The 57,671-nt window shown below is 50.8% G+C and carries 47 protein-coding genes and 1 pseudogene (2 of these 48 running past the window's edge); 20 read left to right on the top strand and 28 right to left on the bottom strand.

What is annotated here, in order from left to right; all coding sequences use genetic code 11:
• The 6 genes and pseudogenes from ACJJIR_RS17710 to hrpA form a co-directional block, all read right to left on the bottom strand.
• Window positions 1-194: the 5' end (the start) of a PP2C family protein-serine/threonine phosphatase gene (locus ACJJIR_RS17710; protein ID WP_413664484.1), read on the bottom strand. It extends 985 nt beyond the left edge of the window; the window shows 194 of its 1,179 coding nt (coding positions 1-194); it begins with the start codon at window positions 192-194; its stop codon lies off the left edge, out of view.
• 38 nt (window positions 195-232) lie between these two features.
• A complete protein-coding gene (locus ACJJIR_RS17715) occupies window positions 233-1,135 on the bottom strand; it encodes an MlaA family lipoprotein (RefSeq protein WP_444906343.1) in 903 nt (300 codons plus the stop codon).
• A 127-nt stretch (window positions 1,136-1,262) separates the two neighbouring features.
• A complete protein-coding gene (locus ACJJIR_RS17720) occupies window positions 1,263-2,033 on the bottom strand; it encodes an HvfC family RiPP maturation protein (RefSeq protein ID WP_444906344.1) in 771 nt (256 codons plus the stop codon).
• Entirely contained in the window at window positions 2,014-2,811 is a 798-nt protein-coding gene (locus ACJJIR_RS17725) for an HvfB family MNIO-type RiPP peptide maturase (protein WP_413665843.1), read from the bottom strand. The genes ACJJIR_RS17720 and ACJJIR_RS17725 overlap by 20 nt, the downstream gene beginning before the upstream one ends.
• A gap of 136 nt (window positions 2,812-2,947) precedes the next feature.
• Window positions 2,948-3,247 (bottom strand): HvfA family oxazolone/thioamide-modified RiPP metallophore, encoded by a 300-nt coding sequence (locus tag ACJJIR_RS17730; RefSeq protein WP_108731896.1) that lies wholly within the window; start codon window positions 3,245-3,247, stop codon window positions 2,948-2,950.
• Between the two features lie 239 nt (window positions 3,248-3,486).
• Window positions 3,487-7,402 (bottom strand): annotated as a pseudogene (gene hrpA / locus ACJJIR_RS17735) (ATP-dependent RNA helicase HrpA).
• 166 nt (window positions 7,403-7,568) lie between these two features.
• Here hrpA and ACJJIR_RS17740 point away from each other — a divergent pair.
• Window positions 7,569-9,062: a peptide MFS transporter gene (locus tag ACJJIR_RS17740; RefSeq protein WP_413664480.1), complete on the top strand. Its 1,494-nt coding sequence runs from the start codon at window positions 7,569-7,571 to the stop codon at window positions 9,060-9,062.
• 12 nt (window positions 9,063-9,074) lie between these two features.
• Window positions 9,075-10,292, top strand: a complete 1,218-nt coding sequence (locus tag ACJJIR_RS17745; protein ID WP_444908433.1) for an amidase family protein — start codon at window positions 9,075-9,077, stop codon at window positions 10,290-10,292.
• Window positions 10,293-10,334: 42 nt separating this feature from the next.
• Here ACJJIR_RS17745 and ACJJIR_RS17750 read toward each other — a convergent pair whose 3' ends face one another.
• The 10 genes from ACJJIR_RS17750 to dnaX all read right to left on the bottom strand — a co-directional run bounded on the left by ACJJIR_RS17750 (window position 10,335) and on the right by dnaX (window position 19,193).
• The gene (locus ACJJIR_RS17750; RefSeq protein WP_108731893.1) at window positions 10,335-11,516 is read right to left on the bottom strand and encodes a vWA domain-containing protein; all 1,182 of its coding nucleotides are present in this window, start codon (window positions 11,514-11,516) and stop codon (window positions 10,335-10,337) included.
• A 100-nt stretch (window positions 11,517-11,616) separates the two neighbouring features.
• A complete protein-coding gene (locus ACJJIR_RS17755; protein WP_444906345.1) occupies window positions 11,617-12,462 on the bottom strand; it encodes an AAA family ATPase in 846 nt (281 codons plus the stop codon).
• Window positions 12,463-12,634: 172 nt separating this feature from the next.
• Window positions 12,635-13,315, bottom strand: coding sequence for a YEATS-associated helix-containing protein (locus tag ACJJIR_RS17760; protein WP_108731891.1), 681 nt, complete (start codon window positions 13,313-13,315; stop codon window positions 12,635-12,637).
• Window positions 13,316-13,730: 415 nt separating this feature from the next.
• Entirely contained in the window at window positions 13,731-14,111 is a 381-nt protein-coding gene (locus tag ACJJIR_RS17765; RefSeq protein WP_282934168.1) for a hypothetical protein, read from the bottom strand.
• 185 nt (window positions 14,112-14,296) lie between these two features.
• Entirely contained in the window at window positions 14,297-14,704 is a 408-nt protein-coding gene (locus ACJJIR_RS17770) for a YcgN family cysteine cluster protein (protein ID WP_444906346.1), read from the bottom strand.
• Window positions 14,705-14,756: 52 nt separating this feature from the next.
• Complete coding sequence (locus ACJJIR_RS17775) at window positions 14,757-15,044, bottom strand: YcgL domain-containing protein (RefSeq protein ID WP_444892840.1); 288 nt, start codon at window positions 15,042-15,044, stop codon at window positions 14,757-14,759.
• Window positions 15,041-16,171, bottom strand: a complete 1,131-nt coding sequence (rnd, locus tag ACJJIR_RS17780; protein WP_444906347.1) for a ribonuclease D — start codon at window positions 16,169-16,171, stop codon at window positions 15,041-15,043. Before rnd ends, ACJJIR_RS17775 begins: the two co-directional genes overlap by 4 nt.
• Window positions 16,172-16,180: 9 nt before the next feature.
• Window positions 16,181-16,786 carry a recombination mediator RecR gene (gene recR / locus ACJJIR_RS17785; RefSeq protein ID WP_444906348.1) on the bottom strand — a complete coding sequence of 202 codons (606 nt, stop codon included), beginning with the start codon at window positions 16,784-16,786 and terminating at the stop codon, window positions 16,181-16,183.
• A gap of 30 nt (window positions 16,787-16,816) precedes the next feature.
• Complete coding sequence (locus ACJJIR_RS17790) at window positions 16,817-17,161, bottom strand: YbaB/EbfC family nucleoid-associated protein (protein WP_444906349.1); 345 nt, start codon at window positions 17,159-17,161, stop codon at window positions 16,817-16,819.
• A 55-nt stretch (window positions 17,162-17,216) separates the two neighbouring features.
• Window positions 17,217-19,193, bottom strand: coding sequence for a DNA polymerase III subunit gamma/tau (gene dnaX, locus ACJJIR_RS17795; RefSeq protein WP_444906350.1), 1,977 nt, complete (start codon window positions 19,191-19,193; stop codon window positions 17,217-17,219).
• A gap of 235 nt (window positions 19,194-19,428) precedes the next feature.
• Between dnaX and ACJJIR_RS17800 the strand changes: the two genes are divergently transcribed.
• The 6 genes from ACJJIR_RS17800 to ACJJIR_RS17825 all read left to right on the top strand — a co-directional run bounded on the left by ACJJIR_RS17800 (window position 19,429) and on the right by ACJJIR_RS17825 (window position 32,217).
• The gene (locus ACJJIR_RS17800; protein ID WP_413664471.1) at window positions 19,429-19,956 is read left to right on the top strand and encodes an RNA polymerase sigma factor; all 528 of its coding nucleotides are present in this window, start codon (window positions 19,429-19,431) and stop codon (window positions 19,954-19,956) included.
• Between the two features lie 339 nt (window positions 19,957-20,295).
• A complete protein-coding gene (locus ACJJIR_RS17805; protein WP_444906351.1) occupies window positions 20,296-21,348 on the top strand; it encodes a FecR family protein in 1,053 nt (350 codons plus the stop codon).
• 436 nt (window positions 21,349-21,784) lie between these two features.
• Entirely contained in the window at window positions 21,785-24,373 is a 2,589-nt protein-coding gene (locus ACJJIR_RS17810; protein WP_444906352.1) for a TonB-dependent receptor, read from the top strand.
• 235 nt (window positions 24,374-24,608) lie between these two features.
• Window positions 24,609-27,389, top strand: coding sequence for a TonB-dependent receptor domain-containing protein (locus tag ACJJIR_RS17815; RefSeq protein ID WP_444906353.1), 2,781 nt, complete (start codon window positions 24,609-24,611; stop codon window positions 27,387-27,389).
• Between the two features lie 124 nt (window positions 27,390-27,513).
• Window positions 27,514-29,091 carry a tetratricopeptide repeat-containing sulfotransferase family protein gene (locus ACJJIR_RS17820; RefSeq protein WP_444906354.1) on the top strand — a complete coding sequence of 526 codons (1,578 nt, stop codon included), beginning with the start codon at window positions 27,514-27,516 and terminating at the stop codon, window positions 29,089-29,091.
• A 417-nt stretch (window positions 29,092-29,508) separates the two neighbouring features.
• On the top strand, window positions 29,509-32,217 hold the full coding sequence (locus ACJJIR_RS17825) for a TonB-dependent receptor plug domain-containing protein (protein WP_444906355.1): 2,709 nt from the start codon (window positions 29,509-29,511) through the stop codon (window positions 32,215-32,217).
• A gap of 100 nt (window positions 32,218-32,317) precedes the next feature.
• On the opposite strand, the gene ACJJIR_RS17830 is transcribed toward ACJJIR_RS17825, so the two are convergent.
• Window positions 32,318-33,454: a tetratricopeptide repeat protein gene (locus ACJJIR_RS17830; RefSeq protein WP_444906356.1), complete on the bottom strand. Its 1,137-nt coding sequence runs from the start codon at window positions 33,452-33,454 to the stop codon at window positions 32,318-32,320.
• Window positions 33,455-33,835: 381 nt separating this feature from the next.
• Here ACJJIR_RS17830 and ACJJIR_RS17835 point away from each other — a divergent pair, with 381 nt between their 5' ends.
• A complete protein-coding gene (locus ACJJIR_RS17835; protein WP_444895125.1) occupies window positions 33,836-35,368 on the top strand; it encodes a peptide MFS transporter in 1,533 nt (510 codons plus the stop codon).
• Window positions 35,369-35,428: 60 nt separating this feature from the next.
• Here ACJJIR_RS17835 and ACJJIR_RS17840 read toward each other — a convergent pair whose 3' ends face one another.
• From ACJJIR_RS17840 to fabV, 8 genes are all read right to left on the bottom strand, one after another.
• Window positions 35,429-36,259, bottom strand: coding sequence for a sulfite exporter TauE/SafE family protein (locus ACJJIR_RS17840; RefSeq protein WP_444906357.1), 831 nt, complete (start codon window positions 36,257-36,259; stop codon window positions 35,429-35,431).
• A gap of 74 nt (window positions 36,260-36,333) precedes the next feature.
• Window positions 36,334-37,107, bottom strand: a complete 774-nt coding sequence (locus ACJJIR_RS17845; protein WP_444906358.1) for an MBL fold metallo-hydrolase — start codon at window positions 37,105-37,107, stop codon at window positions 36,334-36,336.
• The gene (locus tag ACJJIR_RS17850; RefSeq protein ID WP_444906359.1) at window positions 37,107-38,300 is read right to left on the bottom strand and encodes an NlpB/DapX family lipoprotein; all 1,194 of its coding nucleotides are present in this window, start codon (window positions 38,298-38,300) and stop codon (window positions 37,107-37,109) included. Before ACJJIR_RS17850 ends, ACJJIR_RS17845 begins: the two co-directional genes overlap by 1 nt.
• A 34-nt stretch (window positions 38,301-38,334) precedes the next feature.
• A complete protein-coding gene (gene dapA, locus ACJJIR_RS17855) occupies window positions 38,335-39,210 on the bottom strand; it encodes a 4-hydroxy-tetrahydrodipicolinate synthase (RefSeq protein ID WP_282934185.1) in 876 nt (291 codons plus the stop codon).
• Window positions 39,211-39,302: 92 nt separating this feature from the next.
• The gene (gene lpxL, locus ACJJIR_RS17860; RefSeq protein ID WP_444906360.1) at window positions 39,303-40,268 is read right to left on the bottom strand and encodes an LpxL/LpxP family Kdo(2)-lipid IV(A) lauroyl/palmitoleoyl acyltransferase; all 966 of its coding nucleotides are present in this window, start codon (window positions 40,266-40,268) and stop codon (window positions 39,303-39,305) included.
• Window positions 40,269-40,374: 106 nt separating this feature from the next.
• Window positions 40,375-40,608 (bottom strand): DUF2789 family protein, encoded by a 234-nt coding sequence (locus ACJJIR_RS17865; RefSeq protein WP_413664456.1) that lies wholly within the window; start codon window positions 40,606-40,608, stop codon window positions 40,375-40,377.
• Between the two features lie 149 nt (window positions 40,609-40,757).
• Window positions 40,758-41,801: an NADP(H)-dependent aldo-keto reductase gene (locus tag ACJJIR_RS17870; protein ID WP_444906361.1), complete on the bottom strand. Its 1,044-nt coding sequence runs from the start codon at window positions 41,799-41,801 to the stop codon at window positions 40,758-40,760.
• Window positions 41,802-41,912: 111 nt separating this feature from the next.
• Entirely contained in the window at window positions 41,913-43,091 is a 1,179-nt protein-coding gene (gene fabV / locus ACJJIR_RS17875; protein ID WP_444906362.1) for an enoyl-ACP reductase FabV, read from the bottom strand.
• A 480-nt stretch (window positions 43,092-43,571) separates the two neighbouring features.
• Between fabV and ACJJIR_RS17880 the strand changes: the two genes are divergently transcribed.
• The 3 genes from ACJJIR_RS17880 (at window position 43,572) to ACJJIR_RS17890 (ending at window position 45,449) form a co-directional block, all read left to right on the top strand.
• Complete coding sequence (locus tag ACJJIR_RS17880) at window positions 43,572-44,000, top strand: acyl-CoA thioesterase (protein WP_444906363.1); 429 nt, start codon at window positions 43,572-43,574, stop codon at window positions 43,998-44,000.
• Window positions 44,001-44,079: 79 nt separating this feature from the next.
• Window positions 44,080-44,652 carry a tRNA-(ms[2]io[6]A)-hydroxylase gene (locus tag ACJJIR_RS17885; protein WP_444906364.1) on the top strand — a complete coding sequence of 191 codons (573 nt, stop codon included), beginning with the start codon at window positions 44,080-44,082 and terminating at the stop codon, window positions 44,650-44,652.
• A gap of 86 nt (window positions 44,653-44,738) precedes the next feature.
• A complete protein-coding gene (locus ACJJIR_RS17890) occupies window positions 44,739-45,449 on the top strand; it encodes a DUF2238 domain-containing protein (RefSeq protein WP_444906365.1) in 711 nt (236 codons plus the stop codon).
• Between the two features lie 9 nt (window positions 45,450-45,458).
• Here ACJJIR_RS17890 and ACJJIR_RS17895 read toward each other — a convergent pair whose 3' ends face one another.
• Window positions 45,459-45,935: an Lrp/AsnC family transcriptional regulator gene (locus tag ACJJIR_RS17895; RefSeq protein WP_444906366.1), complete on the bottom strand. Its 477-nt coding sequence runs from the start codon at window positions 45,933-45,935 to the stop codon at window positions 45,459-45,461.
• A gap of 177 nt (window positions 45,936-46,112) precedes the next feature.
• On the opposite strand from ACJJIR_RS17895, the gene ACJJIR_RS17900 reads away from it, so the two are divergent.
• Window positions 46,113-47,786, top strand: a complete 1,674-nt coding sequence (locus ACJJIR_RS17900; protein ID WP_444906367.1) for an aminotransferase class V-fold PLP-dependent enzyme — start codon at window positions 46,113-46,115, stop codon at window positions 47,784-47,786.
• A 19-nt stretch (window positions 47,787-47,805) separates the two neighbouring features.
• Here ACJJIR_RS17900 and ACJJIR_RS17905 read toward each other — a convergent pair whose 3' ends face one another.
• A complete protein-coding gene (locus ACJJIR_RS17905) occupies window positions 47,806-48,708 on the bottom strand; it encodes a universal stress protein (RefSeq protein WP_444906368.1) in 903 nt (300 codons plus the stop codon).
• A complete protein-coding gene (locus ACJJIR_RS17910; RefSeq protein WP_413664447.1) occupies window positions 48,708-50,210 on the bottom strand; it encodes a SulP family inorganic anion transporter in 1,503 nt (500 codons plus the stop codon). Before ACJJIR_RS17910 ends, ACJJIR_RS17905 begins: the two co-directional genes overlap by 1 nt.
• Before the next feature lie 371 nt (window positions 50,211-50,581).
• Here ACJJIR_RS17910 and ACJJIR_RS17915 point away from each other — a divergent pair, with 371 nt between their 5' ends.
• The 7 genes from ACJJIR_RS17915 to ACJJIR_RS17945 form a co-directional block, all read left to right on the top strand.
• The gene (locus tag ACJJIR_RS17915; RefSeq protein ID WP_444906369.1) at window positions 50,582-51,862 is read left to right on the top strand and encodes an efflux RND transporter periplasmic adaptor subunit; all 1,281 of its coding nucleotides are present in this window, start codon (window positions 50,582-50,584) and stop codon (window positions 51,860-51,862) included.
• Between the two features lie 82 nt (window positions 51,863-51,944).
• Entirely contained in the window at window positions 51,945-52,646 is a 702-nt protein-coding gene (locus tag ACJJIR_RS17920; protein WP_444906370.1) for an ABC transporter ATP-binding protein, read from the top strand.
• Window positions 52,647-52,658: 12 nt separating this feature from the next.
• A complete protein-coding gene (locus tag ACJJIR_RS17925; protein ID WP_444895139.1) occupies window positions 52,659-53,972 on the top strand; it encodes an ABC transporter permease in 1,314 nt (437 codons plus the stop codon).
• 9 nt (window positions 53,973-53,981) lie between these two features.
• Window positions 53,982-55,190, top strand: coding sequence for an ABC transporter permease (locus ACJJIR_RS17930; protein WP_444906371.1), 1,209 nt, complete (start codon window positions 53,982-53,984; stop codon window positions 55,188-55,190).
• A 134-nt stretch (window positions 55,191-55,324) separates the two neighbouring features.
• The gene (locus tag ACJJIR_RS17935) at window positions 55,325-55,864 is read left to right on the top strand and encodes a nuclear transport factor 2 family protein (RefSeq protein ID WP_444906372.1); all 540 of its coding nucleotides are present in this window, start codon (window positions 55,325-55,327) and stop codon (window positions 55,862-55,864) included.
• Window positions 55,865-55,966: 102 nt separating this feature from the next.
• Window positions 55,967-57,319: a sigma-54-dependent transcriptional regulator gene (locus ACJJIR_RS17940; RefSeq protein WP_444906373.1), complete on the top strand. Its 1,353-nt coding sequence runs from the start codon at window positions 55,967-55,969 to the stop codon at window positions 57,317-57,319.
• Window positions 57,319-57,671 carry the start of a sensor histidine kinase gene (locus ACJJIR_RS17945; protein WP_444906374.1) on the top strand. 976 nt of this gene lie beyond the right edge of the window, so the window shows 353 of its 1,329 coding nt (coding positions 1-353); the start codon lies at window positions 57,319-57,321; its stop codon lies beyond the right edge, outside the window. The genes ACJJIR_RS17940 and ACJJIR_RS17945 overlap by 1 nt, the downstream gene beginning before the upstream one ends.

The raw sequence follows: 57,671 nt of genomic DNA on the forward strand, positions 1-57,671 counted from the left end.
ACTTCCAGCCCACTCATATCCGGCAAATAGCGATCAATCAATACGATATGGAAAGCACCGGGGCTGAACTGGCCGATGCCATCTTCCCCGTTGTTGGCAACACTTACCTGGAAGCCAAAACGCGAAAGCGCCCCTCGCAAAAAATTGCGGGAGCGCTCATCGTCGGTAAGCACCAGGCTACTGGGGCCGGCCATATAAAGGCTCTAAAAAGTTATCTGCCCTAGGTAACAAATCAGTAGTCGGAAGCCTCTTCCACTTCACCCTGATCAATTGCCTCTGCGGCCTCTTCTTCAGTTTGAACATCCATTTCACCATCGACAATCAAATAGTCGCGGCGCTGCAGGTAAGCATCCCGCAAGAGTACATAGCGATCACCATGCAACAGGGACTCCGCTTGCAGCAGGCTGGCACGGCTCTGAATGATATCTGTACCCTTCAATGCATATTTGGTCGCGTCGTCATTTACATAGGTCAAGGGGTTGGTGTAGTAATCCACGACCCTGGCAGGGGTATCCCGTACAGTGGATGGACCCAGTAGCGGCAAAACCAGGTAGGGGCCAGAAGGCACACCCCAAACAGCCAAAGTCTGGCCAAAGTCCTCGCCATCACCCTGCTCGAGACCCATGTGCTGGGCAACATCCAGAATACCGCCAATACCTACCGTGGAATTCACCAGGAAACGACCCGCGTCATTGCCCGCTTGGCCCCATTTACCCTGCAGAACATCATTAAAAGTATTGGTAACTTCGCGCAGATTGTCGAAAAAGTTGCTGACACCGTGCTGCACGAAAATCGGGGTAATTTGGCGATAGCTGACAGCGGCGGGCTTCAACACATAGCGATCTGCACCATCGTTGAAGGAGAATATGGCCCGATTAAAACCTTCCCAGGGGTCGCGAAGTGATAAATCTTCGCCCTCGGCACCACCAAATTCATCGGCAGGATCAAAGCCGTACTCATCCTCGAGAGACAGGCCCCCGTCATCGGCACTGGCATCCTCTGCTCCGCTGGTATCTACCGCAGCCGGGTTTTGAGCTGCACCACCAAACGGATCTTGTTGCGCTAGCGCCCCTACTGGAGTAACAGCTATCAGAGTTGCCATTAACCAGGGCGATAAAGTTTTGCTTCCAAGCACAACCCTGCTCCTCTTATATCAAACTAGTGAGACCAAGGATTCTAACGCCCTAGTAATTCGTAAGCTACCCTCGGCAGCATAGCAGCTGGGATTTGCCAAAGATAAAGGAGTTTCAGGCAATCACAGGCTAAGCCTTTAAACCGGCAATAACCCCTTTATTCAGTAGTTTTTCTAATAAATCGGCACCAAAATCAAATAAGGAGTCACGACTAATATTGGGTAATTCCTGAGCCATCTGTTCCAATATTTGTAAGCCGGTGTAATCGCCCGCAGAGACCAACTGCAACAATCTGGCGGTGACGGCATTGATCTCCATAAAATTCACTTTGTCGGAACGATCCCGGTATACGAAAAGGAACGTCGGTACCTCCGGCGGCTCTTGGGGCTGAAAATCCGGCCCCAACCGATGCACTGGGTAGCGGTAGCTGAGGCTCCAGACAAGAGGGGAAACTACAGGAACTTGCTGTAAAACATCCCCCTCTATCGCCAGCCCTTCCGGTAATTCCACATCACTGACATCTAAAGCCAACTCTACCCACTCGTAGTGGGCAAGCTCCAACAGGAACGGAGGATCTTGTGGTTGTTCTCCCCGTTCGTTCTGTAAATATGAGAGAAACTCTTCACTGATCTGCAAAAAATACGGGCTAACGGATGTGTGTATGTGCACAAAATCTCGCACCATTTGATGCCAGTTTTCGTCGCTATAAAGACTGCGTAAAACCGGGAATCCACTGGCAACAAAGGACTCAATATTGTTGTAAATCAAATCCCGATAAATAGCGACACGCCGGTCCTCAATTTCTGCCGGCGGCGCAACTTGATCCGGTGCGCGCAAATGGGCAGTAAAGTCCCGCTGCACATTTTTGAATGTCTCGGGCTTATCGACGACTGAGGACATAATTCTCTTCCACCTGGTGACTGGCCTGAATGGTTTTAATATGTCCTACTTCTTCGAGTAATTTGGGAATTGGCGGAATATTAAAATCCCGCTCAAGTAGCGTCGGCATCACACCGTGAATATCGTAGGCGCGATCGAGTAGTTCCCACACAGGATCAATAACCGGTGCACCATGGGTGTCCACCTTTAAATCCTCTGCCTCATCATAGTGCCCGGCAATATGTACGTAGCGAATTCTTTCAGTAGGTAGTGCAGATAGAAAGTCCAGCGCATCGTAGCGGTGGTTAATCGAGTTTACATAAATATTGTTCACGTCCAGAAGCAAATCACAATCGGCCTCTTCCAGCACCGCATTTAAAAAAGCCAGTTCAGTCATCTCCTGGCCCGGCGCCGCATAGTAGGAGACATTCTCCATTGCAATCCGTTCTTCCAGTGCGTCCTGGACCATACGGATTCGCTCGGCAACATACATCACCGCTTCTTGCGTAAAGGGAATGGGCAATAAATCGTACAGATGGCCGTGATCTGAGCAATAACTCAAGTGCTCACTGTAACCGCGAATATTGTGTTGCTTGATAAATTTTTTAATGGCTGCAACCAATTCCATATCCAATGGTTCTGGTGCACCAATCGAGAGAGATAAACCGTGAAGTAAAAAAGGAAAACGCTCTGTATATTCCTTAAACCAGCGCCCATAGCGACCGCCAACACCAATCCAATTCTCAGGCGCTACCTCCAGAAAATCTACGGCATCTGTATCAAGGTTCTCACCCATCATTGAGCGGCGCAATCCAAACCCAGCGCCTTCTATGGAAAACTCGCGCAACACTTTCAGGTCTCACTTTTTTCAGCGATCAATAAAAAACAGGGTGGATCGCTAAAGCGTATCCACCCTCTTTGAGTACAGCGAAAAATTACCCGCCACACTTACCTTCGCCGCACTTACCTTCTTTTTTCTTGCCTTCGCCGCACTTACCTTCGCCGCACTTGCCTTCTTTTTTCTTACCTTCGCCGCACTTGCCTTCGCCGCACTTACCCTCTTTCTTTTTATCATCACCATCGTGATCAGCCAGCGCCACGTTGTAGCCTGAGCTCAGGTCTGCTGCGGCAAAGGGGTTAGCATTGCTGTTGGCAGCAGATACATTCATAGCGGCAGTGGCGATAAACGCTGCGCCAACTGCGGCGGCTACAGGGGAAAGGTGCTTCTTGTTCATAGTGAATCTCCTAACTAGGTGTCCTTAGCAATAAAAAGTACAAGAGACTTTTTTCCACTCCGCAGAAGTATAATGCTGCGAAACAAAAATCAGTCATTGAATAGAACCCGCCACAAAATAACCGGTATCAAGGGGTCATTCTGGGCTCCAGGCCTGCTTTCAGTACTTCTGTCGGGCTCTCCATCAAATTCTTACACTTGATCAAAATTTTTTTTGTGATCTCTTTTCCATAGAGAAAATCAACCAAGCAAACCTTTCCCATCAATTTCTGCCCATGACTTGCTTAAGCGCTTGGATGACACCGGCATCAGGGTTTTTAGAGTCTGCGCGAATAAGGAAACACGAAATTCCTCCAACATCCAGCGAAACTCACGCAATTCTGCCTCTGCAGAGAGTTCTCTGGGTGAATATTTCTCCACTTGCGCCAAGTAAGGCTCCGCCGCCTTCTGGTATTCAACTTGCAGTTTTCGGGTCACGGTTAGGGTCGAGAGCAGCCTTTTCCAAGCGCATTGCGATCGCCTTCAGATAGCGGCCGTACTGGCGCAGCCATGACAGCGGAGTATCAAACAGGCATCCTCGGTAGAAGAGCCCACCCAGTTGCTGCTGGATATCCCCCACCGCCATTGCGACCGCCAGGTTTTTCTGCTGCTTGATTTGTTTGCGCAGTGGCACCAGCTGGGCCAGGGCCTTGACCAACAGATCACCAATCTCCTGGGCCACCCCCACCAAGTCACCGTCATTTTTCAAAGCGGCCAGGAATTCAGCTTCGGTGCGAGGCAACTCCTCTTTGGGCCAGAAAACTTCGCGGACAGCTGCCATCAATATGTCGTCAGCTACCTCCTCACGACGCCCCAAATCTGCTGCAGAAAGCCCCAGCTCCTTGCCTCGCAACAGCTCTTTGCGCAGATACTTCACCTTCTCCGGCAAGTGCAGCAGAGCCAAACGGCAAATACCGGCACGAGTAAGCCTGCGCGCCTCGCTGGGGTTATCCAGTAGCTTCAGGGAGACACTGTCTTTTCCTTCAACCAGTGCGGGGTAAGCCCGCACCTTGAGCCCACCCTGGTTGAGGGTATGGGTCTCTGGAAGATCACCGAAGTCCCAGCGGGAAATACCCTCCCGCTCAAAACTGTCGCCAGCTGTTGCCAGCCCCTGCTGTACCCGATCCCGGTAGCGCACCTGCAATAGGGCCAAATCCCGATCTTGATCCAGCAATTTGCCGCCTTCATCCATTACCTGGATATTGAAACGGTAATAATCTTCCAGGGCCTGTTCCGCAGACTCCCACACCTCATCTGGCAGCTGCTGTGCTGTCTGGCGCTTCAGCTCCAGAGCCAACGACTGCCACAACGGGGTATTGTCTGCACGCAGTCGGGGCAAAGCCTTATCTATCGCAGCCGGCACTGGCACAAAATATTTACGCCACTGCTTGGGCAGGGCTTTTACCAGAGCGATGCACTTGTCCCGCAAGATGCCCGGCACCAACCAGGAGAGGCGAGCTGCCGGCACCTGGTGCAGTGCTGCAACCGGCACCTGTATACTGACGCCATCATCCACACTGCCAGGCTCAAAGTGATAGCTGAGCGGATAGACAATACCGCCCGCCTGCAACTCATTAGGGAATTGGGCCTCTCCCACATGATCGGCACTCTGCTGCATCAATAAGTCGCGGGGAATAAACAGCAGCTGTGTATCGCTGGATTCCGCTTTCTTGCGCCAGTGCTCAAATCCAGCCAGGTTGACGATATCCGCCGGGATACGCTCATCAAAGAAACGGTACACCACTTCATCATCCACCAGAATATCCCGGCGACGGGATTTGGCTTCCAGCTCTTCCAAGGACTTCAGCAGGTCGAGATAGTGCTTATAAAACCGCCCCTTACCGCGATAGCGTTGCTCCACCAGCGCCTGGCGAATAAACACTTCCCGAGAAATTTGCGGGTCCAATTTGCCGTAGGGAATTCGGCGTTTTTCCACCAGCACCAAACCGTAAAGGGAGACCTTCTCAAAGGCCATCACCTGTCCGGAGCGAGCGTCAAAATGGGGTTCAAAATAATTGCGCTTAACCAGGTGCTGCGCGGCGGCCAATATCCACTCGGGCTCGACCTTGGCTACGGTATGGGCGAACAGGCGGCTGGTCTCCAGTAACTGGGCAGACACCACCCAGCGGGGAGGTTTTTTAAATTGACCAGAGCCTGGGAAAATATGGAAACGACGGTTGCGGCAGCCGTTAAACTCCTTGTTTTCATCCCGCGCGCCAATATTGCCCAGCAATCCCACTACGATGGCTCGGTGTATCGCTTCGTATTCCGCCGGCTCTTTGTTTTCTTTAACTTCGAGATCGCGACAGGCCACACGCAGCTGGTGGTGGATATCTCTCCACTCGCGCATACGCAGCCAGGACAGGAAGTTTTTCTGGCACCACTTGCGCAACTGATTTTGACTCAGTTCCTGACGCTGGACTTCAAAGGCATCCCACAGCTGAACGAAGGATAAAAAATCCGATTGCTCATGCTGCCACTGGCGATGTTTTTCATCCGCAGCCTGGCGTTTTTCTGCCGGGCGCTCGCGCGGGTCCTGCACGGCGAGAGCGGCGACAATAATCAAGAGCTCCCGCGCACTGCCATTCTCTGCCCCCGCCAATAACATGCGGCTCAGGCGCGGGTCTAAAGGCAACCTTGATAGGGATCGCCCCAATTTAGTGACCCGGCCCTGCTCATCTACCGCCTGTAATTCCTGCAGCAATTTATAGCCGTCATTAATCAGTCGTGGGTCCGGCGGATCGACAAATGGAAACTCGCGGATATCACCGATACGCAACTGCAACATTTGCAGAATGACTGCGGCCAGATTCGTACGCAAAATTTCCGCATCGGTAAATTCCGGGCGCTGCTCAAAATCCCGCTCTTCATACAAGCGCACACAAACACCGGCGCTGACACGGCCACAGCGACCGGCACGCTGGTTGGCGCTGGCCTGGGAAACCGGCTCTATAGGCAGCCGCTGAATTTTACTGCGATAGCTGTAGCGGCTCACTCGTGCAGTACCCGGGTCGATCACATAACGGATACCGGGCACGGTGATAGAGGTCTCCGCCACATTGGTAGCGAGTACAATGCGACGGCCTTTATGGCCATGGAAAACTTTGGCTTGCTCCGCAAGGCTCAAGCGTGCATACAGGGGCAGCACTTCCAATTGCGCTATCTGCGCATCCCGCAAAGCCTTGGCGCACTCGCGGATTTCCCGCTCGCCGCTCATAAATACCAGGATATCCCCACCGCGCCGACTGCTGGACTTTTCCTCGTGCAGCAACTCCTCCACAGCAGTGACCACCTGCTCGTTGAGATCTGCATCCGTATCCGCTGCGGGGCGATAGTGAACTTCCACTGGGTAGGTACGACCGGAAACCTCGATAATCGGCGCATCGTCAAAGTGCCGGGAAAATTTTTCCAGGTCGATGGTGGCCGAGGTAATTATCAGTTTCAGGTCAGAGCGCTTGGGCAGTATGGTTTTCAAATAGCCCAATAGAAAATCAATATTAAGGCTGCGCTCATGGGCTTCATCGATAATCAGCGTATCGTATTTATTTAACAAGGGATCGCGCTGAATTTCAGCCAGCAGGATACCGTCTGTCATCAGTTTGACGTGGGTATGCTCGTTGCTGTGGTCGGTAAAGCGGACCTGGTAACCGACGGACTCTCCCAGGGGCTGCCCCAGCTCCTCAGCAATTCGATTCGCTACAGTGCGCGCGGCAATCCTGCGCGGCTGGGTGTGGCCGATCTGGCCGTAAATTCCCCGGCCCAGTGACAGGCAAATTTTTGGCAACTGAGTGGTTTTACCAGAACCGGTTTCACCGGCAATCACTACAACCTGATTTTTCTCGATCTGCTCGGCGATTTCCTCCCGCCGCGCTACCACTGGCAAAGACTCCGGCCACTGCACTTCCGGCAACTTGCGCCGGCGCTCCTCCACCAGGGTCTCAGACGCTTGGAGCTGCTGCTCCAATTGGGCCAACATGCGATCTACCCGCTTGCCCTCTTTCTGGCGCCGGCGCACATTTTTGACAGTCCTGCGCAACCCATAGCGGTCACGCCCCATGGTCGCGGAGATTCGGGCCTGCAGCGCCCCCAGTACTTTTTCTGCTTCGGTGTGACTCATAATTCGTACAGCAATGGCAAACGCGGGATTATACCCCCTGAGCACCGCAGGGCTATCAAACCTTATTGTGGCGCTCATCTATACTGGTGCGAATAGCACTTCTTCTGAGGGGCACGGCCTTTACTGCTGGTGCAATTCCTCAGGGTCATACCTTGCGAGCAGTACTATGCAAGAGATCAAGCCCAAGCCCCCCGCCAGCGCAGGCCAGCTGTTTGGCCACCCCAAGGGACTCTTCCTGTTGTTTGGTACTGAGATGTGGGAACGTCTCAGCTACTACGGCATGCGTGGTATTTTTGTCTTCTACCTGACCTCTACAGCGACTGCCGCAGTCTTCGGCTGGGAACAACTGACCGATACCGAGTTGCAATCCAAAGCCCTCAGCTACCTGGGCTGGTATGCAATGCTGGTGTACCTGACCCCCATTATTGGCGGTTGGATGGCAGATAATCGCTGGGGCCAGCGCCGCTGTATTATGTTCGGCGGCACCTTGATGATGCTGGGGCAGTTCGCCCTGGGATTCCCCCACGGTTGGCTGCCAAATGGCAGTCAAATTTATATGCTGTGGATCGGGTTGGCCTTGCTGATTATCGGCAACGGTTTCTTCAAACCAAATATCTCTACCATGGTCGGGGACCTTTACGAGGAAGGTGACCACCGCCGGGATACCGCTTTTACCATTTTTTATATGGGCATCAACCTGGGCTCTATCCTCGGTTACCTGCTGGTGGGCTGGATTGGGGAAAAGGTGGATTACCAGCTGGCCTTTATCGTCGCTGGCCTTGGCATGTTAGCCGGCCTAATCCTGCAGATGACCCAAGCCAAGCGCTACCTGGGAGAAATCGGTGTAGAACCTTCTGCGCACCTGGAACTGAAAGACAAGAAAGATGAGGACGTCGATAAGCGCCGCCCGTTGACTCAGGAGGAGCGAGACCGCATCAAAGTTATTTTGGTTTTGGGCGTGTTTATCGTGATTTTTTGGGCCGGCTTTGAGCAGGCTGCCGGCTCAATGAACTTATTCGCCAAATATCGAACCGACCTGAATGTACTGGGGTGGGAGATTCCAGCCAGTTGGCTGCAGATGGTAAACCCACTGTTTATTATTATCCTCGCGCCAATTATGGCCAGTATTTGGGTAGGCATGGGAGACCGGGAACCCAGCTCACCGGCCAAATTCAGTTTGGGACTGGTTTTTCTCGGCGTGGGATTCTTATCCATGTGCGGTGCCGCCCTGCAAATTGGCGATTCAGAGACCATTAAAGCGAGTATTTGGTGGCTGGTATTTGCCTATATTTTCCACACCATTGGCGAACTTTGCCTATCGCCAATTGGGCTCTCTGTCGTAACTAAATTATCTCCGCTGCGCTATTTATCCCTGATGATGGGGCTTTGGTTTGCCTTTATTGGTATTGCCAACAAAGGAGCCGCAGAGATCGGTAAACTCGTTGGTGTATCCGGCCCACTCGCAACCTTTGGCGGAGTAGCCCTGGCCGCAATTATTGCCGGAATTATCCTGTACTTTATTCGCGAGAAACTGGTGGACTGGATGCACGGTGCAGAAGAGGTTCACGTAAAGGTGGGCGAAACCACCAAGGAGGAACTGAGCATCACCGCCGATCACGACGGTGTACCGCCGAAGCATTTTAGCGGTAATGACAAATAAGGGAGCCAACCCATAAAAGGCGTATTTTGCGAGCACGGACCTCGCTCTTTAACGTTATCAGATTCCGGACCGCTAACAGGCGTACGTTTAGCGGTCAAAGATCTCTTTCAATTGAAAGGGGAGAAAAATACGGCAGGCAGCCCCGAGTGGTTTAATACCCACCCTCCTGCCAATAAAACCGCACTTAGCTTGCAGCAATTACTGGAGGCCGGCTCAACCTTTACTGGGTTTACTCACCTTGATGAACTCGCCTACAGCATGCAGGGGAGTAATTTACACTACGGTTCTGCCGACAACCCTAAACTGCCCGGCTATTTTTGTGGGGGTTCCTCTATGGGATCGGCCGCCGCCGTGGCCTCAGGAACAGCCGATATTGGCTTAGGCACCGACACCGGCGGATCGGTGAGGGTACCTGCAAGCTATTGTGGTTTATTCGGCATTCGAACCAGTCACTCACTTATTCCTACCGACGGTGTTATCGGTTTAGCACCCTGCTTTGATACTGTCGGTTGGTTTAGTCAAACTCCTTCATTACTTGTAGACGTCGGCAAAATTCTAATCCCGTCACAGCACTTGTCCGCAAATAAAGTAACCCGCCTGGTTACTTGCCCCGAGATAAGTCAACTGGCAGATACGCCCATTCAATCAGCAATCCAGGAATTTATTCCTACATTAAATAATCAATTTCCTATCTGCGAGATTAAACACCTGTCTGACATTGAATTACTGGGCGAACTGGCGGATGTATTCAGAATTTTGCAGGGCCGCGCCATCGCCAATACTCACGGAGACTGGTTGCGAAAATACCGGCCGGTATTTTCAGAGGACATCGCCACGAGAATTACTATGGCCCTATCAATTACCGACGATGAGATATCCTGGGCCAACGAAAAACGACAACAGTGGTGCAAGTTGATGGAAACATTACTACCGGACAACAATAGCGTTTTACTAGTACCAACCACCCCCACAACCGCAATTAAGAAAGGGACCGATAGTGAACCCAGCAAAGTACAAACAAATCGCCAGCGACTATTGGGTTTAACCGCTATTGCAGGGCTTTGGGGCACCCCCCAGTGTCATCTGCCGTTGTTTTCTATCGTAGAAAATGAGATTAATACTGGGGGAAAAGAGATAGAGAAACCCAGTGGTTTCTCATTGATAATGACTCCACGAAGCGATTTTTCGCTTCTCTCTCTAGTTGAGCAACTAACGAAACCCCACGAATAGCAGGTAGCACCTAAGGTGCTACCTGAAAAAGCGATCAGCTTTTTAACGCCCTTTAACCAAATAAGCGATGGCTCGATCCAATCCCTCCAGGGTCATCGGATACATATGCCCGTCCACCAGTCTCTGGGTCATACCGATACTGGGAGTATATTGCCAGTACTCCTCTCCTACAGGGTTCAACCAGATCAGGTTACTGTAGGTATCGGTAACACGCTCCATCCAGGCCGCACCGGGCTCCTCATTCATATGTTCGACACTGCCGAAACGACTGGTAATTTCGTAGGGCGCCATAGACGCATCGCCGACAAAAATTACTTTGTAGTCCTTGCCATAGGTGCGCAGTATTTCCAGCAGCGAGGTATTTTCGCTATAGCGCCGCTGGTTGTCTTTCCACACATGCTCGTAAACAAAATTGTGGAAATAAAAATATTCGAGATGCTTGAACTCAGAACGACAGGCGGAGAACAGTTCTTCACAGACGCGCACATAGGGGTCCATAGAGCCCCCTACATCGAAAAAGATCAGCACCTTAATTGCATTATGTCGCTCCGGCACCATTTGAATATCCAGTAACCCTGCGTTGCGTGCAGTAGAGGAAATGGTGTTATCCAGATCCAGTTCCTCTGCGGCACCGGTGCGGGCAAATTTGCGCAGCTTGCGCAGAGCCACCTGGATATTGCGGGTGCCCAGACTGATACTGTCATCCAGATTTTTAAACTGGCGCTTCTCCCACACTTTTGACGCCGAGCGATTGCGCCCCTTACCACCCACACGGATACCGCCGGGATGATAACCACTATTGCCAAACGGGCTGGTGCCGCCAGTACCAATCCAGCGATTACCACCGCTGTGACGCTTCTTCTGCTCCTCTAGACGCTTTTTAAATTCCTCCAGTAGTTTTTCCAAGCCACCGAGGCTTTGCACCTGGGCCTTTTCCTCTTCGGTCAGCTGCTTCATAAATTCTGCACGCAGCCAGTCCTCGGGAATCATTTGCTCGACAATGTCGTCGAGGGTCTCAAGGTCCTTAAAATAGGCGTCGAAAGCGCGATCAAATTTATCGAAGTGCTTCTCATCCTTGACGAGGCAAACGCGGGCAAGGAAGTAAAATTCCTCAAGGTCGGCAAATACCAGGCGCTGCTGTAATGCCTCAAGCAGGGCCAGCAGTTCGGTGATGGTTACCGGTAATTTATAGCGGCGTAAATTCTGGAAAAAGCCAATCAGCATAATAATTCGCAGTCAGCACAGAGAAAAAATAACACCCGGTTAAACCGGGCCGAAATCACCGAGGACAATTTCAGCCCTCGGTGACATTAACCAACACAGTTTAGCGATTATCGCGACGGGCCATAAACGCCAGGCGCTCCAGCATATGGACATCCTGCTCGTTTTTCAGCAGGGCACCGTAGAGCGGCGGAATGGCATTGCTGCTATCGCTGTTTTTCAGGATCTCCTCGGGAATATCATCAGCCATCAACAGCTTGAGCCAATCGATCAGCTCAGAGGTAGAAGGCTTTTTCTTCAGGCCTGGAACCTCGCGCAGCTGGAAGAAAATATCCATTGCCTCGGCCACCAGCTGCCCTTTGATCCCTGGGTAGTGCACATCGACAATTTTGCACATGGTGTCACGATCGGGGAAGCTGATGTAATGGAAAAAGCAACGGCGTAAAAAGGCGTCCGGCAATTCTTTCTCATTATTGGAAGTGATAATTACGATGGGGCGCTGCTTGGCCTTGATGGTTTCGCCAGTCTCATAGACAAAGAACTCCATACGATCCAGCTCAACCAGCAGGTCGTTGGGGAATTCGATATCCGCTTTATCGATTTCATCGATCAGCAGCACCACGCGCTCTTCTGCCGCAAAGGCCTCCCAAAGCTTACCGCGCTTAATGTAGTTGCCAATATCGTGAACCTTATCCACCCCCAGTTGGGAGTCCCGCAGGCGGGATACCGCGTCGTACTCGTACAGGCCCTGCTGGGCTTTGGTGGTGGATTTAATATGCCACTGAATCAGCTTTAGTCCGAGGCTCTCTGCTACCTGCTCGGCGAGCAGTGTTTTGCCGGTGCCGGGCTCACCCTTGATCAATAGTGGGCGCTGCAGGGTAACGGCCGCATTCACCGCCATCTGCAAGTCGTCGGTCGCTACATAGCTTTCGGTACCGGTAAACTTCATAACTGCTCCAATCCTGTCGTCGAGGCTAACTATCTCTTTTAGCGAATGATAATTGAACAACAGGTTGGGGGCGAGGCGGTAACGCTCAATTTGGATGACCAGCTTGCGCTGGAGGAATTTGCCAGTCCCGCAGGGCGAGCCTTGAAAGTACGCGTGGGCTTACCGAAGCAGCCTAGGCCATCTGGGTACTGCGGCGGTGTACAACCTGGCGACCTTTGCCGGTGATATACCAGCGGATGCCCAGGTGACTGTGAATTTTCCCGACCATCTCCAGCACCAGCAAGCTATTCAAGGCGCGGGCTATAGAATTGGTTTCCATACCGCTGTCCTGCACCATGCCGGAAAGAGACCGAAATACACACTCCCCGGTATTTAACAAATGCAGCACCTGTAGGGCATTGTCATCCAATTTACGGATCTGATTGAAATCGATGGTCGGCCCCTGCTCGGGATCGCCCTCAATTTCATGCTCCAATAGGGGCATCATTTCCAACTGCATGGTGCGCAGTTCCTGCTCCATATTCTCTACTCGGGCGCGGGCAATACTGGCGTCGCGCAACTGGCGCCGCGCGGCGTTAAACACGAACATACGGGACGCAATTGCAGCGAGCAGGCAGTAACCGGTAAAAATCAATAAACGCGAGGGGTCACCCTGGATTTCTATCAACAAGTCACTCTGGGTGAATTTAAGGAATATCGGCACCATCAAGGCGCCACACAGCCCCATAATCAGGCAACGTGCGAGCCCCGCTGGATCTTCTTCGGTAAACAGCATTTGATAGTAATTGACCAACCCACCCAAAATGCCCGAAACCAGCATTACTGCAGTCAATATAAGCAGGTGATCGAGCATCAGTATTCCTCAGCCATTCGGCTCTCACTGCCAATCCGGGCAAGTGGGTATTGAACTGAATATTTCACTCTATTCACGACTGCCCTTGCCCTCTTCCCCTATTAGGTGCGAGGTATTTCCCACATGCTGGATACAGCCGCCTCTTGTTGTTACTGGATACCTGGCAGAAAAGTGACACGGCTTTTACATTGTTTTGCATTGCGCCACAGCGGGAACCAGCTTAATAGATATAGCAGCTGTCATTGACTGGGGTTGCCGGTCTAAAGGGTTTTAGCGCCTTTGATACGAGCAACCGAGTGAAGGCCTGGATATAGGCGTCGAGGAGGGACGATGGCTGCGCAAGTGAATTAAAGTGCAACAAAAAATACTGGGGGAATGGCTACCCTGCCCTCAGGCATGACAGCCATATCTTGGGTTATTGTTCGTTAAAGTAGGGATCTTCATCAAAGCGACGACGCCTGTCCCGGCGAAACCTCATCAGCAAGCTGACAATCCCCCAAACAACCATGATCGCCAGGGCTCCACCCGAAGCGAATATCAAATTGGTAGTGACCTCTGGCGCCGCTCCATTTTCTTCAAACAGCGTTTGATAAACAAATAGCGGCAACACCGGCACAGCAACTGACTCCGCTACAGAGGTCTTTGCCGGCGCCAGCAACACCGCCGCAGCCACTAACAGTAGAGTCTGGCGTACCCAACTCCAGCGCCAATTGCGCATAAACCACCAGCCCGCCAACAGCATAACCAGTGTTGAAGCGGCGTATACCATCCAGGCAAATTGGAAATCTTCTGTCATTCTCTCACTCTACTTTCTGGCACACCGATCCAATATGCCAGGGTCCTTTACATCGTCACTCGCTCGGAACCGGCATATTTACGCCGCTTCGCAGACAAACACTGCCAGCGATAATTAATTCGAAGAATCGAATTAATTATGCGCAATATTCAAAGGCGTTCACAGGTCGCAGTTCCCGTTTGCGATCAACCCTGTTCAACCCAAGAGACAATATGATCCTCCATATCGTCTGGATGAACCGACTCTTCACTGACAACGCGCCCACGCACCGATATCCCCGCCCGATGAACGGATTCCGGGTCTCCCGATACCAATGGGTGCCAGTCCGCAAGAGGGCGCCCTTCCGCAAGGCTGCGGTATGCGCAGGTGAGCGGCAACCAATCGAATTCGGCAATATCCTCTATACGCAACTGAATGCATCCGGGAACATGGGCTTTGCGCTGGCTGTACTTGCTGCACTGGCAGGAATGGGTATCCAACAGGCGGCAGGCCACATTAGTGAGGTAGACCTCACCCGTATCCTCATCCTCCAAACTATGCAGACAGCAGCGACCACAACCGTCACAAAGCTGCTCCCACTCGGATCGACTCATTTGCTCCAGCGTTTTCCGCCGCCAAAAAGGCTCCTGTGCCATTTAGCTCGACTCAGCGTTGCAACTTGCTGTTCTTCAGCGCGATTTCACTCATTTCGGAATCGGCTATTGGCGGCATCTGTAAGTAATAGCCGCGAGTGCGCACCTCTTTGAGCAACTTGTCCGCCTCCGCACGGGCCAGTTTTTTGTCCGGCGTCACCAACATCGTAGTGACGTGCTGCGGCTTGCCGAAAAGCTCCAGTAGATTTTTGGGAACCCTCGCAGTGCCCTCGCGCTTATCCACGTACAGATACATCTCGTCTTTATTTGGACTGCGATAAATATCGCATAAAACTTTCACTTCAATTCCTCTTTACGCAATTGTTTCAGAGCTTCGAGCAAAGGGTGGCCAATCACATCGGCCCGCCACCCTCTGAGCCGACCCTCTAACTCGGGTCGACGGGCCTGGACCAAGGCTTCCAGCTCTTTTTTGCGAATTAATATTTCGGCAGGCAACCCGGCCCGCTCGGCAATAGACACCATCTCAAGCCGCAGTTGCTTGAGGATTTCTCCCTGCTGCCGGTTGAGGGGCTGCTGCATTCGCGCAGGTGGATCGCTTCTCTCGCAGGCTTGGGCAACGATCTTTAACAGAGCTTCGCCGTGCTCACGCAGAGCTCGCCCTTCCATACCCAGTTGGCTCAAGGCACCTCTATGCCGCGGCAACTGTTGGGCCAGGCCGAGACAGATATTCTCTTTCAACAAGTGATTGCGCGGCATATTCAGCGCCCTGGCCTGCTTTTCGCGCCAGGCACACACATCCTGTAGCACTGCCAGTTGTTTACTGCGCAGGCGCCAGGCACCTTTCACTTTTTGGTAGTAAATCTCAGGTGGGCTCGGGTTTCGAGCCGTGACCACCAATGATGCACAGTCTTCCTGCAACCACTCCAGGCGCCCCTTCGCATTGAGGTCCTTTACCAGTACGCCGTAGAGTACCGGCAACCAAGCGACATCGAGGGCGGCATAGGTTTTCTGTGCATCGCTGAGAGGTCTCTGCAGCCAGTCCGAGCGGGTTTCACTCTTGGGCAACTCTATATGCAGTAGCTGGTTAACTGTCGCCGCATAACCCAAGCCTGCTCCCATACCACAGATTGCAGCGGCAATTTGGGTATCAAAAATGGGCTCGGGAATCACGCCTAGCAAGCGCTCCAGGGTTTCCAGGTCCTCACTACAACTGTGCATGATTTTAGTGACAGCGGTATCGAGCAAGAGGTCGCGAAGCGGCTGTAACTCCTCAATCGCCAAATTGTCGATCAGGTAGCAGTGTTTTCCATCACCTACCTGGACCAGGGCCGGCTGGGGATAAAAAGTACGACTGCGCATGAACTCGGTATCCAGGGCTACCGCACTCTGCTTGCGCCATTCTGCACACAACTCTACCAGCTGCTCGTAACTGTCAACCCAGCGTGGAGTGGTATCTATTTCTGTCATCGATATCACTCAACTGCCGGAAAAAAATGCGGTTCGACTATTAAAGGCGTGGGCGAGAGTGCCGCCATCGATATACTCCAATTCTCCGCCGATGGGCACACCGTGGGCAATCCGGCTCACCGTCACCCCCTGGGCACGAGCTCTCTCCGCGATGTACTGCGCGGTAGCTTCACCTTCTACTGTAGGGTTAGTGGCGACAATAAGTTCGCGCAACTGCTCAGTAGCGAGTCTCTGCTCCAGCAAGTCGATCCCCAGGTCCCCCGGGCCAATGCCATCAATGGGCGAGAGATGCCCATGCAGGACAAAGTAGCGACCGTGGTAATTACCGGCCTGCTCAATAGCCAGAACATCAGCGGGCGTCTCAACCACGCAAAGTGAGTCCTGCTCGCGCCGGCTATTGCAACACAATGAGCAAACGGGCTCCTCTGTCAGGGTGCGACACTGCCCACAGCGCCCCACTTGTTCCACCGCTCGCGCCAAACTCTGGGCCAGCAGGGAGGCAGCTTCCCGGTCTTTTTCCAATAGGTACATCGCCATGCGCTGCGCGGACTTGGGGCCCACACTGGGCAGACAGCGGAGCGCGCGGATCAGCTCTTCAATCAGGGGACTAAACATACAAACTCAAAACCAGTGGATGGCCACTTCTTAAAAGGGGAGCTTAAAGCCTTCAGGCAAATTGATACCTGAAGTCAGGTCTCCCATCCCCTGCTTTTGCAGTTCCTGTGTTTTTTCCTCTACACGACGCACAGCGTCGTTGACCGCAGCGGCCAGCAGGTCTTCCAGCATTTCCTTCTCTTCGGTCATCAGGGAGGGATCAATTTCCACAGATACCACATCGTGGCGACCATTCATCGTCACCTTGACCATACCCGCCCCAGACTCACCGCAGATGCGAAGCTCAGTCAGGTCCTGCTGCATCTTCTGCATTTTTTCCTGCATATCGGCCTGCATTTTCTGGGCCTGCTGCATCAAATCGCCCAAACCTTTCATAGGTAACCTCTATCTTGTGCATGTGGCCCCGGAATAAACCGGGCCCTAATTGTCATTAATCTTCTACTACTAGTGATTCTACGGAGCCCGGCACCAGTTCCGCACTCAATTCTGCCTGTAATTCTTGAACCAGTGGGTCAGCGACCAGTGCATCCTGGGCAGCTTCTAGCCGCGCTTGGCGGGTAGCTGCGACTAATCGGGCGGGGGTACTCCCATGTACCTGCCCTACTTGTATCTGCGCTACCACAGGCTGTTGGAAGAAGTCAGCCAGAGAGTCCCCCAGACGCCGCTGGTGAACTTCGTCGTAGAGGCTGCTGTAAGATTCATCCAGGGTGAACGAGAGTATATTGTCCTGCCTGCCCACCATCTCCAAGTGCTGGGCAATAGAGTGCAAAATACCGGTAATACCCAGCTGTCCATACATTACCGGCCAACTGCCAGGCGTTAATGCTTCCAAACGCCCTTTTGGCACTTCCTGACTGCGGCTTTCTACCGGAGCCTCCCGCGAGGTATTCACCGTATTTTGTGGTACTGGTTGCTGTGGTGCCGGCGCCGACTCCACTTCCGCAACTCGCTGGCGAAGCTCGGCCAGGACATCTTTACGCTGGGGACGTTCTTCTGCCACTCCCTGGACAGGAGACGGGCTTGTAATTTGCTCCGGCTGAGCCTCCGTCGCTGGCTCACTGATCATTTCAGTTGGGGCTGCAGGCTCTACCTCCCTTTGCTCTGCCTGATTCTGCAACGGCTGCAGGCCCTGCACTGCCTGCCGGGGAGCCACATCAACCTTTGTAACAGCCTGCGGCTGTGCCGCTTCAGGCTTTTTTGCCGGACTGACCTCCGGTACTTCTGGCGCTACAGGGGCCTGTGGCTGTAGCGCTTCTGGAGCTGGTGCTGGTGAAACGGATTCGGAAGCCGATGGCAGTGGAGAACGGGGAATATCCGCAACTCCCTGGGGACGGAAGGCCAGCATCCGCAGTAGAGCCATTTCAAAGCCACTGCGCTGATCCGGGGCCAAGGGCAAGTCACGCCGGGCCAGCAGGGCCATCTGGTAATACAGCTGCACATTTTCCGGGGCGATACGCCCAGCTAAATTTCTCAGTCGCTCACCATCACCCAGGGAATTATCGATAGATTGCGGCAACACCTGAGCCACTGCGATACGGTGCAGGTTATCGGCGAGTTCTGCCAGCGCAGCACTGTAATCAGGGGCCTGCTGAGACAACTCAGCAACTGTGGCAAATAAAGCCTGTGCGTCCTCTTCAGACAAGGCTTGCAGCAGCTTCCACACCAAACCGGTATCGATACTGCCCAGCATACCGCGCACTTCTGCCTCGGTAATTTGCCCCCCACCAAATGCGATGGCCTGGTCGGTAAGACTCATCCCATCTCGCATACTGCCATCTGCGGCGCGACCGAGATGCCACAGGGCCCCTTCTTCAAACGGGACCTGCTCCTGCTCCAACACAAACTTCAAGTGCCCCACAACCCGCTCGGGGCTCATATTCTTCAGCTTGAACTGGAGACAGCGGGACAACACAGTCACCGGCAACTTCTGCGGATCAGTCGTTGCCAGCAGAAACTTCACATGGGGGGGCGGTTCTTCGAGGGTTTTTAACAGCGCGTTAAACGAGCTGTTCGACAACATATGGACTTCATCGATCAGGTAAACCTTGAAGCGACCCCGGGTCGGTGCGTACTGCACGTTCTCAAGCAGTTCACGAGTATCTTCGACCTTGGTACGCGAGGCTGCATCCACTTCGATCAGGTCGACAAAACGGCCATCGGCAATCTCATTGCAAGTGTGGCACTGGCCACAGGGTTCAGAACTGACTCCCTCTTCACAATTCAGACACTTGGCCAGGATTCGTGCGATCGTGGTTTTACCCACACCACGGGTACCGGCAAAGAGGTAGGCGTGGTGCAAGCGACCATTATCCAGGGCGTTGATCAACGCCTGGAGAACATGCTCCTGTCCCACCATCTCGCGAAACAGCTTCGGCCGCCACTTCCGTGCCAGTACTTGATAACTCATTCAATCTCCGGTGCTCGACACACCTCTGCAAGGTCTTATTGTCTGCGCCTGTGGCGCGGCCGCCATTATACCGGCATCCACCGTCAGGCATAGAGAATCGGAGAGTGTGACCATTCAAGTTCGATCGTACCTCTCGTAGCGAAACCAATGCTTGTGATATAACTGTGCGCCAGCTCGCACTAAGAACAATCAGTCCATAACTACAGCGAGTAGGGTACGGGGATCACGATCAGTAATGAATAAGGCCAGGAAGACGCTTCTTGAAAGGCTGTTTACCGAGCACGGACAGGCCTTGGTACGCTTTGTCTCTCGCATTGTAAAAAGCCCTGACGATGCCGAGGATATCGCCCAACACGCCTATCTACGCTTGCAAAAACTCAGCGATGAAAAGGAACTTGAGAATCCACGGGCCTACCTCTACCAGATTGCCAACAACCTTGCTGTGGACCAGCTGCGCCGGGGCAAGCTGCATGTAGAGTACGTAAGCCAGCAGATCCCCATGGAAGGTGAGCCCTACACCGACGACCATGCGGACCATCAGTCACCAGAAAGATTGCTGGCAGCCCGCCAGCAGTTACAGTCGATATACGAAACCATGGACAAGCTACCCCTAAAGTGTCGCCAGGCCTTTCTATTGCATAGGACCCGGGGCCTCTCCTATAGCGAGATAGCTAAGGAGATGAATATCTCCGTGAGTAGTGTGGAAAAGTATATTTTGCAGGCTTTGAAAGCGTGTCGTAAGAAGGTAACTCCTGAAAGGTGACCTTCAGTCAGTTGCGCCATTTGTGACATACATCCTTAAAATAACGATAAAAGAAGATGAACCACCGGTATTCATACCTTAGCAACAACTCCACAAAATTATTTGAGGGGGGAAGCTGTTCAGTCGTCTCAGCTTCGAAGGGCCGCATTGAGTAAACCTAAATACTCAACATACAACAGAACTTTTTACTGTAATACAGTAAAAACACGTTGGAATTATTTTTTTACTCAGAGGTCCGTGCAGTAAAGGTCGCACAAATTGAGAGACTTTGAGTAATATGCCGCCTTTAGTATCAAAGTACTAAGTTAATTTTCGCAAATCCAAGGTGCTAGAGCAGCCATGATGACTAACCCTAAGCAAGCAATAAGTGAAGAAAGCCTTGACCAGGCTTGCGCTTGGGTTGCTCGTTTGCGCTCTGACTCGATTACATCTAGCGACCGCCACCAGTTCAAGCAATGGATTTCCCATGACGAGAACCAGCTGGCTTTTGCCGAAATCACTGAACTCTGGGGAGACCTAGGTGCCTTATCTCACCTACCGGTAGATACATTGTTCCCAGAAAGCATTCCCTCTCCGCAAAATAATGCTGCCGTATGCTCCGCATCCACCGAAAATGCACAGGGGCAACAAAGCTCAAAGCAATGGACATTGCCGCAGTGGCTTATGGGCGGAGGGCTAGCAACCTGTGGAGCAATAGTTGCCTTGTGGGTTGGATATCAGGGTATGGGCGGCGAACTCAAAGCTCAAATATATGCGACCGAACGCGGACAAATACAAACTATAAATCTGTCCGACGGCTCAGAAGTAAAACTGAACTCAAATAGTGAACTGCGGGTAATCTATAACCGCAATGAGCGTCGCACGGAGTTAGTTCGCGGTGAAGCCTTCTTCGAAGTGGCAAGACAAACTTCTCGCCCCTTTACTGTTACCGCCGGCAGCGCCAACATCCGCGTATTGGGGACTGAATTTAACGTTGAACTCAACCCAGAGAACACAAGAGTATCCGTAACCGAAGGCACAGTCTCAGTTAGTGAGACCGATAGCGCCCCCGGCCTGGAACCCGAATCAGTACAACTGGTCAAGAACGAGAAAGTCAGCGTTTCTGAAAGAGGCCTCAGCCCAATTGGCCAAACATCACCGGAAGAAGCTACCGACTGGACAAAAGGACTACTAGTCTTTGAAAAAACCCCACTTAAGGATGCTTTAACCGAGTTAAATCGCTATTTAGCGGTTCCAGTTGCCGCCTCTCCCCAAGTAGAGGGCAAATTAGTTACAGGAACCTTCGAGATCTCCGATCCAGATAGCACCTTGAAAGCTATCGCTACTGCGCTCGATTTGCACGAAGACCACAGCGACTCCAACCTGACTATCTTGTCTCCCGCACATAACTAGGTTATAACCGTCATCACGGCGGTCATATATTAGGCAAGCAAAATAAGCCCGCCCAGAATCTAAGAAGAACTATCAGTTTGCTGCATTTTGACATGCTGCATGTATTTGAATGGGCACCTCATTGACACCTAGGCACTGGATAACAATATCCCTTGTGTTAGCGCTTTGTTCCCCTAGCGCTACCTATGCCCTGTGCCCAGAGTCAGGAATCGAAATCTCCAAAGGAAACCTTTCTCAAGCCCTGATATCGCTGGGCCAGCAATGTAAAATATCACTACTGGTTAGAGCCACATCAGCTGCAAAATTTCAAGTTAACAGGCAGACACTACTTAGCCCCGATGGCCATTTTGAGCCAGCTCTAGAGCAACTACTAGAAGAAGTACCACTAACCTTCAGAAAAGTAGGCCCATCATCTGTAGCAGTCATTGAATCCCCTGTGCAAGACGCCACCCAACAACTATCTGCGGGGATACCACAAACTGAAGAGGTAACTGTTACTGGACAAAGCCTTACGGGAAGCCATTTACGCCACTTCCAGTCAGGAGTATACCTGCCAATTGATAGTCTCTCTAGAGACCAATTAAAGATGACCGGCGCTCAAACTATTGCCGACTTACTCAAGTTCTTACCTGCTGTTTCCGGTAATTCCACGAGCACTTCAGTTAGCCAAGAGAGTGACGGTACCGCAACCGTCTCTCTGCGCGGCCTCCCAGCCAATAGCACTCTTGTTCTCCTCAATGGGAGACGAATCATCAGTGATGGATTTAATGGTGAAGCGACCGACTTAAACACTATCCCTCTAGCACTAGTTGAAAGAGTCGAGATTCTAAAAGACGGAGCTTCCGCTGTTTATGGCTCCGATGCCATCGCTGGCGTTGTCAATATTATCCTGCAAACTGACTTTGAAGGGCTCTCAGTAAAAAGCTTTCACGGACGGGCAGGGCAAGGCGACCGGCAAAGTGAATCGCACCACTTAACCTGGGGATGGAGAGGAGATCAATCTCACATAATGCTTAACTTGGCCCAAAATCGCCAAGGAAAAGTTATGAGTCGGGACCGGGGGCTATCCAGCTCAGCCGATAGTCGCGCAATGGGAGGGACCGACCAAAGATCATCTGCGATCCCGGGAGGGTTTATTGCCCTGGAGAGAAATGAGGTATTGACCAATCTCTCGCCCGGCACATACCAGAGCTGGTCACCGGAAGAAAAGTTTGATTACAGCGATTACACCTCGGCTATAACCCCCACTCAAAGCGACTCGATATATATAGCCGGCAATCTGGATATCAGTGAAAGCACACAAGCTTTTTCTGAGATTATGGGAGTTCGATCCAGTGGAGAATCAACTTCTGCCCCTACCCCAGTGTTTACACGTTTTGATAACGGTGATCTGACGATATCAGCCGACAATATTTACAACACCTTTAACCAGGATATATATGATGTCCGCAGACGTGTTATTGAACTTGGCCCAAGGACTCAGAGTAACCGAACCAACACCTGGAGATTTAATACAGGAATAAAAGGTTTCTGGAGTGAGTGGCAGTGGGAACTAGGTGCCTCAGCCCACAGAACCTCCAAGAAAGAAACACTAAATAACGTAATAGATCCCATTGCCCTATCCTTAGGCCTAAAAGGACCTGATATCTGTAACGTCACAACTGCCTGCGTGGCGGTAAACCTTCTTGGCCCTAGTGGCAGTATCGACGCCGAGCAACTGGAATTTATTCGCGGCAAAAGTACAACCACTAGCACTTCACGAATGACATCCTTCACTTTCATAACTGATGGCATCATCAAAAAGATATCAGCCGGAAACATCCTTGCCGCAGCAGGAATTGAGTTTCGACGAGAGAGTGTAAGCCTCCACTCAAATGATTATTTCGGTATGTCTTATATCGGCGGGCATGCCCCAGGATCTACAGAGGGAACCCGACTTGCCAAAGAGGCCTTTGCGGAAGTATCTATCCCACTAATCTCAGAAAAGCTATGGCTGGATGGCGCCATTAGAAGCTCTCACTACGATGACTTTGGAGATACCAGCAACCCCAAACTAGCCCTACGATGGAGGCCAACGCCCTCCCTACTTGTTAGAAGCAGTTATACCACCGGATTCAGAGCCCCGACCCTGGCAGATATGAATCAACAGGGTTACCAAACCCAAGAATTTCTGTTCGACCCCTGCACCAGCTCTAATGCGAGCGAACTACCCGGCTGCCAACATCAATCTGATAGTTCCCGCATACAATATTTAACCGAGTTTAGCGGCAGCCCCGATCTCTCACCGGAAACATCCCGCACTCTCTCACTGGGAGTCGCATGGGAGCCGGCCCAGATTCCCGACTTTATCGCTAAATTTGATCTCTATGATATCGACGAAGATCAGGTCATCGGCACTAACCCCCAATTTCTATTGGATCAAAATGCTTACTACAACCTATACAACGATTTAGTCATACGTGACCAGAATGGTGACATCACCAAAATCTATGCTTCTCGTACAAATCAAGGAAGCAGAAAAATCCGTGGGTACGATACCTCTTTTCGTTATAACTTCAGTGCTGATAGAAAGCATGAAGTTCAACTCGCGTTGAATATCAGCAAAATGCTGCATTACATCAATCAAAGCTCACCGGAATCTGCCAAAGAAAATTTGGCCGGGACCTTCACGGATACCTCAAGTGGCGGATTAGGATCTCTCCCCAAGTGGAAAGCCAATGCTGGGATCTACTTGAAAGGAGACTTGTGGGAAGCCGGATATACCGTTCATTATGTAGACAGCCTTGAAGAGACTTTTACCAACCAAGATGGCACTGATAGCCATCATAAAATTAATAGCTGGTCATCTCATGACATCCAGCTCGCTTTCAACCCAAGTACCCGGTATAGGTTTGCACTTGGCATAAATAATCTACTGGACAGCTCCCCACCTTTCGCCTCAACAGCAGATAGCAACAACTACGACTACCAGACTTACGACCTCACCGGCCGATTCTTTTATGGAAGCATTTCTATCAACCTCTAAGCCCCGCCCCCCGCTATTCATTTTTTCACCCCCCCTGAAAAAACACATCTGAACTGACCTACCTGACCTGACAATACGCAGTATCAGAAAAAAACACGATTCTCTTGAGGGGTTCTGCCCGCCAATCGTTAATAGGTGTGTTGGGAGGGAAGTGGCCACTTGGGGGTAGCTACTTCCAGCAATCGTCATTAAATGACAAAAGACTATAAATCCAACGATCAAGAGAGGATTGACAATGAAAAAGAACCTACTTTCTGTAGCTGTTAAGGGGGCCCTAGGCATCACCGCAGCTGCAATCATGGTTCCGTCTATGCCTGCATTCGCACAAGAAGATGCAGAGATGGTTGAAGAAGTAGTGGTTACTGGCTCACGTATTAAGCGTGCAGACCTGGATAGCCCCAGCCCCGTAACAGTTCTTGACCGGGAAGATATGAAAGTATCCGGTCTGACTGACGTAGGTGACCTGATCCAGAGCATGCCTTCAATGTCAGGCTCTCCAATCGGCACTACCACCAACAACGGTGGTAATGGCTCGGTTGAGATTGATCTGCGTGGCCTAGGCGTTGACCGTACTCTAACCCTGGTCAATGGTCGCCGTACTGTTGATGGCGGTGACTACCAGACTATCCCATCCGCCATGGTTGAGCGTGTTGAGATCCTGAAAGATGGAGCCTCCGCAACTTACGGTGCTGACGCTGTTGCAGGTGTTGTAAACATCATCACCCGCAAGGACTTTGAAGGCGTTGAGCTGGAAATCCAAAATGCTGACTTCTTCGATATGGACGCAGGCCAGCAAGATAGCGTAAGCATTGTTGTCGGGCAGCAGTTTGATAAAGGCAACTTCGTTTTCGGTGCTGAGTATGTAACTCAAGAGGAAGCCTTCCAATCTGACGCTCCTTGGGACTTTTTCCAGAATTCTTATTTCATCTATCCGTCCTCAGCTATAGGCTGTGAAGACAATGTTACTACTTGCTACCCATTGGGCTCTTCTCGCATACCTGAAGGCCGATTGAATATTGGTGGCGACAATTACATCAATACAGGCAATGGCTTAGTTGCAGATGATAACCGCCTATATAACTACGCACCTATTAACTATATCCAGACACCTTATGAGCGCTTTAACTTCTTCGTAGAAGGTAGTGCAGAAATTGCTGACGATGTCCGCTTCTTTACTGAAGTACGAGCAAACAATCGCTCCTCTGCTCAGCAGCTAGCTCCAATGCCTTACGATTCTCGTCCAGGTTTCGACCCGGCATACTCCGGCTTTTATGATTTCAATGGCGACGGGGCACTCGAGTCCTATAACGGTATCCACCAGGACAACTATTACCTGTCCAATGCACTATCAGAAGCCGGCCTCGATAATCAGCCGGCTTCGGCTGTGCGCCGCCGCGTAGTAGAAGCAGATCGCCGCTTCGAGCAAGAAGTTCAGCAGATCCAAGGGGTATTCGGCTTCGAGGGCACATTCAATGACTACGACTGGCAAATCAGTTACAACCGTGGCTACCGTTCTCGTACGGACATTGATATGGGGCAATTCGTTGGGGCCAACCTTGCGTATGCATTAGGCCCATCTGCCGACCTGGACGGTGATGGCACCCCTGAGTGCTACTCAGATATCAATGATTCCTCCACCTTGATCGAAGGCTGTGTTCCCCTTAACTTAGTCGGCGGCGCCGGTACCATTACCGACGAAATGCTTGACTACGTAGGCACAAACCTGACCGACCACTATGTAGACACTCAAGAGGTTCTCGATTTCAGTGTCAGCGGCGACGGTTTTGAACTTCCAGCCGGAACTATGGGCTGGGCTGTAGGTGGTGGTTACTGGGCTCAAACTCGTACCTATTCACCGGACTCTGGTAAGGCTACCGGTGCGGTCACTGGTGGTACTGGACTTGGTGCAGATGGCTCACTCTACAACACCAACCTCTTTGCCGAAGTTTTAGTGCCTGCCTATGACAATGGAACCCAATCTGTTGATGTAAAGGGTGGCTTACGCTACGACTCCTACAACCGTTTCGGCAGCGATACTACCTGGCAAATCGGTGTTGATGTGCAGCTGATTGACACCGTCAAGCTCCGCGCAACCACAGGTACTGTATTCCGTGCACCTACCCTTGAAGATCTGTTTGATGGGCAGTTTGATAGCTCCCCGACAGCCCAGGATCCTTGCGCAACCACTCCGTTGCCCGCTGGCTGTGCCCAAGCATCCGTTCAGGATGACACCCAGCTTCCAGGTACTATCGGTGGTAACACCGAGCTACAACCAGAAACTGGTGATACCTTCACTGCTGGTGTAGTTTGGACCCCAAGTTTTGGCGACTCCGGTGACCTGAGCGTTACTCTTGACTACTGGAAGACCGAAATTGAAGATGGTATCAGCTCTTATGGCGTGCAATATATCTTGGATCAATGCTATATCGCACAAGATGACAGCTACTGTGCACTCGTTACACGCACAAACAGCTACGCTATAGAAAATGTTCTTAATGTTGACCAAAACGTAGCAGAACAAGGTGCCTCCGGTATCGACTTTGAAACCCGATACACCCTGGACACTGAAATTGGCCAGTGGGAAGCTTCTCTCTTGTGGACCCACCTCCTCGAGCGTACGAAAACAGCCTATCCAGGAGCTGAAGAAGAGAACCTTGAGGGCCGCTACACCGATCCTACCGCTGAAGATGGCGGCGCCTATGCAGAGAACAAAATCAACTACTCTCTGTCCTGGTACTGGAATGAGCTAAGTGTTAGCTACCGTGGTGAATACATCAGCGCTCTGGATGCCGACGTTAGCTACGTGGATCACATCCAGAAAATTGATGCACAGCTTTACCATGATCTGGTAGCTAGCTATGACTTCAGCAATGGCACTAGCGTTAGCGGTGGTATTACTAACCTGACTGACGAAGAGCCTCCATACATTGATGTAGGCTTCAACGCCAGCACTGATCCCGCCACTTACCGCCTATTCGGACGTGGTTATTACTTGAGACTGAATCACAAGTTCTAACTTGTAGAGAGTCTGATCTTTGAAGGGCCGCTTTTGCGGCCCTTTTTTTATTTTTCCCTCGCTGAAACAAGTTGATATGCAATATATTTAATCTCACAAAGATAGTAGAGACTTGGTATTAATAATGAGAAATTCACTGCAAGATCTGAGCGCTATTGCCCGTCAAGCCGCCCAGTCTTTTGATTGGCAACAGGTTCTAAAGTGTTCGGAAAAAATTCTTTCAGTTGACCCTAGCGAGGCAGAAGGTTTTTTTCTTCGAGGACTTGCTGAGAAAGCTTTATCCCGACCTAAAGACGCAACTATGTCTTTTAGCAAAGCCTTATCAGCTAACAACGAGCGTTACGATGCTGCTATTGAGCTTGCTTATTTACTTTCGATGAACCTAAGAAATAATCAAGCCGAAGAATTGCTGGCCGCGCATACAAGTCAACTTCAAAATAGCCCGCGCTATCTGGATATGGCAGCCACAGTTTATATGCAAATTGGCATGGCCGAACAAGCCTGGCCTTTATATGAACAAGCAAATAAACTACAACCACATATCCCACTTTTTCGCTCAAATATGGCGAACTGTGCAGCGCATCTCGGAAAGCTAGATATTGCAAAGAATATATACAGAGAGTTGCTTAACAACAACACTAACCACCAAAGGAATCACTATCATCTTTCACGCCTTGAGCGAGCAAAAAACAACCTGCATATAGAAGAGATGAAAGAATCCCTCAAAAAAACCAACCTCCCCCCTTACCGCAATATATTCATGAATTATGCAATAGGAAAGGAACTCGAAGATATTGGGGAGTGGAGCAAAGCTTTCACCCATTACAAATCTGCTGGAGATGCAGCAGCTTCAGCAAGCCAGTATGAAGTTAATAAAGACCTTAGCCTCATCGACAAAACAATTGATACTTGTAGTGAAAGGTGGCTAGACGAGGACCTAAATAACTTTTCGAAAAGTGAGGATCAAGGAACCCCCATATTTGTAGTCGGCCTCCCTAGAACAGGGTCAACCCTTATAGAACGTATTCTTACCAGTCACACTGAAATTGACAGCTTAGGAGAGACTCCATTCCTCCCTAGCAGCATCAGAGAGGTTAGTGGCTTTCAGCCGGGAGGGGAATTAACCGCAGAAATAATTGAAAGTGGTGCAAATGTCCCTATAAAAAAAATAGCAAGTTTATATTTTGAAAACATCAAATATAGAAACAAAGGAAATAGGTTCTTTATTGAGAAATTACCCTATAACTTCCTCCTTCTTGGCTTTATAAGCAAAGCATTCCCAAATGCAAAAATAATTCATACCGTCCGAAACCCCATGGACACCTGCTTTTCGATTTATAAACAGTTATTCACATGGGCCTATCAATTCTCCTATAAGCTCGAAGATCTAGCCCGATACTACATAGCACACAGAAAACTACTCCAACACTGGAACAAGCTTTTAGGCGATAAGATTATTGAGGTTAAATATGAAAACTTAGTGCTGAACCAAAAGGAAGAAACTTCTAATCTATTAGCTAAGCTGGGGCTTGATATGGAGGAATCATGTTTAGAGTTTCACACTAATAAATCTGCAAGCATGACGGCAAGCTCAATCCAGATCAGAAATCGGATTAATAGCCACTCACTCAACAAGTGGAAGAAGTTTGAAACACATCTAGCACCGCTCGCAAAGATGTTAAAAGATGCAAAACTGATTTAATCCTCTCCCCCTCCCGGTTTTCGAAAATTGAGAGGGGGCATCTAACCAAATTTTCTATACTCTTCAGCACCCCACCGCTCACTTATCCAGTGACCATTAATATTGGGACCTTTAATCCCAATATCACGATTGCCCCCCAACCTCACATCATTTTGGATATAAATGCTTATACTAATTTTCTTTTAATTCCAGATGGTTTGTTTTAGATGGATCCAAAAATTAGGATGTAAGGCCTTTATATTCAGCGATTACAGGTCCAAATCACTATGCTCCTCTAGTTCTTCCGACCATTTATTGATCAAAAAAGTGTCACAAAAGTTCCATCTTGATCGATAATGCATTAAAGTCAGCTTTGTCAGATTTTAACCCATATCATAAAAAGCATTATAAGCACCTTAAGTATAAGAAGGTTCCACTATGATCAAGACCAAATTGAGCATCGCCATCGCTGCTCTGGGCACCATCGCCAGCACTGGCGCTTTTGCTCAGGAATCTGCTGATATTGGCGCAGAGGTAGAAGAAGTAATTGTTACTGGCTCGCGTATTGCTCGTGACCCACTATCCACTACTGGCCCAATCACCCTGGTTGACTCCGAAACCATCGCGCGTTCAGGTGTTGGTACCATTGACGAGCTTCTGAACCAGCTGCCATCAATGGGTACCACCGGTATCAATGCAAACGATAATAACGGCGGTGCTGGTCTCTCATTTGTAGACCTTCGTAACCTGGGTTCTGCACGTACCTTGGTCCTTGTTAACGGCCGTCGCTTCGTCTCTTCCAGCTCAGGCGTAGCCTCTGCTGTAGATATGAACAATATCCCAGTGGATATGATCGACCGCATCGAAGTACTCACCGATGGTGCCTCTGCTGTATACGGTTCCGACGCCGTTGCAGGTGTAATTAACGTAGTCTTGAAAGACTCTTTCGATGGCGTTCGTATAAATGCTCGTGCAGGTGCAACCGAAGCCGGCGGCGGTGAGAATGGCGAACTGTCTATCACCTTTGGTAAAGAGTTTGACCGTGGTCAGTTCATCGGTAACGTAACTCACAGTAAGCGCGACGAAATCACTTATGAGGACCGTGACTGGGCAGGCCTGCAAAGCTCCATGTCTCCCACCGGTAATATATTTACCGACTATGGCAGTTTTAGTGTTGCCGATGACGGTGTCACTTTAGGTGATTACTCCAGCTATGATATCGGCCAATACATGTGGCTTTCTGGGTCCATGGAGCGCACTAGCTTCACCGGTAGCGGCTCATACTCCATTACCGACGACATTGAGTTTTACGGGGAAGGCTCTTACACCCTGAAAACAACCAATCAGCAGCTTGCCGCTCAGCCCATGTATGCTGGCAATGGTCTCAACCTGACCGCTGACCATCTCTCTGATGAAGTTCAAGAGCAATTGTCCGAAGCGTGGCAGGAAGCTGAAGATGCTTACCAGATTGAACTCGCTGCTTACAATGCCGCCGTTGCCGAGTGGGAGGCACAAGGTAGCCCTAAGGATCTCGAGCCTACAGCACCAACAGCAAGCCATGGCGATAGCTGGGAAGCTGGTCTGACCGACGTCCGACTGCGCCCTGTAGCCGGTGGAACTCGTGATTACGAACAGAAAACTGAAACCTACCGTGTCCTCGGTGGCTTGCGCGGAGATCTTGCCAACGGTTGGGGCTGGGATGCTTTCGTAAGCTACGGCAGAAATGAAGGCGAAAATACGACTGGAAACTCCATCAGCAAAACAATGCTGCAGGAAATTTTAGATGGAGAAAGCGGAATTGCTGATGAGGACATTCAATTCCTTGGCGGCATGAGCGATGAAGTTATCGACTACATCAGCTACACCGACCGCGAAGACAACGAGTACGACATGCTCAATGTCGGCGCAAGCTTGACTGGAGACATCGAGCCGGTTCAATTCCAAGGCGGTGCCCTAGGATTTGCTGCTGGTCTTGAATATCGAAAAGAGTCTGGCGAATTTAACCCCAGTGAAGAAACTCAAACCGGTTCTACATTCGGCAATCAGCAAGATGCAACTTCTGGTGATTTCGCTGTAACTGAAGTCTTTGCCGAGTTTAACCTGCCTATTCTCGCCGGCTTAGAATATGCGGATGAACTGTCTGTAGACGCGGCTGTTCGTTATTCCGACTACGATACATTTGGTGGTCAAGCGACTTATAAGCTTGGTGCGGTATATGCACCAACTGAAAACCTGCGCTTCCGCACTAGCTTATCTACCGCATTCCGTGCTCCAGGCATCTATGAACTCTATAGCGGCACAGCACAGAGCTACAGCTACCTGATTGACCCTTGTGACACTAGCAGCAACAATGAGGCTGGCCAGGGCGCTAACTGCGGTATGGTGAGTACAAGCTTCACCCAAGCAGGCTCTCAGGTACCGACCAACATCGGTGGTAACGAAGATCTTCAGCCTGAAGAGTCAACAAGTTTCACTGCTGGTATTGTTTGGACGCCGAGCTTTGTCGAAGACCTTTCCATCACCTTGGACTACTTCGATATCCAAATCAAAGACGCTATCACAGATGCTGACACCCAGCAGATTCTGGATGACTGCTACCGGGAAGGTATCAGCTCTGCCTGTGAGCTTGTTAGCCGTGGTACGAGTGGGCAAATTAACTACCTGGAAGGCTCTCTGCTGAATATTGGCGAAATTAATACCAGTGGTATTGATATCGACGTAGTTCAAAACCTTTACTACGATGCTGGTAAGCTGGCTCTGCGCGCTCAAGCGACCCACCTGCTTGAGTATGAGGAGTACAACACCCAGACTGACCAAACTACTGACTATGTAGACTACATAGGCACTACTGGCGACGCATACACCAAATGGCGCGGGCTGGCCAGTGCAACCTGGTATGCCGACAGCTGGGACTTTGGAGCAGACATTCAGTATATCGGTGATGGCCATAGCCCCTATATGGATATGCCTTCACACACCTACCTGAACTTGAAAGCAGGTTGGGATGTTAACGACTCCATGCGCCTTACTGCAGGTATCGACAACGTCACAGACCGTGAACCGTCTACCACCTCTGGTAGCGACTGGAATGGTACTTATGACTTCCAGGGTCGCTACGCTTGGGCTGGTGTTAGTTACCAGTTCTAAGTGCTGACTTTATGAGTCAAATCGATAAGGGCGCCTCTTGGCGCCCTTATTTTTGCTGGTGAAGTACTCGCAAAGAAAGTTACCAGCTCCCCTCCAGCAACTACTTCCCTGAGCCCATTAAAAACTCTAACTTATTCATATATCTATTTTTAACAGTTAAATTATTTACCAGTGAAAATGCCTCTGAAAAGCTCTCCTTGGAAGATGCCACATCCCCAAGCTGGTATCGGGTTAACCCCAACAAAAAATGAAATCGGTGATCGCTACTATCGGCTCTTAGAGCCCTTCGAAGACGCTTTTCGGCGAGCTTAAACTTGCCGTTTTCATAGGCTTCCCGCGCCTGATAGTAAATGTAATAAGGGTTTCTCTCACGATGATAGCGAACCCTATCTGCGTAGCCATCAGCCAGCACTTCCCTACCTGTGCTACGGTACAAACGCTCTAAATTACTAATGGCAACAAGGTTTCCCTTTTGCAGGTTTAACGCCTGTAAATAACTCTGTTCAGCTTCGTCAAGATGGTTAAAGTGGCTGTAGAAAGCTCCTAGGTTTGACCAGAGGTCCGCCCTATCCGGATGTAACTGAATAGCTTTGCGCAGGTACAAAAATGCTTGCCTCTCTTCTCCCTCGCGCATCAACTCAACCCCTCGATTGCTGTAATAGAGCGCAAAAGCAACTCTATCCTCGAGCTTTTGCTGCTTGTAGATAGGGTCATAAGCAGCCAGGTTTAAGTCGATCACCCGCCGGCCCCGCGCATGCTCGGACACCATGTTCACATGGCGGTAGACAACGAAGATTTCGGCCTCATCTTGAGTCCAAACTGCCGGTACATCTACCTCATTAAAATAGGCTTGGGCACCCAAATGCCTAGCCATAGCAACCATCAATAAGGTGAAGGTCAGGCAATTGCCACGCTTTCGGTGGTAAGCCTCTACTGCGGGAAGGGTAGTATCGGCATCGTATTCAAATTGCATATCTCCCTGACGGAAAGCGCGAAGTAGTCCCCTTAACCGTGTATCAGGAGCTAAGCCGGGAGAAATTGTATTGAGGTAAGACTCTATATTGCTATCAAGATCTAATAAATCTTCATCTGGTAGTTCTAAATGCTCAACTGCACTTCCAAAAACCGCTTTACCATTTAACACAAGCTCGGTATCTGTAATTTCCACATGACGACTTGAAGACTGGGAGCAACCAGTGGTTAGTAGCACCAGAGTAAGTCCGAATAGAAGCTTCACAGTTATTTCCCCTCAAGATTAGGACTACAACAGGATTTAACTCTAATTTACAGACTCACAAAGTACCCTGTTGCCATTTTTATGAATAACCTCACAACAGTTCGCCTGTTAAATAGACAGCTGGTAAACTTTCCAAGTTACGCAGGAGGTAGGCGGTACAAACATTTGGGCCTTTGAGCTGGCTGGAAACACCCAGTCCAAATCCAGATCGGTCCCAACCTCTTTAAACAAGAGCAATACAGGAAAAAAATAGTACTCTGACACACGGATGAATTACCTGGCTAGCCAAAGGGCACCGAAATTTCAGTTCCCTGGCCAGGCTGCCTTCCTAATATGCAACAGCATATTGCATTAGAGCTATAACAACTGGAATTTCAGCTTATGTCGTCAAATACAGACCAAAATGACGCCGGCTTTTTTGGCCACCCCAAAGGACTCTCGACACTTTTCTTCACTGAGATGTGGGAGCGGATGAGTTACTACGGTATGCGAGCCCTGCTTGTGCTGTTTATGACAGCCAGCCTTCAGGAAGAGGGCTTGGCCTTTACCGTTGCAGCAGCTGGAGCTATTTATGGGCTCTACACTGGCGCCGTGTACTTCCTCGGCCTGCCCGGTGGCTGGATTGCAGACCGCCTACTAGGAGGGCAACGCACCATTTGGTACGGCGGCATCATCATTATGTGTGGCCATATTGTGCTCGCTATCCCAACCAGCTGGAGCTTCTTTATAGGCTTGATCCTTGTTGCTACCGGCACCGGCCTGCTCAAACCCAATATCAGTGCAGCAGTTGGACACCTGTACCAACCAGATGATGTTCGTCGCGACAGTGGATACGCACTGTACTATATGGGCATCAATATGGGCTCAATCATCGGTTATGCCGTCTGCGGGTACTTTGGTGAAAATGTCGGCTGGCATTGGGGCTTTGGTGCCGCTGCTGTGGGAATGGCTATTGGCCTGATCCAGTATCGCCGCACTATCCACAATCTGGGGGACGCAAGCCTCAATCCCGAGAACCCACTTTCGCCAGAAAAGGCAAAACTGGCTTGGCGCATAATTGGTGCTGTCGTAGTCGGTGTTGCAGTGATTACTGGCTTGGTGATGAATGGCACTATCACCATCAACCCGGTAGAAATAGCCAAGTACGTAGCTGTAGCCTTCACCCTGACCTTCCTTGCCTACTTTGGCTTTATCTACTTTGGCGGCCAGCTGAGCGGGTCAGAGAAAAAGAAAATGTGGGCGCTATTCCTAGTCTGTGTAGCCTCTACCTTTTTCTGGTCGGGCTTCGAGCAAGCGGGCTCCTCACTGAACCTATTCGGCCGCGACTACACAGATCGTCTGATTGGCAGCTTTGAAATGCCCACCTCCTGGCTACAAAGCTTTAACTCCATCTTTATCATTACCCTGTCCCCCTTCTTTGCCGCGCTGTGGATTAACCTGGGCAAACGTATGATCACCCCATCCTATGGGCTGAAATGTGCACTTGGCCTGATCATCATGGCCAGTGGCTTCCTGGTAATGTTCTTTGCCGCTCAATACGCAGCAGCAGGCCTGAAAGTTGCTCCTTACTGGCTGGTAGCCACTTACTTCCTGCACACTGTCGGTGAACTCTGCCTAAGCCCGGTGGCCCTGAGTGCAGTAAGTAAACTTTCTCCTCGCCGCTTTGCTGGCCAGATGATGGGTGTCTTTGTTCTGACTTACTCTATCGGCAACCTCTTTGCCGGTCTTCTGTCAGGTAACTTTGACCCGAACAATGTTGCTGAAATGCCAAACCTATTCCTGCAAATCAGCTTGTTCACAATCGGAGTGGGTATCATCCTGGCCCTGATCAGCCTCAAGTCCAAGTACTGGGAAACTGACTCAGAAGCACCCCAGAATACTGCGACAGCTGAAGGCTCTACTAAAACGGCCTAATACTTAGCTGTATTCCAAAAAGGCCACTGCTATGCAGTGGCCTTTTTTATTTTCCCTCGCCTAAAGCAAGCCTTGTAACAGACCGACATTCAGCCAGATAAAGCGCGCCCCAATAATAAACAGCAAAACGGCAAAGCAATGCTTAAGCATTTTGGGAGAAAGGCGATGGGCGAGATTGGCACCAAAGCGGGCAAAAAACGTGCTGGTGACAACGATTCCAAAAAACGCAGGCCAGTACACATAGCCACTACTCCATTCTGGTAGAAGCTGATTACCCCAGCCCTGGAAACCAAAGCTCAGCGCACCCGCAACCGCAATGGGAAGACCACAAGCCGCCGACGTAGCGACCGCACGCTGCATCTTCACCCGGCAGCGGGATAAAAATGGAACGGTTAGTGAGCCCCCACCGATACCAAAAATCGCGGATACCCAGCCGATAACTCCCCCAGCAGATAGCAATAAAGATGACCTTGGCAAGTTGCCGGCCCCCTCCGTTAATTGATCGTGCCGGGCACCACTAAGCCACATCCTCACCGCAATCACGATCGCAAAGACGCCGATCAGCAGCTGCAGCCAGGCACCGGGCAGCAGTTCAGCAGTGGCACCACCGGCCCAGGAGCCGATTAAAATGCCTGGAGCCATAATCCCAAAGATCTTCCAGTCCACCGCCCTTTTCTTGTTGTGGGCGCGCACTGAACTGATTGAAGTGACAATGATTGTTGCTAGGGAGGTACCCACAGCCATGTGGGTGAGGATTTCAGGGGATATCCCCATGGCGGTGAAAACAAAGACCAAGGCAGGGACAATGATCAGGCCACCACCTACGCCAAATAGTCCGGCAATAGTTCCAGCAGCGGCACCAACCAACAAATAAACCAGTAGTATTTCCATAGCCCCCCCCGTTTAAATACAACAAACAATTTTGTCGCATTTAAACAGATATAAGCTGGGGATAGATAGCGACCTTAACTTCGGCTTTCCACTGTAAGCCAGTCAAAGCCTTCCTGCTGACAGGCAAAAATACAGCTCTCCACTGTTTCGGCAACCTCTGCCAGGGCCTCCTTTGCCAGGGCAAGGCTGTTATTTTTTTCACTGATATGGGCTACAACCAGGTGCTGTAGCTGCTCATAGCCAACACGCTGTAGGAAGCCAGCAGCCTGCTGATTACTCAGGTGGCCATAGGCACCACCAACGCGTCGCTTCAACGAAGGTGGATAAGGTCCTTGAGCGAGCATCAGGGGGTCGTGATTTGCCTCTAGAACCAAGGCATCACAATCACCAAAGTGCGCTTCAACATGAGGGGTGATAGTCCCCAAATCCGTCAACAAGCCCAGACTGCTACCGCGACAGCGAAACACAAACTGCGCCGCCTCACGAGCATCGTGGGGAACCGCGACCGGGGTTACTTCAATATCAGCGACGACAAAGGGCTGGTGCCCCTCAATTAAGTGCAGCTCCGGTAACCTGCCAATATCACGCGCCTTAAAAGTACCGGGCGTCAGGTAGACAGGCAGGCCATATCTGCGCGCAAGTGGACCTACACCAGAGAGGTGATCACTGTGTTCGTGGGTAACCACAATCGCAGAGATATCAGCGGGAGACATACCGAGCCGCGCCATACGGCGTTCGGTTTCCTTGATGGTAAAACCGCAGTCAACCAAAAGAAAGTGGTCGCCACTGGCGACCACTGTTCCATTGCCTTTACTGCCGCTTCCCAAAGAGGCGAAGCGCAGGCCCATTAAATAAGGTTCTGCTGGATAGATTGAAGCAGCTGGGAAGCTTCATTCTTTGAAAGCGGCTGTCCGCGAGTATCGCGCACGCGCACTTCAATCTCATCGTCATTGCCACGAATAACAATCAGATAACCGGGATAAGCCTCGCTTGTAGCGGTTCCTACTCCCAGGCCTTTGATTTCCTTGAAGAGAGCAGGTTCAGCACCCTCAGTCATATCAATTCCAGCCAAGATCTGCTGTAGGCTTACCTGATCAGCGCTCTCTGCCAGCTCGTCTTCATCACTCTTGCTACCCCAGGAGAACCAGCCTCCGTCGCCATCTTCCTCATCAGAAGCAAGTGCACGATCTTCATCGTAGGTGACGTAAAAAAGTCCAATATCGGAATCTTCACGGTGTAGACGATAAGCACCAGAATTCACAGCATGAGCGACAGTAGCCCAGGCCCGATCCATTTCGAGCCCCATTGCAATATAGGGCTCATGACCAGCAGGCTCCCTCAACTGGACCTTAAGTGAGCTGCTACCAATTGCCTGGGCAACCAAAGACGCTGTAGCAGCAGCTGTTTCTGACGCCAGTGCCGTGGACATTTCATCAATCATCCACCCTTCTCGCTCAGGGCTCGAAGAGCGGTCTGGCCAATTAACGCTACCGCCAACCGGGGCTGCAGAAGGCACAGACAAGTGACGCACATGAATCTCTGTCGTATCGGGTTGCACACCAGTTTCTACCTGCAAGCGATACTTATCTTTAGTGTCAGGACTCTCTTTAAAGGCCATCCAGGCAGTTTCCATCACACCCGCATTGGCATCTGACATTTCTATATTCAAGCCTGAGCTGCGAAGGAATTGGTGCAACTGGGGCCACACCTCTTCAGGAGGCTGGGATACCAGCACCCAGCGATTTCCGCCGAGCTTTTGAATCTTTACTCTCTCCAGACCCGCATTCACTGAAAGCGCTTGAGGACGCGGAACTTCAAACTCCCCCTGGGCCAGCTGCTCTCCTGCAATCTGGGGGATCTCATAGAGTTCCTCCTGGTGCTTGGTATTAACACCTTCAGGTATCCGCAGAGGCGTCAGGCTATCGGCATGCTGGTAATCATTACTGCGATCGCGGAAATAGCCATCGTTGCCGAACACACCGCACCCTGCCAGCGTAATACTGGAGATAAAGAGCCCGGCTCCAACGGTCAATTTTTTCATTAAAGCTATCCTGGTTAATTCTCAGTTCGCGGGTTTAGAGTACACCGGCACTGCGCAGAGCTTCGCGCACTGTTCCGTGGTGCTCAGGGGATAAACTTGTCAGAGGCAGGCGTATTCCACCGTCGACACGACCCATCTCCCGGAGAGCCCATTTCACCGGTATCGGGTTGGACTCCAAAAACAGCACTTTGTGCAATATTTGTATTCGCTGGTCAATTGTCCGTGCAGTCACCGCATCGCCAGCTAGCGCAGCTTCACACATTTGGGCCACTGCTGCGGGGGCCACATTAGCGGTTACACTAATATTTCCATGACCACCCAGTAACATTAGTTCAACCGCGGTACTATCGTCGCCAGAGTAAACGGCAAACCCTTCGGGCAGAGTATCTATTAAAACCTTAGCCCGCTCCAGATCACCGGTGGCTTCCTTGATGCCTACGATATTGCCGACCAACGCCAGGCGCTGTACCGTCTCCGGCAACATGTCAACTGCTGTGCGACCGGGAACATTGTAGAGAATTTGGGGAATGGAGACAGCTTTGGCCACCGCACGATAGTGCTGGTAGAGGCCTTCTTGGGTGGGCTTATTGTAATAAGGTGTAACCAGCAGGCAGGCATCTGCACCACATCGGGCGGCATTCTCTGTGAGGTCAATCGCTTCAGAAGTAGAGTTTGCGCCAGTTCCAGCAATCACTGGCACTCGACCTGCCACTTGGTCCACAACACGTCGAATAACCTCAATGTGCTCATTGAAGTCCAAGGTTGCAGATTCACCGGTAGTTCCCACAGCAACCAGTGCTCGGGTCCCCTGCTCGATATGCCACTCAACGAGGTTGTGCAGGCTGTCCCAATCCGGGCTTCCGTCTGCGTACATTGGGGTGGCCAGGGCCACCATACTACCGGTTAACATCCTCACTCCTTATTTTTTGCACTCCACCCGGAATACCACCGCCAGAGTCAGTTCAGTATGTTACTTAGGCCAGGGTATCTGCGCCAGTGCGACTAGCTCGCCACTCTTTTGCGTTTCTTTTTCTTTTTGCGTACCCCGTGATACACGTTTTCTGCCCCTTCAGGACGGGTCTTAAAACGGCGATGCACCCACATGTATTGTTCTGGGGCCTCGCGAATACGCGCTTCGATAAACTGGTTCACCAAAATGGCATCTTGCAGCTCATCTCCCGAAGGGATCTGATCAATAGGATCGTAAATCTTCAAACGGTAACCTGAGCCATCATCCAGTCGTGTCACCACATAGGGCACCACTTTGGCCTTGCCGACCCTGGCGAACCGTGAGGTTCCCGTAACAGTCGCCGCCGGAACATCGAAGAAAGGAGCAAAGATCCCCTGCTTAATCCCATAATCCTGATCCGGAGCATACCAGACCGCACGCCCGCGCTGCAGGGCTCGCAATACCCCGCGCACATCTTTACGCTGATAAACACTACCATTCTCAGTATGGCGCTCTCGCCCTTTGCGCTGCATGTAGTCATAAACCGGATTTTTGTGCGGCCGATACATGCCATCGAGAGTAATGCTCATCCCCATCATGGCGGCGCCGATTTCCAGGGTAGTGAAATGCATAGCCATCAGGAGAACGCCCTGGCCTTGGGCCTGGATGGCCTGCAGGGCTTCCAGCCCTTCAAAGGTAAAGCGTTTCTGTAACCACGCTGCAGAGCGAAACCAGGCCATGCCGGTTTCCATCAAGGCGATACCACTGGACTCAAAATTACGCCTAAGAAGTTCAGCTCGCTCATCTTCCCCCAGCTCGGGGAAGCACAGCGCGAGATTGCGTTCAGCAATCGTGCGCCGGCTGGCAGCTACTCTTAGCATTAGGCGGCCAAACGCACGGCCCATGGCCAACTGCCAGCGATAGGGCAGTTGCGCGATCAAAAACCATAGTGCAAAAAGCAGCCAGGTCAGCCAGTAGCGAGGATGCAGCAGCGCCGCGCGAAATCGGGGTTTTTCCATCAGATCTATATCAGGGTGTGGCGCCGAGGCGCAACCTAAGTCGGTTGAAAACGACGTAGTATACCCTATGCGAGGAGAGCAGGGACTGCGTAACAGCCACAGGAGGTCAGTGCCTTAACAGGGTGTCCAACTCATCCACGGCGACACACCAATCCGAATCATCCAAGATAGCATTCTCCAGGAACTCTCGTTGCCCATCACTCCAGAAGGAGGCGGAGGAAAGCTTCTCATGGCGGTGCAAATAGTGCGTGACCAGAAATTCATGGATCTGTGCATCTTCAGACGCCAGCCCCAACTGGGAAAACAGGTCCTTCAGTGTGTGATGTCCAGTAGTTTCCATAACGATTACCGCTATCTATTCTGGCAGCCATATTTTCATGGCGACTACCCCAATTATAGTTGGGCAGCCCCTGATTCATCCCGCATTATTCCTGCGGGGCTTTCAGAGGCATCACAGGCTTTCATCAATAGAATTCAGACTCTGCCCTTTTAGGGCGCCGGGTTGGGATTCCCCTGGTGTATAGCTTCGATAGCCGCTAATTGCTCACCATCCAGGGTAATTTCAACGCTGGAAATATTGGAACGCAATTGCTCGATAGTTGTGGCGCCAATGATATTTGAAGTGACAAATGGCTGCTGATTCACGAATGCCAGTGCCATCTGCGCAGGGTCCAGACCAAACTCCCGGGCCAAATCCACATAGGCCTGGGTCGCAGCCAGGGTTCGCTCTCCAGCGTAGCGCTGAAAGCGATCATAGCGGGTAAGTCGCGCACCCTCAGGCTTCCTTCCCCCCAGATACTTACCCGAAAGAACCCCAAATGCGAGGGGGGAGTACGCCAATAGGCCACATCTCTCGCGAATAGCAATTTCAGCGCAGCCAACTTCAAAAGCCCTGTTTAAAAGACTGTAGGGGTTTTGAATCGATACAATCCTTGGCTTCCCGTAGGCAATCGACTGCTGCAGGTACTCAAACATACCCCAGGGGGTCTCATTGGAAACACCGATATGACGAACCTTGCCCTGCTCAACCAACTCCTCGAGTGCGCCCAATGTTTCAGCTATAGACACACCATCGTCGCTGCCGTGGGTATAGTCCAGGCGCCCGAAGAAATTAGTTTGCCTTTCAGGCCAGTGGACCTGATAGAGGTCGATATAGTCAGTGCGCAAGCGTTTTAAGGAATCGTCACAGGCCTGCAAAATCTGCTCTCGACTCAGGCGGGGACCCGAGCGAATATGGCCAACACCTGAATTGGCGGCACTGCGGCCCGCCACTTTAGTTGCGACAACAACCTGGTGCCTGCCTCCTCGCGCAGCCAGCCAGTTGCCGATATATTCCTCGGTTCGGCCCTGTGTTTCTGGCCGTGGCGGTACGGGATACATTTCCGCACAATCAATAAAGTTAACCCCCTGAGATATTGCATAGTCGAGCTGCTCAGCGGATTCAGCTTCATTATTTTGTTCACCATAAGTCATGGTGCCCAGGCAGATCTGGCTGACCTTAAGGTTGGTGGTGCCGAGTTGGCGATACTCCATTGAAGAGCCCCCATAAACCGAAAAACCGGATTATGCAGCTTTGCTAGGAAGAGTTGTAGGAGTGCGTTACGGAAGGAGAAACGGGACTCCCAAATGGAGTCCCGCATAAAATCAATCGAATTTGGTATCTACCATGGGTGAGGTATCTGCATCGTAATCAATACCATCAACACCAAATCCAAACAGCTTGAGGAAGTCCGCCTGATAGCCCTTGAAGTCAGTCAAGTCAAACAGGTTCTCAGCAGTTACCTCTGGCCAGAGCTTTTCGATCTTCGCCTGAGTCTCAGGGCGCAGCTCTTTCTCGTCCATACGTAAACGGTTCACATCATCGAGACGTGGAGTATCGGTATAGAGCCCCTCAGTGTAGAGGCGGTATAGCTGTTCGATACAGCCCTCATGAGTCCCCTCTTCTTTCATGATTTTGTACGCAAGAGAGATATAGAGTGGCATCACCGGAATAGCAGAGCTGGATTGGGTAACCAGCGCCTTCAAAACGGCAACGTTAGCCGCAGCCTTACCGTTATCGGTGATCGCTTTTGCCGCGCGATCAAGATCTTCTTTAGCTTTACCGATAGTCGCGTGACCATAAATCGGCCAGGTCAACTTTTCACCGATATAGGTATAAGCCACAGTTTTGCAGTTATCAGCCAATACCCCGGCATCACCGAGGGCCTGCATCCACAGTTCCCAGTCTTCACCACCCATAACCTTGACGGTATTTGCGATCTCTTCGTCGCTCGCCGGCTCCAAAGTAATATCGGAGATCTCCAGCTTGTCAGTGTTCAGATTCTTGGCAGTGTAAGATTTGTTAATGGGCTTGAGGACAGAGCTATACAGCTCACCGCTTTTCGGATCTGTGCGACGCGGGGATGCCAAGCTGTAAACCACGAGATCAACCTGACCGAGGTCTTCTTTGATCATCTCTACAGTCTGGGCTTTCACCTCATCAGAAAAAGCATCGCCATTGATACTCTTTGCGTAAAGCCCCGCTTTGTGGGCCTCCTGCTCAAAAGCTGCGGAATTGTAATAACCCGCAGAAGCCGTGCGCTTTTCAGTAGGCGGCTTCTCGAAGAACACGCCAAGGGTGCTTGCGCCGCAACCAAAAGCAGCTGTAATTCGTGATGCCAGGCCATAGCCTGTGGAGGCACCTATCACCAGCACCTTTTTGGGCCCATTTTCGACCGCTGCCTGGGACTGAATATACTCAATCTGCTCGCGTACGTTAGCAGCGCAGCCCTGCGGGTGGGCATTGGTACAAATAAAACCGCGTACTTTCGGCTGGATGATCATCCTTACAGTCTCTCCCTTCGTCTTTTGGGAATCGTTGTTACCTGATTACAGATACGCTGGTGGCGCTCCGGAGAACTATCAACCCAAGGTCGTGAGTGCGACGCCTGGGTCAGGTTCGTGGGCCATTCTAATCTCTGTCGCCGAGGAGTCCCATAGCGGTATTTCCCACAATCGATAGATGACGTCCAAAATATCTACTATCCCGGCCAAAGCGCCACATCCTGTTCAAAACCCAAACAGGAAATCGATATTTCCTGACTTTCCTGCACATAAACGGGGCTACAGTGATTAATGTCGCGCCAAGCCGGTGCCACAAAAGGGCTAATTGACATATTTCCACAGGAAAATTCATCAACTGCGCTTTTTCTGGCTTGGCACGCTGTATGCAGTCTCACCAGTGAAGGAAGCTTTTCGCTGTCATACAGCAAGCCAGGGATGGCTCGAGCGTTGTTCAACCTGTAGTAAGTTAGGAAGGTCAGAGTGAAATACTATTCGCGACACTGTGTGAAACCCGGAGACCTCAATCCCGCCCAGCGCCTGTTTGGCGGACAGCTACTGTCCTGGATTGATGAGGAAGCGGCAATCTTTGCCGGCTGCCAGATGGGTACTCCAATGCTGGTCACCAAACTGATGTCGGAAATTGACTTCGTCAGCTCCGCTTGCTGCGGTGATGTGGTGGAGTTTGGATTCGAAGTGGTTGGTATCGGCCAAACCTCTCTCACAGTCCATTGTGAGGTTCGCAACAAACAGTCACAGCAGCTGATTGTGCAAGTAGACCAAATTGTTTTTGTCGCGCTGGACGCACATGGCAAGCCCACCCCTCACGCAAAGGCCGGCATGTCCCTGGAACAGGCCCGAATTGTTACTCAACAAGAGCGGGAGGTTCGCGAACGCAGAATTGCCAGCTGACTCTACCCCGGAGCAATAACGCTCTAGAGCAGTGAACCGGTGGCGGTATACTGACGCTTTGCACTAACCGCCATCGACTATGTTTGAACTGCGATTTCACACCCCCAAACCCTGGGCTCAAGTGGTGCTCGCCGACTTTGATCGATTCCTGCAAGACCATGCTGCCGCAGAGAAAAAGGCCTCCGGCATGGCGGTATCCATGTTCTCTCACTATCCCGACAAGCCCGTTTTAGTGGAAGCCATGATCAACCTGGCACTGGAAGAAATGAACCACTTCCGCCAGGTTATCAAGATTATGCATGATCGAGGGATCTACCAGGCACCGGATGTGAAAGACCCGTATATCAACACCCTGCGCCAACTGATTCGCCGGGGGCCCGATGAATACTTGATGGACCGCCTGCTCACCGCAGCGATTATCGAAGCGCGGGGGTGTGAGCGCTTTGGACTGGTGGCTGAAGCTCTGCCAGCTGGCCCCCTGAAGACCTTCTACCAGGTCATCACCGATAGTGAAGCTCGCCACCACGAACTATTTGTCGAACTCGCGCTGGAGTACTTTCCCCGCGAAAAAGTGGAAGCGAGGCTATCTGAATTACTCGACGAGGAAGCCGCGATTACCGCCGCACTCCCACACCGCGCGGCATTGCATTAGCGGACCGTAATTCAACGCAATTCCTATTCCCCTCCAATGGTGTATCCTGGCGCCAATCTCTAGCCCGACGTAGAGGCGCCAAACATATGCAGACTTTCCTTCGCCAACACTGGTTCCATCTGTTCTTATTGACCACATTTGCCATTACCTGGGCCTGGTCTGCCTGGAACCCCCTGCACCCCGATGACTGGTTGCTGGAGAATTATCTGGTATTTGCCGCTCTACCGATCATTTTGATCAGTGCACGGAGTTTTCCCTTATCGAATATCTCCTATACATTGATCACCATCTTCATGTGCCTTCATGTGATCGGCTCTCACTACACCTATGCCGAAACTCCTTTTGGCTACACCTTACAGGAATGGCTGGGCTCCGATCGCAATATGTACGACCGCCTGGTGCATTTCAGCTTTGGCCTTCTCCTGGCCTATCCGGTGCGAGAGGTTCTTGTGCGCCTGGCTCAGCTGCGTGGATTCTGGGCCTATTTCTTCCCGGTAGACGTGACTTTTGCGCTCTCATCAATCTACGAAATCATTGAGTGGCAAGCGGCAAAAGCTGTCTCTCCAGAATTGGGCGCAGCCTTCCTCGGCTCTCAAGGAGATATTTGGGATGCGCAGAAAGACATGCTGCTAGCGGGGCTCGGCTCTATCACCACCATGCTGGTGGTACTCGCCCTGAACCTTTGGTTGAACTCCAACGCCTGGAGTGAGATTCGCAACAGCCTTAAGGCTCCCCCGGGTGACAGCGCCCTGGGAGAAACTCGATTGCGCCACTGGTGGAGTAATCGACGCGGCTAGAGTCCAGCCCTATTTGGACAGTGCATGATTTAGCGGTAAACGGGTTGTCTGCTTCATCGTCTCCATTACAAAACTGGAGCTGACATCAAACAGGTCGGCCTTGATCAGTTCCTTATAGAGACGATCGTAGTCAGGCATATCGGTGACTACTGCTTTGATCAGATAGTCCAGGTCTCCACTCATGCGATGGACCTCAAGAATTTCAGCCAAACCTTGTACCAATTCGCCAAAACGGGCGGCCCACTGATCGTTGTGCTGATTGGTGCGAATTGAGATATAGACCGTCAGCGGCAAGTTCAGTTTTTGCTGATCGAGGAGGGTAACCCTGTCGCAAATCACCCCCTCATTCTCAAGACGGTGAATGCGGCGCCAACATGCCGACTTGGACATCCCAACCCGCTCGGCAATGTCCCCCACTGACAGGGTCGCATCAGCCTGCAACAGCTCGAGTATTGCCCTATCCAATTTGCTTAATCCTTCAGTCATCACTCAGTCCCCGCCTCGCCCAATCACACAAAATGACGCTTTATGGCACAGTTTTACGGTTTAAATCTTATTATCGGCACAATCATTCATAAATCACACAATAAAAGATACAAGTAGAGACATTGTTTCAAGCATTCGGGACTAAAGTGAGCCCCGCAAAACAGGGGAAAGGAAATCATGACAGACCTGATAAAGCACATCCGCGACTCAGAAATCGGCGATATGCAAGCAATCGTAACGCCGTTTGGAAAACGTCCTCTGGTGTACGCCGACTACACAGCTTCCGGTCGTGCGCTGACATTTATCGAAGAGACTATCCGCCAGCAGGTGCTGCCCTTCTATGCCAATACCCACAGCGAGAGTTCCTATACCGGTGCCCATACCACCGCGCTACGGGAGCAGGCCCGTGAAGAAATTCGTCAGGCAGTCAACGCCAGCGATAACCATAAAGTGATTTTTTGTGGTTCTGGTGCAACAGCCGCGATCAACAAATTGATCGATATTCTCAACTTGCGCCTGCCCGCAGACCTGGATAGGCAACACCAGCTCTTAAGTAGAATTCCCGAACATGATCGCCCGGTTATTTTTATCGGCCCATACGAGCACCACTCCAATGAACTCCCCTGGCGAGAGAGCATTGCCGATTTGATCGCTATTCCACTGGATCAAAGAGGCAAACTTGACCTTGAAGTACTGGAATCAGAACTGCGTGCCCATGCCCATAGACCATTTAAAATCGGCAGTTTTTCTGCGGCCTCTAACGTAACCGGAATCAAAACAGATGTAGAGGCAGTGACTGCACTCCTTAAAAAACACGGAGCTTTATCATTTTGGGACTACGCCGCCGCAGCACCCTATGTGCAAATTAATATACAAGGGCCAGCAACGCCGGATAGCCACTACCAAAAGGATGCCGTGTTTATCTCCCCGCACAAATTCATCGGAGGACCTGGCACCCCAGGTATTCTGGTTGTACACGAAGATCTGCTGAAAAATTCGGTACCTGCCACACCGGGAGGCGGTACCGTCCTTTATGTCACGCCGGAAGATCACCGCTATCTGGAAGACGCCGAGCGCAGTGAAGAGGGCGGCACCCCAGCCATTATCGAGTCGATCAGGGCCGGAATGGTTTTCAGACTTCAACAGACGGTGGGCACAAAAGAGATTGGTCGACGCGAAACCCAATTTTTACAGCGGGCACTGCAACGCTGGTCGGAGGAGGAGGCCATTGAGATACTCGGCAATACTGACTCTGCGCGACTATCCATCATCTCCTTGCGAATTAAATGGAACAATAAGGACCTTCACTACGGTTTTGTAGTGGCATTGCTCAATGACCTATTTGGTATTCAGGTTCGCGGAGGCTGCTCCTGTGCCGGTCCCTATGGGCACGCTTTATTGGGTATCGATATGGCCCACAGTAAATCCCTGGAAGAACAAATCCTGCAAGGTCACAAGGTACTGAGACCCGGTTGGATAAGACTCAATTTTAACTATTTTATCAGCGAGGAGGTCTTCGAATACTTATTGGAGGCAATGGCCCTGGTCGCCAACTACGGCTGGAGATTGTTGCCGTTTTACCGTTTTGACCCACTCACCGGCGTATGGCGATATCAGGATAAAAAAATGAAGACATCGCTTGATATTTCTCAGCTGACATTTACCGAGAAAGACACGCAACAAGAGCAGGAGAACCGTTGCAACTTAGATCTTAAGAGCTATTTAATGATGGGAGAAAAAGAGCTTCGCAAAGTTGGTCGCGAAGCCCATTTCTACGATTTAAGACTACCTGATGAGGCAGAACCCCTACGCTGGTTTGCCAGCCCCCGGGAAGCGGCACTGGCACTTTAAGTGGGAAGCGAAGGGGCTTCTACCGCAACAGCAACAGAGGCTGGCGGGCTTTCAACAACATTTTTACGGTGATGCTTCCCATCAGAAGGTCGTGCAGGCGGTTGTGACTGAAAGCTCCCATCACGGTTAGGTCAATCTGGTGCTCGGTTTGGTAAGCCACCAAAGCTTCAACGGTATTGCCGGTGAGATTACTGGTAGTACAAGTGAGTCCTGCAGAATCCAGTTTGGCCGAGGCTTCAGCCAACAAACTCTCCGCAGTTTCAGCGGGCCCTACATAGACAAGGTGACAGGAGAGTTCGCGAAATAATGGGCTCTCTGCAACCATCGCCAATGCCTTGCACGAGGCCTCACTGCCATCGTAGGCAAGCATCACCCTGCTGGGCTCTGTGAAGTCCCGATTGACCACCAGAATCGGCTTGTGCAGTGAGCGCACTACTGTCTCCAGGTGAGCGCCAAGTCCACGCTCAGAATCCCCGTGCTCTTCACCGCGAATTCCCAACACCAGCGCGCGAATGGAGTCTTCCATTTCCACCACTGATTCTGTCAGGCTGTCGTGACGCTGGCAGGCTTTGATATTTTGCACACCGGCGTCTTCGGCACGGCTGCGGGCGGCCTGTAGCATCAGTTTGCCCTGCTGCACCATTAACTGCGCCCGCTGCTGCTCCAGCGCAGTTAACTCTTCCAGTAACTCCTCCTGACTTCCCAGGCCAATGCTGCCGGTAAAATCGGTTACCGCAGGGACACTGCTTCTTTCGATGTTGTGCAACAGCTTTAACGGTGCTTGCAGGCTCCTGGCCAGCCAGGCCGAGTAATCACACACCGCTCCAGTGTAATGAGAGCCATCGATACAGGAGAGTATCAATGGCGCCTTGCCGCCATTACCTGTGTTCTCATTGTTATTTTCGCTGTTGCTTACGGCCATCAATGTCCTCCAAGAACCCGCTCAATTTCCTCGGGCTTATCGTGTACGCCAAAACGGTCGACGATCGTTTCACTGGCTTCATTCAATCCTACCAGCTCGACTTGTGCTCCCTCACGGCGGAACTTAAGCACCACCTTGTCTAGCGCATTAACCCCGGAAACATCCCAGAAGTGCGCGCGGTTGAGGTCGATCACCACCGTATCCACCACCTCTTTGAAATCAAACGAAGCGGTAAACTTATCGGCTGAATTGAAAAATACCTGCCCAATGACCTTGTAAGTGCGGCGACTCTGCTTTTCATCCAGGGAGCTGCTCACATACATAAAGTGACTGACTTTGTTGGCAAAGAACAGCGATGCCAACAGCACACCGACAAATACACCATAGGCCAGGTTGTGAGTCCACACTACCACAACCACAGTGGCCAGCATGACCAAATTTGTAGAGAGTGGGTAGTGCTTCAAATTGCGGATGGAGCCCCAGTCAAAGGTGCCGATAGAGACCATAATCATGACTGCCACCAGCGCCGCCATGGGGATCACAGCAACCCAGTCACTGATAAACACTACCAGTGTCAGCAGACCGATACCGGCCACCAGAGTGGAAAGACGGCCGCGGCCACCGGATTTCACATTAATAACAGACTGGCCGATCATGGCACAGCCAGCCATACCACCCAGGGTACCCGCAGCAATATTGGCAATACCCTGACCTTTACACTCACGGTTCTTGTCACTGGTAGTATCCGTCAGGTCGTCGACAATCGTCGCCGTCATCAGGGATTCCAACAAGCCCACTACGGCCAGACCTGCGGAGTAGGGAAAGATAATCTGTAAGGTTTCAAAGTTAAGCGGAACTTCTGGCCAGAGGAACACAGGCAGAGTATCCGGCAGCTCACCCATATCGCCGACAGTGCGAATATCCAATCCCATCGTCACTGCCACTGCGGTGAGGAGCAGAATACACACCAGCGGTGATGGCACAGCCTTGCCAATCACGGGGATATAAGGGAACAGGTAAATAATCCCCAGACCCGCCGCAGTCATTGCATAGACTTCCCAGGTGCCGCCGATCAATTCCGGCATTTGCGCCAGGAATATCAATATTGCCAGGGCATTGACGAACCCTGTCACCACAGCCCGGGAGACAAAACTCATTAAGCTCCCCAGCTTCAGGTAACCCGCAATAATCTGCAGTACCCCCGTCAATAAGGTTGCCGCAAGCAGATATTGCAACCCGTGTTCTTTCACCAGGGTCACCATCAGCAGAGCCATGGCCCCGGTGGCAGCGGAGATCATTCCCGGGCGACCGCCGACAAATGCAATCACAACAGCGATACAGAAAGAGGCGTAGAGGCCGACTCTGGGGTCAACGCCCGCGATAATCGAGAAAGCGATGGCTTCGGGTATCAAAGCCAGGGCCACTACCAGGCCGGCGAGAACATCCCGACGTATGTTGCCGAACCAGTCGGCTTTGGTCGATGAGAGCAGCGAAGGAAACATAGGAGACAGCTAATTAAATTGAGATTGATCAAAAAAAGGCCGCGCACTCTACCATAAACGGCAGCAACCCCGCATGGCGTAGCCTCCCTCTCACCACTTTTCCTCTGACAAATATCAGAACTGTCCACTGCCGTCCGACCGTGGACAAGGCGGACACCGGACACTTTTTGCGGACACCATCAAGAAAACCAAAAACTACAAAGTTTCAAAAAATTCCTTTTATTTCAACAAGTTAAATAAAGATTAACTGTTGGCATGCTTATTGCGATACCCCTCCTAACAAGCAGATTCTTAACTCTGAATCCAAATTTCCAAAAGCCTGCATCCAAATAGCAATGACAGGCAAACAGTAAGAGAAACGGAAAGCCGCAATGATTAGAGATACTTCCAGGCAAGATACCAAGATAGAAGCCGTGCCGGTTTGGAAGAACAAAAAGGTCGTCAAAGCCTCGGTATTTGCCAGTTTGACAGTGGCATTCCTGATCTGGGGTATCAATTCCTGGCACAGCAATAGCTCTGTCGACAGCACCCTCTCACTGTCTCAAGTCAATATCGCCCAGGTCCAGCGAGGAGACCTGGTGCGGGACCTGGTGGTTCAGGGCCAGGTGGTCGCTGCAAACAGCCCCACGCTTTTCAGCCCTGCCCAGGGCATTGTGAAGTTTGCGGTGAAAGCTGGGGATACCGTTGACGAAGGGCAATTGCTGGCCACCGTCGACAGCCCGGAACTATCCAATCAACTGGCCCAGGAAAACGCCCAACTCAACCAGTTGACGGTGAACCTGCAGCGCCAAAAAATCCAGGCCAAACGCCAGCATATGGAAAACCAGCAAAAGGCCGACCTGGCCAAAGTCAACCTCACCGCTGCCAAGCGAGAGTTGAGACGTGCAGAGCTGTCTATGGAAAAGCAAATTATCTCGCGGCTGGATTTTGAAAAAACCAAAGACGATATGGCCCGAGCCCAGCTGGAGTACGAACAAGCCGTACAAAGTGCGGGACTGGAAAAAGAATCACTGACCTTTGAAACCCAGAACCTGGAACTCCAGGTCTCACAACAACGCCTTCAGGTAGAAGAAACTGAGCGCCGTGTACGCGAGCTGAACATTATCTCACCGGTCAACGGCACCGTCGGTAGCTTAGCTGTGGCGCAGCGCAGCGCCGTAGGCGCTAATGCGCCACTTATTACAGTTGTCGATCTCACCAGCTTTGAACTCGAGGCCAAGGTGCCGGAAAACTATGCCGACGACCTGGGCATCAGCATGGCCGTGGCAATCAATCTCGGTGGAAAAGAATTATCCGGGGAAATTACCGCAATCTCCCCCGAAGTCATCAACGGTCAGGTGGTTGCACGGGTTCGTTTCACTGAGGGCCAGCCGAAAAAGCTTCGACAAAATCTCCGCCTCACCGCCCGCATACTGCTGGAAAACCGCAATAACGTACTGTTGGTCAAACGCGGTGGCTTCCTCGATCATAGCGGTGGCAACCATGCCTTTCGTTTGAACAGCGAACAACAGGCGGAGCGAGTTTCCATCCAGATAGGCGCCTTTGGCTTAAAACAGGTAGAGATTATCTCGGGCCTACAAGAGGGAGACAGAATCATTATCTCCTCTTCCGAGGAACTCGAAAATGCCCAGCTAATTGCGCTGACAGATTAACCCCGAATTCAAATTGGAGCTCGATATAGCTCCTTAGTAAATCAATCAATAATTTAAAGTTTAAGAAAAAGGGAATATCGCAATGTTGAAAATGAACAATATCCGTAAAAGTTTCCGTACCGATACTATCGAAACTCATGCGCTGCGCGATTTCAGTCTCGAGGTTAAAGAGGGTGAGTTTGTTTCTGTAACCGGCCCCAGTGGCTCCGGTAAAACCACCTTTCTCAACATCGCCGGCCTACTGGAAACGCCCACCAGTGGAGAGTACCTGCTCGACGGTGAGAATGTCAGTAATATCAATGACCGCCAGCGCTCACATCTGCGCAACGAAAAAATAGGCTTTATTTTCCAGGGGTTTAACCTGATTCCCGACCTAACCTTATTCGACAATATCGACGTTCCCCTGCGCTATCGTGGTTTCAATGCAAAAGAACGTCGCAAGCGTATTGAAAAAGTGCTCGAGCAGGTAGGCCTTTCTGCACGCGCTAAACACCTGCCGGCACAGCTCTCCGGTGGACAGCAGCAACGTATCGCTATCGCCCGCGCTTTAGCTGGCGAACCCCGTTTTCTGCTTGCGGATGAGCCCACCGGTAACCTCGACTCCTTAATGGCCCGCCAGGTAATGGAGCTACTGGAGTTTATTAACGAGTGGGGAACCACCATCGTAATGGTTACCCACGATCCAGAACTTGCACGCCGTGCCCACCGCAACATCCAGATCGTAGATGGACAGGTTTGCGATTTACGTGCGGTCCCCGAGCATCCTGCTGCCGTTACTGCTTAAGGAGACTGCACCATGTTTGGATACTATATTTCCCTGGCCCTACGAAGTTTGCGCGGAACCCCGATTTTAAGCAGCTTAATGGTTGCCGCTATTGCAGTCGGTGTCGGCGCCTCTATGACGGTGCTGACCCTGAACTACACCATGTCCCAGAATGCTTTAAAGCACAAAGACGACGTTCTCTTTGCTGTACAGCTAGACAGTTGGGATGTTAATAAAGCTTACAAAAGTAAAAATGAAATACCCTGGCAGCTGACCTATCGGGACGCCGAAGCGTTATTGCGCTCAGATATTCCCACCCGTCAAGTTGCCATGCATCGCTACGGTTTTACCGTTGAGATTGAAAACTCTGCTATTAGACCTTTTGAATCACATACCCGGGTAACTACCCGGGACTTTTTCGCTTTGTTCGATGTGCCCTTTATTTATGGCGGCACCTGGGAGGAGTCTGCTGATAGCTCTCCTACTCAAGTAGTTGTGCTTTCCAAGCCGACAAATGACAAGCTTTTCTCTGGTCAAAATAGCGTTGGAAAGACAATAAAACTCAACGACGAACCCTATACGGTAGTGGGTGTTATCGACACTTGGGAGCCCTCACCAAAGGTATATGATGTCAACAACAGCCCGTTTGATACAGTAGAAGAGTTATTCATACCCTTTGGCTTACACCGCAAGTTGGAAATTCACAGCTGGGGCAACACCAATGGCTGGGACAATGCCGATCCGCAGGGATATGAAGAGTTTCTACAGAGTGAATATCTCTGGGTTCAATACTGGGTTGAACTTACAACTAGCGAGCAAAAAGCGCAGTACGAAAATTTTCTTCGCGCTTATATACAGCAAGAGAAAGCTCAAGGGCGTTTCGAGCGACCACTAAAATTTGCCTTGAGTAAACCATCTGAATGGTTGGTTCTCAATGAGGTACTCAGTGATGACAACCGTATTCTTGGGTGGGTTTCTCTGGCGTTTCTCCTGGTATGTATTATCAATGCCGTCGCATTGTTGTTGGCGAAATTTCTACGCAAGGCACCAGAAGCAGGTGTACGTCGCGCTCTTGGAGCAAGTAGAAGTGCGATTTTCACCCAGCACTTGATTGAAAGCGCAACCATAGGAATTATCGGAGGAGTAGCGGGCATCTTTCTCGCCATACTCGGCCTTAGCGGCATTCGCTACCTGGCCATGGGCCAAATCGACACACTCCCAACTATGGATTGGGTCATGATGGTTGCGGCTATTGGCCTGGCTATTGTCGCAAGCCTATTGGCAGGTTTCTATCCAGCATTGAAGATCAGTCAAACCAACCCTTCTATCTACCTGAAAACCCAGTAAGGCCTGACCATGCTTGAATTAAAACCGATGCTGTCCGCCCTCTGGCGCAACAAAGTTTCTGCACTGCTGATTGCCCTTCAGCTTGGCTTAACCCTGGCAATTATCAGCAACACAGCAATAATAATCCAAGATAGAGTAGAAAAGATAAACCGGCCCACAGGAATCGATGTCGACAACATTATTACTATTGGGTTCATGGCAATACCAAAAGACTACGACACAATTGGGGCGGTAAGAGCCGATTTGGGGATTCTCCGCCAACTTCCAAATGTTGTCGATGCTTCGATCACTCAACAAATCCCTCTATCGCAATCAGGATCGTCTTCGGTATATCACAATAAAGCCAATCAGGAGATCGGCGGTGAGGGAGCCAACTACTATCAGGTTGATCCACACTTTATTAACACCCTAAATTTAGAGTTAGTCGCAGGTCGCAACTTTACCGAGGCAGATATGCAGGCCAGCAACTCTCACGAGGCTACAAAAAAACCTGTTGTCATTATCACCCAGCAACTTGCTGACAAGTTCTACCCCAATCAGGATCCTATAGGGCGGCCAATTTTCTCCGGTGGTAGCTCTGAACCGATGGAAATAGTCGGAGTTGTAGAACGGCACTTGGGAGCCTGGGTTGGATGGTCCAAAGCTGGCAATGTGATGTTTTACCCAGAAATAAAAAATAGGCGTTATGCAAAATATATAGTACGTACAGAGCCGGGCAAACGCGATGAGGTAATGAAGGTGTTAGCTGACAAGCTGTCTGAACGGGACCCTCAGCGAGTAATCTCTGTTGAACCACTCTCTAAGTATGTCAAGCGCAGCTATGCTATCGACAATATGATGGTTAAAGTACTTTCTATTGTTGCAGTCATGTTGAGCTTTATTGTAGCTCTTGGCATTGTAGGTCTAACCATTTTCTGGATTAATCAAAGGGCCAAGCAAATTGGTGTTAGACGTGCATTAGGGGCCACCCGTACTAATATCAGCCGATATTTCCTTATTGAGAATGGAATGATAGCGAGTCTGGGTATCGCAGTTGGCAGTGCAGCGGCACTGATTGCCAATCAATATATGGTTCGCGATTACTCACAGCCTACTTTAACAATTGTACCTCTAGTTATTTGTGCGCTACTGGTTCTCTTAGTCAGCCTTGTAGCTGCACTTGCTCCAGCACTACGAGCAGCCAATATATCGCCGGCGACAGCCACCCGAAGTATTTAAACAACAACCTTTAGGGGGTGAGCTAATTGCTCACTCCCAAGATAAGGTAAAAGTTTTCCTCATTCATTTTCATGGTTTATCTGCCACATTCGGTCGACATACCCCCCAGTAAAAAAACAATAGGGACATTGATCTTGTTTAAAAAAATATCTTCTTTATTTTTTGTGGGGCTAACCTTCATCAGCCCAAACTTACAAGCTGAAAAACATCCGGTTATTGCTGGCCCACTAGTAACTGAAGAACTAGTACAACAAATTACTAGAGCCGACCAACGCTTATTTGATGCATTATTCAATAATTGTGATCTAAGAGAAGCACAAAACCTGGTGACCGATGACTTTGAAATGTACCATGACAAGTGGGGTCAAACAGCAAAGTCTGGAGAAGAGTTTGTCAAGGCCATTACCAATATGTGTAAACAGCGTGAAAATGGAAGTGGTATTCGTGCACGTCGTGAATTGGTAATCGAGAGCACTAAAATCTACCCAGTCAACCATTATGGCGCTATACAATCTGGCACCCATCGATTTTACGGCATCAATGACGACAAATCTGAAGTCTTACGGGAAATTTCTCAGTTCACTCACCTCTGGAAACAGGTAGATGGAGAGTGGCAGCTAGCGAGGGTGCTCAGCTTCGACCACAAACCTGCCGAGCAACATATCGGCCACTAGCTCTTCCAGATCTATTTGTGGCAGAGAAAACCTGCCACAAGCATTCCCCCTCGCCATCAACACATTGCATAATAGGCGTCTTAATAGCGTGTCTTAGAAACTATGGACAAAGTACTTATTATTGATGACAACAGCAGTATCGTTTCCGCCCTGGAGATCCTGTTGTCCCTGCATGACTTGCAGCCACTTTGTGCGATTACCCCTCAAGCCGGACTACAACTGCTACGAGAGAACAGCGATGTCAGCCTGGTTATCCAGGATATGAATTTCACCGCTGATACAACCTCTGGACAAGAGGGAAAAGAACTCTTCTTTGCGATTCGGGAAATAAGTCCGGACTTACCAATTATCCTTCTGACCGCTTGGACCCAACTGGAAATGGCTGTCGAGCTAGTTAGAGCTGGTGCAGCTGATTACCTGGGTAAGCCCTGGGATGACAATAAACTAATATCCACAATTAACAATTTATTGGAACTGGGAGAACTACAAAAGCGCCAGCAGGCATCCCAGCAACAAGCTTTGAATGCTCGCAGCCAATTACGGGAGGACTTTTTACTACAAGGCATAATTTACCGCAGCGATAAAATGCAAAAGCTGTTGGAGATGGCCACTCAAGTAGCGAAATCTGAAGTTCCCATCCTGATCACAGGGCCAAATGGGGCCGGCAAAGAGAAGATTGCTGAGATTGTCCAGGCAAACTCTTCATCTAGAGAAGGGCCTTTTATTAAAGTTAATGTGGGCGCACTGCCAGAAGATCTGATGGAAGCAGAGCTGTTCGGAGCCGAACCTGGAGCCTATACCGGCGCCGGCAATCGGGCACGGGAGGGCAGGTTTGAAGCCGCCAATGGCGGCACCCTATTTCTCGATGAAATTGGCGAGCTGTCACCCAGTGGCCAGGTGAAACTACTGCGCGTACTACAAACCGGGGAATTCCAGCGTTTAGGCAGCAGCCAAACCCGCAAAACCAAAGTTCGGGTAATCAGTGCTACCAATAGAGATCTCCACAAGGCTATCGAGGAAGGCAAGTTTCGCCAGGATTTATTTTATCGACTCAATGTTATAGAGCTGCGCCTTCCGCCACTGCATGAGCGCCCTGAGGACATCGCCCCCCTCGCAATGAGCTTCCTCGCAGAAAGTAGCAACTCCAAAAAACTATCTCCTCAAGCATTAAATGCCCTTACTCGCTATCATTGGCCCGGCAATGTACGGGAGCTGCAAAATGTTATGCAGCGAGCGGCCGTCCTAAGTCAGGAGGATACTATCGATGAAGCCGTCCTGGCACTTCCTGAGCAAATGACAACCGATAAAGTGGAAGTGAGTTTTGAGCCCAGCCGCGAGTTGCTACAAGAGACACTATCCAACTGCAATGGCATTATTGCCCAGGCTGCGCGAGAACTCGGCATGAGCCGCCAAGCACTATACCGCCGCCTGGAAAAACACGGTATACCCTATTGATGTCGAAATATTTTTCACTTGAAGGCCGCCTTATTGCAACAGCGGCCATTCCCTTAGTCGCCGGTATTACCATATCCTGGCTCGGTACTCGGGCTGGTTTTAGCCCATCACTCGCCTGGTCAGCGGGACTTATCATTTCATTGCCGTTATTAATTGTACTGGTTCGCCTTATAATTGCCCCCCTAACTAGCACCCTGAAATCATTACAAAACGGCCTGCTAAATTTCCGTGACGGCGATTTCTCAATCTCCCTAGTACATCCCAAGGATAGTGAACTCCGACAAATAACAATTCTCTATAACGAGATAGGGGAACACTTACGCAAGGAACGTGCCCATATTTATCAACGGGA

The sequence above is a fragment of the Microbulbifer maximicatervae (SeqCode) genome, assembly GCF_052467385.1.

Bases quoted from the DNA above. Each gene is read 5' to 3' on its own strand.
- ACJJIR_RS17720 (WP_444906344.1), bottom strand. From the start codon at position 2,033: ATGTCCTCAGTCGTCGATAAGCCCGAGACATTCAAAAATGTGCAGCGG.
- ACJJIR_RS17725 (WP_413665843.1), bottom strand. From the start codon at position 2,811: ATGATGGGTGAGAACCTTGATACAGATGCCGTAGATTTTCTGGAGGTA.
- ACJJIR_RS17730 (WP_108731896.1), bottom strand. From the start codon at position 3,247: ATGAACAAGAAGCACCTTTCCCCTGTAGCCGCCGCAGTTGGCGCAGCG.
- ACJJIR_RS17740 (WP_413664480.1), top strand. From the start codon at position 7,569: ATGCAAGAGATCAAGCCCAAGCCCCCCGCCAGCGCAGGCCAGCTGTTT.
- ACJJIR_RS17750 (WP_108731893.1), bottom strand. From the start codon at position 11,516: ATGCTGATTGGCTTTTTCCAGAATTTACGCCGCTATAAATTACCGGTA.
- ACJJIR_RS17755 (WP_444906345.1), bottom strand. From the start codon at position 12,462: ATGAAGTTTACCGGTACCGAAAGCTATGTAGCGACCGACGACTTGCAG.
- ACJJIR_RS17760 (WP_108731891.1), bottom strand. From the start codon at position 13,315: ATGCTCGATCACCTGCTTATATTGACTGCAGTAATGCTGGTTTCGGGC.
- ACJJIR_RS17765 (WP_282934168.1), bottom strand. From the start codon at position 14,111: ATGACAGAAGATTTCCAATTTGCCTGGATGGTATACGCCGCTTCAACA.
- ACJJIR_RS17770 (WP_444906346.1), bottom strand. From the start codon at position 14,704: ATGAGTCGATCCGAGTGGGAGCAGCTTTGTGACGGTTGTGGTCGCTGC.
- rnd (WP_444906347.1), bottom strand. From the start codon at position 16,171: ATGACAGAAATAGATACCACTCCACGCTGGGTTGACAGTTACGAGCAG.
- recR (WP_444906348.1), bottom strand. From the start codon at position 16,786: ATGTTTAGTCCCCTGATTGAAGAGCTGATCCGCGCGCTCCGCTGTCTG.
- ACJJIR_RS17790 (WP_444906349.1), bottom strand. From the start codon at position 17,161: ATGAAAGGTTTGGGCGATTTGATGCAGCAGGCCCAGAAAATGCAGGCC.
- dnaX (WP_444906350.1), bottom strand. From the start codon at position 19,193: ATGAGTTATCAAGTACTGGCACGGAAGTGGCGGCCGAAGCTGTTTCGC.
- ACJJIR_RS17800 (WP_413664471.1), top strand. From the start codon at position 19,429: ATGAATAAGGCCAGGAAGACGCTTCTTGAAAGGCTGTTTACCGAGCAC.
- ACJJIR_RS17805 (WP_444906351.1), top strand. From the start codon at position 20,296: ATGATGACTAACCCTAAGCAAGCAATAAGTGAAGAAAGCCTTGACCAG.
- ACJJIR_RS17815 (WP_444906353.1), top strand. From the start codon at position 24,609: ATGAAAAAGAACCTACTTTCTGTAGCTGTTAAGGGGGCCCTAGGCATC.
- ACJJIR_RS17820 (WP_444906354.1), top strand. From the start codon at position 27,514: ATGAGAAATTCACTGCAAGATCTGAGCGCTATTGCCCGTCAAGCCGCC.
- ACJJIR_RS17825 (WP_444906355.1), top strand. From the start codon at position 29,509: ATGATCAAGACCAAATTGAGCATCGCCATCGCTGCTCTGGGCACCATC.
- ACJJIR_RS17835 (WP_444895125.1), top strand. From the start codon at position 33,836: ATGTCGTCAAATACAGACCAAAATGACGCCGGCTTTTTTGGCCACCCC.
- ACJJIR_RS17840 (WP_444906357.1), bottom strand. From the start codon at position 36,259: ATGGAAATACTACTGGTTTATTTGTTGGTTGGTGCCGCTGCTGGAACT.
- ACJJIR_RS17845 (WP_444906358.1), bottom strand. From the start codon at position 37,107: ATGGGCCTGCGCTTCGCCTCTTTGGGAAGCGGCAGTAAAGGCAATGGA.
- ACJJIR_RS17850 (WP_444906359.1), bottom strand. From the start codon at position 38,300: ATGAAAAAATTGACCGTTGGAGCCGGGCTCTTTATCTCCAGTATTACG.
- dapA (WP_282934185.1), bottom strand. From the start codon at position 39,210: ATGTTAACCGGTAGTATGGTGGCCCTGGCCACCCCAATGTACGCAGAC.
- lpxL (WP_444906360.1), bottom strand. From the start codon at position 40,268: ATGGAAAAACCCCGATTTCGCGCGGCGCTGCTGCATCCTCGCTACTGG.
- ACJJIR_RS17865 (WP_413664456.1), bottom strand. From the start codon at position 40,608: ATGGAAACTACTGGACATCACACACTGAAGGACCTGTTTTCCCAGTTG.
- ACJJIR_RS17870 (WP_444906361.1), bottom strand. From the start codon at position 41,801: ATGGAGTATCGCCAACTCGGCACCACCAACCTTAAGGTCAGCCAGATC.
- fabV (WP_444906362.1), bottom strand. From the start codon at position 43,091: ATGATCATCCAGCCGAAAGTACGCGGTTTTATTTGTACCAATGCCCAC.
- ACJJIR_RS17885 (WP_444906364.1), top strand. From the start codon at position 44,080: ATGTTTGAACTGCGATTTCACACCCCCAAACCCTGGGCTCAAGTGGTG.
- ACJJIR_RS17890 (WP_444906365.1), top strand. From the start codon at position 44,739: ATGCAGACTTTCCTTCGCCAACACTGGTTCCATCTGTTCTTATTGACC.
- ACJJIR_RS17895 (WP_444906366.1), bottom strand. From the start codon at position 45,935: ATGACTGAAGGATTAAGCAAATTGGATAGGGCAATACTCGAGCTGTTG.
- ACJJIR_RS17900 (WP_444906367.1), top strand. From the start codon at position 46,113: ATGACAGACCTGATAAAGCACATCCGCGACTCAGAAATCGGCGATATG.
- ACJJIR_RS17905 (WP_444906368.1), bottom strand. From the start codon at position 48,708: ATGGCCGTAAGCAACAGCGAAAATAACAATGAGAACACAGGTAATGGC.
- ACJJIR_RS17910 (WP_413664447.1), bottom strand. From the start codon at position 50,210: ATGTTTCCTTCGCTGCTCTCATCGACCAAAGCCGACTGGTTCGGCAAC.
- ACJJIR_RS17915 (WP_444906369.1), top strand. From the start codon at position 50,582: ATGATTAGAGATACTTCCAGGCAAGATACCAAGATAGAAGCCGTGCCG.
- ACJJIR_RS17920 (WP_444906370.1), top strand. From the start codon at position 51,945: ATGTTGAAAATGAACAATATCCGTAAAAGTTTCCGTACCGATACTATC.
- ACJJIR_RS17925 (WP_444895139.1), top strand. From the start codon at position 52,659: ATGTTTGGATACTATATTTCCCTGGCCCTACGAAGTTTGCGCGGAACC.
- ACJJIR_RS17930 (WP_444906371.1), top strand. From the start codon at position 53,982: ATGCTTGAATTAAAACCGATGCTGTCCGCCCTCTGGCGCAACAAAGTT.
- ACJJIR_RS17940 (WP_444906373.1), top strand. From the start codon at position 55,967: ATGGACAAAGTACTTATTATTGATGACAACAGCAGTATCGTTTCCGCC.